56 protein-coding genes and 1 riboswitch (2 of these 57 only partly in view) are annotated in these 56,299 nt (G+C 56.7%); of the genes, 24 read left to right on the forward strand and 32 right to left on the reverse strand.

All coding sequences use genetic code 11. The annotated features are described in order from the left end of the window. On the reverse strand, positions 1–405 hold the 5' portion of the coding sequence (locus DV711_RS05325; RefSeq protein WP_114694931.1) for a DUF1538 domain-containing protein. The gene continues 297 nt to the left of window position 1, outside the view; the window shows 405 of its 702 coding nt (coding positions 1–405); its start codon is at positions 403–405; the stop codon falls past the left edge of the window. An 89-nt stretch (positions 406–494) separates the two neighbouring features. Further along, positions 495–749: a GIY-YIG nuclease family protein gene (locus tag DV711_RS05330; protein ID WP_114694585.1), complete on the reverse strand. Its 255-nt coding sequence runs from the start codon at positions 747–749 to the stop codon at positions 495–497. Positions 750–1,178: 429 nt separating this feature from the next. On the opposite strand from DV711_RS05330, the gene DV711_RS05335 reads away from it, so the two are divergent. Beyond that, positions 1,179–2,222 carry a DUF3549 family protein gene (locus DV711_RS05335; RefSeq protein ID WP_114694586.1) on the forward strand — a complete coding sequence of 348 codons (1,044 nt, stop codon included), beginning with the start codon at positions 1,179–1,181 and terminating at the stop codon, positions 2,220–2,222. 30 nt (positions 2,223–2,252) lie between these two features. Here the strand turns inward: DV711_RS05335 and DV711_RS05340 are convergent, their stop codons facing one another. The 4 genes from DV711_RS05340 to DV711_RS05355 form a co-directional block, all read right to left on the reverse strand. Further along, positions 2,253–2,972: a DUF6639 family protein gene (locus tag DV711_RS05340; protein ID WP_114694587.1), complete on the reverse strand. Its 720-nt coding sequence runs from the start codon at positions 2,970–2,972 to the stop codon at positions 2,253–2,255. Positions 2,973–3,115: 143 nt separating this feature from the next. Next, positions 3,116–4,897, reverse strand: a complete 1,782-nt coding sequence (locus tag DV711_RS05345) for an acyl-CoA dehydrogenase C-terminal domain-containing protein (RefSeq protein WP_114694588.1) — start codon at positions 4,895–4,897, stop codon at positions 3,116–3,118. 73 nt (positions 4,898–4,970) lie between these two features. Further along, positions 4,971–7,358 carry an efflux RND transporter permease subunit gene (locus tag DV711_RS05350; RefSeq protein ID WP_207802534.1) on the reverse strand — a complete coding sequence of 796 codons (2,388 nt, stop codon included), beginning with the start codon at positions 7,356–7,358 and terminating at the stop codon, positions 4,971–4,973. Between the two features lie 14 nt (positions 7,359–7,372). Beyond that, positions 7,373–8,548, reverse strand: a complete 1,176-nt coding sequence (locus DV711_RS05355; RefSeq protein WP_114694589.1) for a WD40/YVTN/BNR-like repeat-containing protein — start codon at positions 8,546–8,548, stop codon at positions 7,373–7,375. Between the two features lie 560 nt (positions 8,549–9,108). Here DV711_RS05355 and DV711_RS05360 point away from each other — a divergent pair. The 11 genes from DV711_RS05360 (at position 9,109) to DV711_RS05410 (ending at position 23,088) form a co-directional block, all read left to right on the forward strand. Then, positions 9,109–10,977 (forward strand): DUF1302 domain-containing protein, encoded by a 1,869-nt coding sequence (locus tag DV711_RS05360; RefSeq protein WP_114694590.1) that lies wholly within the window; start codon positions 9,109–9,111, stop codon positions 10,975–10,977. A 31-nt stretch (positions 10,978–11,008) separates the two neighbouring features. Next, on the forward strand, positions 11,009–12,364 hold the full coding sequence (locus DV711_RS05365) for a DUF1329 domain-containing protein (protein WP_114694591.1): 1,356 nt from the start codon (positions 11,009–11,011) through the stop codon (positions 12,362–12,364). A 202-nt stretch (positions 12,365–12,566) separates the two neighbouring features. Continuing rightward, the gene (locus DV711_RS05370; protein WP_114694592.1) at positions 12,567–13,577 is read left to right on the forward strand and encodes an AraC family transcriptional regulator; all 1,011 of its coding nucleotides are present in this window, start codon (positions 12,567–12,569) and stop codon (positions 13,575–13,577) included. Between the two features lie 112 nt (positions 13,578–13,689). Further along, positions 13,690–15,042, forward strand: a complete 1,353-nt coding sequence (locus DV711_RS05375) for an HD-GYP domain-containing protein (RefSeq protein WP_114694593.1) — start codon at positions 13,690–13,692, stop codon at positions 15,040–15,042. Between the two features lie 87 nt (positions 15,043–15,129). Continuing rightward, positions 15,130–15,540, forward strand: coding sequence for a MerR family transcriptional regulator (locus tag DV711_RS05380; RefSeq protein WP_114694594.1), 411 nt, complete (start codon positions 15,130–15,132; stop codon positions 15,538–15,540). Between the two features lie 254 nt (positions 15,541–15,794). Next, the gene (locus tag DV711_RS05385; protein WP_114694595.1) at positions 15,795–17,402 is read left to right on the forward strand and encodes a carboxyl transferase domain-containing protein; all 1,608 of its coding nucleotides are present in this window, start codon (positions 15,795–15,797) and stop codon (positions 17,400–17,402) included. A gap of 14 nt (positions 17,403–17,416) precedes the next feature. Next, positions 17,417–18,208 (forward strand): enoyl-CoA hydratase/isomerase family protein, encoded by a 792-nt coding sequence (locus DV711_RS05390; RefSeq protein WP_114694596.1) that lies wholly within the window; start codon positions 17,417–17,419, stop codon positions 18,206–18,208. 13 nt (positions 18,209–18,221) lie between these two features. After that, positions 18,222–20,210: an acetyl/propionyl/methylcrotonyl-CoA carboxylase subunit alpha gene (locus DV711_RS05395; RefSeq protein ID WP_114694597.1), complete on the forward strand. Its 1,989-nt coding sequence runs from the start codon at positions 18,222–18,224 to the stop codon at positions 20,208–20,210. Positions 20,211–20,213: 3 nt separating this feature from the next. Beyond that, a complete protein-coding gene (locus DV711_RS05400) occupies positions 20,214–21,116 on the forward strand; it encodes a hydroxymethylglutaryl-CoA lyase (RefSeq protein ID WP_114694598.1) in 903 nt (300 codons plus the stop codon). Positions 21,117–21,279: 163 nt separating this feature from the next. Then, positions 21,280–22,509, forward strand: a complete 1,230-nt coding sequence (locus DV711_RS05405) for a sensor domain-containing diguanylate cyclase (protein ID WP_114694599.1) — start codon at positions 21,280–21,282, stop codon at positions 22,507–22,509. A gap of 138 nt (positions 22,510–22,647) precedes the next feature. Continuing rightward, positions 22,648–23,088 carry an RDD family protein gene (locus tag DV711_RS05410; RefSeq protein ID WP_114694600.1) on the forward strand — a complete coding sequence of 147 codons (441 nt, stop codon included), beginning with the start codon at positions 22,648–22,650 and terminating at the stop codon, positions 23,086–23,088. Positions 23,089–23,183: 95 nt separating this feature from the next. On the opposite strand, the gene lptG is transcribed toward DV711_RS05410, so the two are convergent. Continuing rightward, complete coding sequence (gene lptG, locus DV711_RS05415) at positions 23,184–24,245, reverse strand: LPS export ABC transporter permease LptG (protein WP_114694601.1); 1,062 nt, start codon at positions 24,243–24,245, stop codon at positions 23,184–23,186. Then, a complete protein-coding gene (gene lptF, locus DV711_RS05420; RefSeq protein ID WP_114694602.1) occupies positions 24,242–25,369 on the reverse strand; it encodes an LPS export ABC transporter permease LptF in 1,128 nt (375 codons plus the stop codon). The genes lptG and lptF overlap by 4 nt, the downstream gene beginning before the upstream one ends. Positions 25,370–25,559: 190 nt before the next feature. On the opposite strand from lptF, the gene DV711_RS05425 reads away from it, so the two are divergent. Together DV711_RS05425 and DV711_RS05430 are read left to right on the forward strand one after the other, a co-directional pair. Beyond that, positions 25,560–27,074, forward strand: coding sequence for a leucyl aminopeptidase (locus DV711_RS05425; protein WP_114694603.1), 1,515 nt, complete (start codon positions 25,560–25,562; stop codon positions 27,072–27,074). Positions 27,075–27,078: 4 nt separating this feature from the next. Beyond that, the gene (locus DV711_RS05430) at positions 27,079–27,510 is read left to right on the forward strand and encodes a DNA polymerase III subunit chi (protein WP_114694604.1); all 432 of its coding nucleotides are present in this window, start codon (positions 27,079–27,081) and stop codon (positions 27,508–27,510) included. Between the two features lie 18 nt (positions 27,511–27,528). Here the strand turns inward: DV711_RS05430 and DV711_RS05435 are convergent, their stop codons facing one another. Both DV711_RS05435 and DV711_RS05440 read right to left on the reverse strand, forming a co-directional pair. Further along, on the reverse strand, positions 27,529–28,122 hold the full coding sequence (locus DV711_RS05435) for a DUF938 domain-containing protein (RefSeq protein WP_114694605.1): 594 nt from the start codon (positions 28,120–28,122) through the stop codon (positions 27,529–27,531). Between the two features lie 204 nt (positions 28,123–28,326). Beyond that, positions 28,327–28,686, reverse strand: coding sequence for a DUF2750 domain-containing protein (locus tag DV711_RS05440; RefSeq protein WP_114694933.1), 360 nt, complete (start codon positions 28,684–28,686; stop codon positions 28,327–28,329). Positions 28,687–28,959: 273 nt separating this feature from the next. On the opposite strand from DV711_RS05440, the gene DV711_RS05445 reads away from it, so the two are divergent. From DV711_RS05445 to DV711_RS05455, 4 genes are all read left to right on the forward strand, one after another. Beyond that, complete coding sequence (locus DV711_RS05445; RefSeq protein ID WP_243633738.1) at positions 28,960–29,229, forward strand: hypothetical protein; 270 nt, start codon at positions 28,960–28,962, stop codon at positions 29,227–29,229. Positions 29,230–29,453: 224 nt separating this feature from the next. Continuing rightward, complete coding sequence (locus DV711_RS05450; RefSeq protein ID WP_114694606.1) at positions 29,454–32,330, forward strand: valine--tRNA ligase; 2,877 nt, start codon at positions 29,454–29,456, stop codon at positions 32,328–32,330. A 269-nt stretch (positions 32,331–32,599) separates the two neighbouring features. Continuing rightward, entirely contained in the window at positions 32,600–33,304 is a 705-nt protein-coding gene (locus DV711_RS19285; RefSeq protein WP_133297401.1) for a hypothetical protein, read from the forward strand. A gap of 703 nt (positions 33,305–34,007) precedes the next feature. Continuing rightward, positions 34,008–34,634 carry a TetR/AcrR family transcriptional regulator gene (locus DV711_RS05455; protein ID WP_133297402.1) on the forward strand — a complete coding sequence of 209 codons (627 nt, stop codon included), beginning with the start codon at positions 34,008–34,010 and terminating at the stop codon, positions 34,632–34,634. A 5-nt stretch (positions 34,635–34,639) separates the two neighbouring features. Here the strand turns inward: DV711_RS05455 and DV711_RS05460 are convergent, their stop codons facing one another. The 3 genes from DV711_RS05460 to DV711_RS05470 all read right to left on the reverse strand — a co-directional run bounded on the left by DV711_RS05460 (position 34,640) and on the right by DV711_RS05470 (position 37,744). Continuing rightward, complete coding sequence (locus DV711_RS05460; RefSeq protein ID WP_207802535.1) at positions 34,640–35,980, reverse strand: ABC1 kinase family protein; 1,341 nt, start codon at positions 35,978–35,980, stop codon at positions 34,640–34,642. Between the two features lie 193 nt (positions 35,981–36,173). After that, positions 36,174–36,809 (reverse strand): glycine-rich domain-containing protein, encoded by a 636-nt coding sequence (locus tag DV711_RS05465; RefSeq protein WP_114694609.1) that lies wholly within the window; start codon positions 36,807–36,809, stop codon positions 36,174–36,176. A 47-nt stretch (positions 36,810–36,856) separates the two neighbouring features. Further along, positions 36,857–37,744, reverse strand: coding sequence for a LysR family transcriptional regulator (locus tag DV711_RS05470; RefSeq protein WP_114694610.1), 888 nt, complete (start codon positions 37,742–37,744; stop codon positions 36,857–36,859). A gap of 95 nt (positions 37,745–37,839) precedes the next feature. Between DV711_RS05470 and DV711_RS05475 the strand changes: the two genes are divergently transcribed. Then, the gene (locus tag DV711_RS05475; RefSeq protein WP_114694611.1) at positions 37,840–38,370 is read left to right on the forward strand and encodes a lactoylglutathione lyase family protein; all 531 of its coding nucleotides are present in this window, start codon (positions 37,840–37,842) and stop codon (positions 38,368–38,370) included. A gap of 77 nt (positions 38,371–38,447) precedes the next feature. Here the strand turns inward: DV711_RS05475 and sigZ are convergent, their stop codons facing one another. The 4 genes from sigZ to DV711_RS05495 all read right to left on the reverse strand — a co-directional run bounded on the left by sigZ (position 38,448) and on the right by DV711_RS05495 (position 41,575). Next, complete coding sequence (sigZ, locus tag DV711_RS05480; RefSeq protein WP_114694612.1) at positions 38,448–39,017, reverse strand: RNA polymerase sigma factor SigZ; 570 nt, start codon at positions 39,015–39,017, stop codon at positions 38,448–38,450. A gap of 73 nt (positions 39,018–39,090) precedes the next feature. Then, positions 39,091–39,795: a glutathione S-transferase family protein gene (locus DV711_RS05485; protein WP_114694613.1), complete on the reverse strand. Its 705-nt coding sequence runs from the start codon at positions 39,793–39,795 to the stop codon at positions 39,091–39,093. 130 nt (positions 39,796–39,925) lie between these two features. After that, positions 39,926–40,858: a DHH family phosphoesterase gene (locus tag DV711_RS05490; RefSeq protein WP_114694614.1), complete on the reverse strand. Its 933-nt coding sequence runs from the start codon at positions 40,856–40,858 to the stop codon at positions 39,926–39,928. Positions 40,859–41,005: 147 nt separating this feature from the next. Beyond that, the gene (locus DV711_RS05495) at positions 41,006–41,575 is read right to left on the reverse strand and encodes a DUF924 family protein (protein WP_207802536.1); all 570 of its coding nucleotides are present in this window, start codon (positions 41,573–41,575) and stop codon (positions 41,006–41,008) included. 253 nt (positions 41,576–41,828) lie between these two features. Here DV711_RS05495 and DV711_RS05500 point away from each other — a divergent pair, with 253 nt between their 5' ends. Further along, the gene (locus DV711_RS05500) at positions 41,829–42,404 is read left to right on the forward strand and encodes a YceI family protein (RefSeq protein ID WP_114694616.1); all 576 of its coding nucleotides are present in this window, start codon (positions 41,829–41,831) and stop codon (positions 42,402–42,404) included. Between the two features lie 77 nt (positions 42,405–42,481). Here the strand turns inward: DV711_RS05500 and DV711_RS05505 are convergent, their stop codons facing one another. The 4 genes from DV711_RS05505 to DV711_RS05520 all read right to left on the reverse strand — a co-directional run bounded on the left by DV711_RS05505 (position 42,482) and on the right by DV711_RS05520 (position 44,490). Continuing rightward, entirely contained in the window at positions 42,482–43,150 is a 669-nt protein-coding gene (locus DV711_RS05505; protein WP_165840006.1) for an MlaC/ttg2D family ABC transporter substrate-binding protein, read from the reverse strand. A gap of 69 nt (positions 43,151–43,219) precedes the next feature. After that, positions 43,220–43,597 (reverse strand): diacylglycerol kinase, encoded by a 378-nt coding sequence (locus DV711_RS05510; protein WP_114694618.1) that lies wholly within the window; start codon positions 43,595–43,597, stop codon positions 43,220–43,222. After that, a complete protein-coding gene (fldB, locus tag DV711_RS05515) occupies positions 43,597–44,112 on the reverse strand; it encodes a flavodoxin FldB (RefSeq protein WP_207802537.1) in 516 nt (171 codons plus the stop codon). Before fldB ends, DV711_RS05510 begins: the two co-directional genes overlap by 1 nt. Positions 44,113–44,172: 60 nt before the next feature. After that, positions 44,173–44,490 carry a phasin family protein gene (locus DV711_RS05520; RefSeq protein WP_243633739.1) on the reverse strand — a complete coding sequence of 106 codons (318 nt, stop codon included), beginning with the start codon at positions 44,488–44,490 and terminating at the stop codon, positions 44,173–44,175. A 190-nt stretch (positions 44,491–44,680) separates the two neighbouring features. Between DV711_RS05520 and gloA the strand changes: the two genes are divergently transcribed. From gloA to DV711_RS05540, 4 genes are all read left to right on the forward strand, one after another. Further along, the gene (gene gloA, locus DV711_RS05525) at positions 44,681–45,061 is read left to right on the forward strand and encodes a lactoylglutathione lyase (protein WP_114694620.1); all 381 of its coding nucleotides are present in this window, start codon (positions 44,681–44,683) and stop codon (positions 45,059–45,061) included. Positions 45,062–45,181: 120 nt separating this feature from the next. After that, complete coding sequence (gene bioA, locus DV711_RS05530) at positions 45,182–46,483, forward strand: adenosylmethionine--8-amino-7-oxononanoate transaminase (RefSeq protein WP_207802538.1); 1,302 nt, start codon at positions 45,182–45,184, stop codon at positions 46,481–46,483. 9 nt (positions 46,484–46,492) lie between these two features. Continuing rightward, a complete protein-coding gene (locus tag DV711_RS05535) occupies positions 46,493–46,927 on the forward strand; it encodes an acyl-CoA thioesterase (RefSeq protein WP_114694621.1) in 435 nt (144 codons plus the stop codon). Between the two features lie 41 nt (positions 46,928–46,968). Next, the gene (locus tag DV711_RS05540; RefSeq protein ID WP_114694622.1) at positions 46,969–47,883 is read left to right on the forward strand and encodes a DUF808 domain-containing protein; all 915 of its coding nucleotides are present in this window, start codon (positions 46,969–46,971) and stop codon (positions 47,881–47,883) included. Positions 47,884–48,030: 147 nt separating this feature from the next. Here DV711_RS05540 and tenA read toward each other — a convergent pair whose 3' ends face one another. The 11 genes from tenA to rpsF all read right to left on the reverse strand — a co-directional run. Continuing rightward, complete coding sequence (tenA, locus tag DV711_RS05545) at positions 48,031–48,696, reverse strand: thiaminase II (protein WP_114694623.1); 666 nt, start codon at positions 48,694–48,696, stop codon at positions 48,031–48,033. A 12-nt stretch (positions 48,697–48,708) separates the two neighbouring features. Further along, the gene (locus DV711_RS05550; protein WP_114694624.1) at positions 48,709–49,638 is read right to left on the reverse strand and encodes an ABC transporter substrate-binding protein; all 930 of its coding nucleotides are present in this window, start codon (positions 49,636–49,638) and stop codon (positions 48,709–48,711) included. Positions 49,639–49,754: 116 nt separating this feature from the next. Further along, entirely contained in the window at positions 49,755–50,552 is a 798-nt protein-coding gene (locus tag DV711_RS05555; protein WP_114694625.1) for an ABC transporter permease, read from the reverse strand. Continuing rightward, positions 50,539–51,330, reverse strand: coding sequence for an ABC transporter ATP-binding protein (locus DV711_RS05560; RefSeq protein WP_114694626.1), 792 nt, complete (start codon positions 51,328–51,330; stop codon positions 50,539–50,541). Before DV711_RS05560 ends, DV711_RS05555 begins: the two co-directional genes overlap by 14 nt. Then, on the reverse strand, positions 51,330–52,145 hold the full coding sequence (thiD, locus tag DV711_RS05565) for a bifunctional hydroxymethylpyrimidine kinase/phosphomethylpyrimidine kinase (RefSeq protein WP_114694627.1): 816 nt from the start codon (positions 52,143–52,145) through the stop codon (positions 51,330–51,332). Before thiD ends, DV711_RS05560 begins: the two co-directional genes overlap by 1 nt. Positions 52,146–52,194: 49 nt before the next feature. Continuing rightward, positions 52,195–52,307: riboswitch (TPP riboswitch) on the reverse strand. 78 nt (positions 52,308–52,385) lie between these two features. Further along, positions 52,386–52,862 carry a GNAT family N-acetyltransferase gene (locus tag DV711_RS05570; RefSeq protein ID WP_114694628.1) on the reverse strand — a complete coding sequence of 159 codons (477 nt, stop codon included), beginning with the start codon at positions 52,860–52,862 and terminating at the stop codon, positions 52,386–52,388. A 67-nt stretch (positions 52,863–52,929) separates the two neighbouring features. Further along, entirely contained in the window at positions 52,930–54,309 is a 1,380-nt protein-coding gene (gene dnaB, locus DV711_RS05575) for a replicative DNA helicase (RefSeq protein WP_114694629.1), read from the reverse strand. A 209-nt stretch (positions 54,310–54,518) separates the two neighbouring features. Continuing rightward, positions 54,519–54,965 carry a 50S ribosomal protein L9 gene (rplI, locus tag DV711_RS05580; RefSeq protein WP_114694630.1) on the reverse strand — a complete coding sequence of 149 codons (447 nt, stop codon included), beginning with the start codon at positions 54,963–54,965 and terminating at the stop codon, positions 54,519–54,521. 35 nt (positions 54,966–55,000) lie between these two features. Beyond that, on the reverse strand, positions 55,001–55,921 hold the full coding sequence (locus DV711_RS05585) for a hypothetical protein (RefSeq protein WP_114694631.1): 921 nt from the start codon (positions 55,919–55,921) through the stop codon (positions 55,001–55,003). A 31-nt stretch (positions 55,922–55,952) separates the two neighbouring features. Further along, the gene (gene rpsR, locus DV711_RS05590; RefSeq protein WP_114694632.1) at positions 55,953–56,177 is read right to left on the reverse strand and encodes a 30S ribosomal protein S18; all 225 of its coding nucleotides are present in this window, start codon (positions 56,175–56,177) and stop codon (positions 55,953–55,955) included. Between the two features lie 36 nt (positions 56,178–56,213). Further along, positions 56,214–56,299, reverse strand: partial view of a 30S ribosomal protein S6 gene (gene rpsF, locus DV711_RS05595; RefSeq protein ID WP_114694633.1) — the final stretch only. It continues 334 nt past the right edge of the window; only the last 86 of its 420 coding nucleotides appear in the window; the start codon falls outside the window, past its right edge — the gene reads right to left on this strand; the stop codon is at positions 56,214–56,216.

Raw genomic sequence — 56,299 nt, forward strand, 5'->3', positions numbered from 1 at the left:
CGCCAACCCGACCGACAGTGCGACGGTGAATCGCAATCCGCTGGCATAGACCGAACGGGCATCAGGATTGTTTTCGATCATGCCGCCATTGGCGGCCACCTGAGCCGCTTCAGCCGCTACTGCTATCAAAGCCGGTTCCGCCACCGTGGTTCCGAACCCCAACGCGAAGGCGAAGGTGATCAGCCAGCTGGCACTGCCTTTGCGGGCAAAGGCATGGGCCATCGATTCACCGATCGGAAACAGCCCCATCTCGAGGCCGAAAATAAAAAATGTCAGCCCCAGAACAACAAAAACCACCCCGGTCAAAACTCCGACCAGGTCCGGTAACGGTTGTTGAAGAACGACGAGCTGAAAGAAACCGATAACCAGAATAATCGGCGCCAGATCACGCAGACTACCTACCATCGATTGCAGCAATGCATAGAGCGATTTCTGCAAAACTAATATCCCCTTCGTTTGCAATCACTCGATTATAAAAAACCTGAAACAGCCTTTTATAGACCCACCTCAATATTTATCACGGATTGCTCAATAAGCGTTAACTTTTGTTTACGAGTCAACTGCTTGAGGCGGTATTCCTGCTTCGACGCGGTACTCCGGTCGGGGAATTCCCGCTGGTAGCAGATCCGCTTGGGAGGGTCTGTCCGAAAGAATTTCGCCCCGCCTTTACCGCTGCGATGTTGCTCGAAGCGGCGTACCGGATCGGTACTGATTCCTGTGTAAAGACGCCCTCCTTCGGTTTCGATCATGTACAGAAACCAGACTTGCGGTTGAGCTTCAGGTTGTACTTTGGTGGAAGCTGTCGTTATCGCTACCGTCGACGCTGACAATCGTCGTTACCTCTTGGGGGGAACCTGCGAACAAGTCCCTGCGATTTCTGCAAGCGCCTGAAGTGCGCAAGTTCTAGGCGCAAACTGAAGCTAATGGCCATCGCCCTTAGCAAAGATTGCAACGACAAAATTGTGTGCTTCAGGCCTTGCCCTGCGGGGCTTTCAGCTTGATCCGCGCTCTGCGTTGCAGCTTTTCGTAAGGTCTAGACATTGCTTCAAAACTGCGCCTGGATAGCGAACCAAGCTGGAAGCCAGAATCTCGCAAGGACTTATTCGCAGGATCCCTCGTCTCACGTGATAGAATTGCCGCTCAGCATAACCAACAGACAGCTTCGAAAACAGCCACCCATGCAGCCGATTCAAACCCTTACCGATTTTTTATCCAACGCCAATGTCAGTTTCCGCCTGTTCGATATGGGCCGACGAGTGTCCAAACTCAGCACCGAGGAGTTTCGCCGGTTCGAGCAAGCCCAAACGCCCTATCCGTTGCCGTTCCTGCAACAGGCCTGGATCGGTGTATTGCTGTGGAGCCCCAAGCAGAAACAGCAACAGATCATCTGGTTCTTAAAACTCCCTCTGGATGAACAGGGACTGTTGGTCCAAGCCGCTCGGGATGATTTTTTGCATCGGCTGGCCCGCTGTGTCGGTGATCAGCTGCTGGAGCAAAACGAAGGCGAAGACCCCCTGAAAGACAACCCCTTCGCCTTTACCCCGGATCAGGAGAAAATGGCGGCATTCCATGCCAAGGCGGCGCAAATTCTGCACCAGCCCCACTCGGTGTTCTATCAGCCCACCCGGGATTACCTGGCCGGCCTCAAGGACCTGAACGATTGGCAGCAGCTGGGACTGCAGGGTATTGCCGATGTCTGCGACCGCCTGGACCAGCAGAATAACGCTGAGCTGCTTGAACGTATCCTGGACCAGTTACCCTTACCGCCTCTGGAGGCGTTCTGTGCTCAGCTGGAACATCAGCAACCGCCCCACAGTCTGAGCCGAGCGCTGTCAAGGCGCCTCCATCGCGAGCTGGAGACCGGCAGCTGTGAGGCCACCAGTATCGGTGCCCTGCTACGTGCGCTGTCGCAGAGTTTTGACGCCCAGCAGCGCCAACAGGCGATCCAAGCGGTGCTGACCACCCCTTACGGAACTGATGTGGAGGTTCTGGCCGCCATCGCTAGCCGCTGCTGGGCCGATCTGCAACAAGCCGAACTCTGTCAGGCGTTTCTTGAAGCACTGGCTCGCAACCCGGCCGGCCAACCCTGCTTCAACCGGGTTCTCGCCGATCTGGTCTTTATACCGGGCATGCGTCCAGCGGTCATGGCGGGGCTGCGCAATCCTGAGCGCAGTGATCAGCTGGCACAGGCGATCGGTGGATTCTTCGGCCAGGTTCGATAAGCATAATCCCCCCTGCGCTGCCTGACCGGGTTACATCACTACGATGTAGCGCCACTTGGAGCTCAACAGCTGCTGCACTAGGATTGTGGGCTGGGGGTGTCGACTCAGATGTAGGTAGCACTTGACCGCAAACTTGGTCAGCGCCATCGCCATATAGATGTCGCTGATCACATCGTCGCGCTGCCAAGGCTGCACATCGGCCTGCTGGATAATCCGCTGTCGTAAGACCTGTGGCAATACCGCCAGTTGCGTCGCATGGGCCAGGTACTCCTGCGCCGTCCGGTTCAGTTCCGGTGCATGTCGCTTAACCACGGCATGAGCCACCTCGTGGGCGACCACACTACGATATAGCCCGGACTCAAACGGCTGGTGATAGATCAAAGCGTCGGGTTGCTGGGCGCTGATCGCAGCCGATGACATGACCCGAATCAGATCCTGGCGAGCATCATAACTGCCGTACAACGCATGCCCCAGATAGGCCATCGGTTGCTCGACCACCTCGATCCTGATGGTTCCATCAAAGGGAAGGTTGAGCCGCTGCAGAAACTGTAACGATTGCAAAGCCGCCACGCAGATCAGGCTTTTGTCCCGGTCACTGACCGCCGATAGAAGCTGTATCCGGCCGTCAGGACAGCTGTCGACGGCATCTTGCGCTGATGCGGCAGACGTCCCAACCAGGCTGCCAAACAAGCCCCCGACCATCAGCCCGACGATCAGGCAGTCTCGAATCCTTCGGGATTGAATATCCATAGAGCCACCTCCTGAATCCAACGATCAAACGCTCATTGGAAGGCTAGTAACTCAATTTTATTGCTCACAGCAGATAGTATAGCGACGATAAAAGGCGGCCGAGGCCGCCTTTTAGATTGCAGGTAGGGTGTAGCACGCAGCTTCTAGAACTGATCGTCGTCCAGTGCCATGGTGGAATCGCTACCGGAACGGATCGCGCTCAACAGACCGGCTGTACGCGGCAACAACTGCTCGCAGTAGAACCGCGCCGTTACCAGCTTGGCCTGCAGGAATTCAGCATCACCACTACCGGTCTCCAACATCGCCTGCGCCTGCAGAGCGCTGCGGGCCATCATCCAGCCTCCGCTGAGGTAACCGAACAGCATCATAAAGTTGACCGCCACACTGCCGGCAGCCGCTTCATCTTTGGACGCTGCTTCCAGCAACCAGTCCTGCGCTTCGTTAGCATCTCGCAACGCACTTCGAAGCGCCGCAGCAATAACTTCGGTAGTCTCGTTGGTGCTGTCCAGATCGGTCAAGGTCTGTTCCATCTCATTCAGCAACGAAGCAACCAACTGACCGCCATTGAACAGGTTTTTACGCCCCACCAGGTCCAGGGCCTGGATTCCGGTGGTGCCCTCATAGATCGGAAGAATCCGGGCATCGCGGAAATACTGGGCCGCCCCGGTCTCTTCGATAAAGCCCATGCCTCCGTGAACCTGCACCCCCAGACTGGTCACTTCTTGCGCCATCTCGGTCAGCCAACCCTTCACGATCGGGGTTAACAACTCCACCCGTCCCTGATGCTGCAGGCGCTGCTCGGCATCGCTGCAATGGTTGGCGCGATCGATCTCCATCGAGGCGAGGTAAGCCACTGCCCGCATCGCTTCGGTGGAGGCCCGCATCTGCATCAACATCCGCCGTACATCGGGATGACGGATGATCGGCACCTGAGCGCCGTCGGCCCCGGTTCCCTGCAAACGCTCCTTGGCATAGTCGACCGCATGCTGATAGGCACGCTCGGAGATCGCTACCCCCTGCAAGCCCACCGCCTGGCGGGCATGGTTCATCATCGTGAACATATAGGCCAAGCCTTTGTTCTCTTGGCCGACCAGATAGCCGATTGCACCGCCGTCATCGCCGAAACTCATGACACAGGTCGGGCTGCCGTGGATGCCGAGTTTATGCTCCAGTGAGACCGCTTTCAGATCGTTGGCTTCGGAGGGGTTGCCATCGCTGTCGAGCAGGAATTTGGGCACCACAAACAGCGAGATACCTTTCACTCCGGCAGGTGCATCCGGCAGGCGCGCCAGCACCAGGTGAACGATATTATCGGTCATCTGATGATCGCCCCAGGTGATGAAGATCTTCTGACCGGTGATCCGATAATGGTCACCCTCACGTACCGCCCGGGTCTTGATCGCCGCCAGGTCGGAGCCGGCTCCCGGCTCGGTCAGGTTCATGGTACCGGTCCATTCGCCACTGACCAGTTTGGGCAGGAACAGTAGCTGCAGTTCGTCACTACCGTGATGGGTCAAGGACTCAATTGCTCCCTGCCCCAGCATCGGGCAGAGCCCGAACGCCATATTGGCCGACTGCCAAACCTCATTGACGGCAGTTCCGAGCAGATTGGGCAACTGCTGACCACCAAATTCGGCCCTGGCGGTCAGCGAGCCCCAGCCGCTTTCGACGTACTGTTGATAGGCTTCGGCGAAGCCAGCCGTCTGCTGCACGCCCTGTTCGGTCAGTGTCGCTCCCTGTTCGTCACCGCTACGGTTCAGCGGGGCCAGCACGGTCTCACCAAGCTTGCCGGCTTCTTCCAGGATGGCGTTGGCCAACTCGGAGTTGACCTCTTCGATATCAAAACGCTGGCAAAATTGATCCAGTCCCAGCAGCTCATTGATTACAAACTGCATGTCTCGGTAAGGATGGCGATACTCACTCATATTGATCTCTCAAGTAAAATCCCACGTCGACCACGACTGCTGAACAACGGCTCGCGGGGGTTGTTGTTATGATTTAGGAGGTCGGTTCCAGCCCAGCCTTGGGTAGCTCTTTGGGCCGTAAAATCAAACGTGCCAACGCAGGTAGAAGAATCAATGCCCCCAGCATGTTCCACAGGAACATGAAGGTCAGCAGCACGCCCAGATCTGCCTGGAACTTGATCGGTGACCAAGCCCAGGTGCCCACACCGATCGCCAGGGTCAGACCGGTAAAGGCCACCGCTTTACCGGTACTGCGCAGGGTGTGCAGGTAGGCGTCGGTCAACGGTTCACCCTGATCCATATAGAACTTCAGCTTGGAATAGATATAGATGCCGTAATCTACCCCGATACCGACGCCCAGGGCGATCACCGGCAAGGTGGCGACTTTGACGCCGATCCCCATGTAGGTCATCAGGGCTTGGCACAATACCGAGGTCATCGCCAAGGGCATGATGATACAGATAACCGTTTTGACGGAGCGGAAGGTCAGGAATACCAGCACCCCGACCACCCCATAGACCCAGGCCAACATCTCGTACTGGGCGGTCTCGATCACGATATTGGTGGCTGCTTCAATGCCGGCATTACCGGCCGCCAGCTCGAACCGGACCGAGCCATCGTTGTGTTGCGCAGCAAAGTCAGCCGCCGCGTCGGCAACCCGGGTCAGGGTTTCGGCTTTGTGGTCATTCAGGTAGATCACGATCGGCAGGAAGTTGCAGTCGCTGTTGACCATGCCCGGCGGCACATGCTTTCCAGCGGTGGCCGAGTTCATCACGAAGTTATTGCGCGACAGCTCGGCCCACTTCAGATTGCCCTCGTTCATACCGACCAACCCTCGCTTGGCCACATTGACCATCGAGAACGACGATTGCACTCCCGGGACCCGGTTGATCATCGACTGGAAGTGCTCAACCATCGTCAGGGTGTCGTAGCTGACACAGGCATCATCAGAGGTTTTGACCATTACCACGAACAGATCGGCACTGGTGGCAAAGTTAGAGGTGACGAACGCGTTGTCCTGGTTGTAACGTGAATCCGGACGCAGCTCCGGCGCCCCCGCATCCAGGTCACCGATCTTCAAGTCACGACTGTACTCCACTCCCCAGATCACCATCAGCGCGGCAACCAGCGTAATCATGGTGGCCGGAACCGGACGGGACGCAGCCTGCAGCAGCTTCCAGAGTTTCTCCAACAGGTCGAAATGATCACCGGCGGCCCGTACTCCGGTGTAGGATAACACCACCGGCAGGATCACCAGGTTGGTCAGAATAATGGTGGCGATCCCCAAGCTGGCGGCAATCGCCAGATCCTGAATCACGGTAATGTCGATCACCATCAGGGTGATGAAGCCGATACCGTCGGACAGCAGGGCGATAAAGCCGGGAACATAGAGCATCCGAAAGGCATTGCGGGCAGCTTGCAGCTTGTCAAAGCCATGCCCGATCTCTGACGCGGTTGAATTGACGATCTGCACCCCATGGGAGATCGCGATCGCGAAGACCAGGAAGGGTACCAGCATCGAATAGGGATCAAGCTCGAAGCCCAATAAACGCAATGAACCCAACTGCCACACCACCGCGATCAATGAGCAAATCAGCGGCACCAGTGCGCCGATCAGACTGCGCGAGTAGATCAGCAACAGCACCAGGGTGATAGCAATCGCCATCGCAAAGAAGGTCGCCACCTGGCCGGCACCTTCAATCAGATCCCCCACCACCTTGGCAAACCCGGTGATATGGATCTTGACCGTGTCAGACTCGTACTTGTCCCGTACCAGCGCCTCGAGCCGTTGGGAGAACTGGTCATAATCCAACGCTTCACCGGTTTCGGGGCTGATATCATAGAGCGGCGCCAGGATGATCGCCGACTTGTGATTGTTGGCCACCAGCGAACCGATGCTGCCGGACTTGGCCACATTGGCTCGTAGCTTATCCAGCTCTGCATCTGAGCCATCGTACTCGGACGGAATTACCGGACCACCAACAAACCCCTCCTCGGTGACCTCGGTCCAGCGAACATTCGGCGTCCAGATCGACTTCAAGCCTGAACGATCAACTCCGGGAATAAAAAACACCTCGTCGTTGATCTGCTTAAGGGTCTCCTGAAACTCGGCGCTGTAGATATCATCGCCAGTGGTCTCTACTGCGATTCGGACCGTATTACCCAGCCCCGCCATCTCCTGTTTGTTCTCCAGGAAATTGGCGATATAGGGGTGCGAGGTAGGAATCATTTTCTCGAAGCTGGCCCCCATGGTGAGATTGGAGGCGTAATAGCCGAACACGCAGGTCATCAGCAGGCACAGGGCCAGGATCAGCGGTCGGTGGCCGAACAGGGTGCGTTCGACGATGGCTTCAGAATCTTTCAGCGGATGCATCAGGTGGTGATCAAGCTCTTTACTGTACTTTTTACCGTACTTCGTCATGCCCAGATTCCTTATTATTTAGCAGCTTTTGCAGCAACAGGTTTAATAACGACTCGCTGCACGCCAGCAAGACCAACCACCACGACCTGATCTTCGGTCACCGGCAGCACGGCCATGCTAGGCGCCGGCAGCGGTAGGGGTTGCGGAATAAACTGCTCGCTCCCTGCGGTCTTGACCAATAACGCGCCAAAGCTACCCACTAAGATCTGGGTCCCATTTTCCAGTTGCGCCATACCGGTCAGGGTCCGCTTGATCGGTAACGGGAGAGGTTGCCAACTGTCGCCCCCGTCTCGGCTTTCAAAGGCATTACCCCGTAACCCGTAGGCCACCAGGCTATCTTGATTCAGCGGCTGAAGTCCGAAGAAAGATCCGTCATAGGGTGACGGCAACGCTTCCCAGCTTTGGCCTCGGTCCAGGCTGCGAAATAGAGAACCCGCCTCGCCGGCGATATAGAGGGCCGAATCTGTGACCGTCAACGCATTCAAATGAAAACCGTCGATATTGCCCAGCGCTTCGTTAATTGGCGTCCAGGACTCTCCTCCATCGCGGGTTTCAAGCAGTAATCCGTAGGCGCCCAATAAATAGCCGTGCCGAGCATCGACAAAGGCGACATTGAGCAGCGTCGGCAATGCCTGATCCTCAACCGCCAGCTCAGCCTCTTCGGCGCGGAACATCAGCTCTTCAAGCTCAAACTCGGGATAATCTGGGTCCGCTTCGGCTTCTGCCACCAACGCCCTGTAGTATTCCGCCACCAGCTCAACGATCTTGCGACCCTCGAGCACCTTGGTCCAGTTTTCACCTCGATCTTCGCTGCGGATCACGATGCCATCATGACCCACGACCCAGAAAGAGGACTCATCCGCCTGGGCAATTCCCGTCAGCATCACCGACACAGGAACCGCTCCCTGACGCCAGCTCAGACCAAGGTCATCGGAGATCAGCACACGCCCTCGCTCTCCAATTGCCAGCAAGCGCTCATCGCTACCGATCAGATCGACCAGCAGGCTACGCTCGGGATTCGCGATGACTTCGGCTGGGCGCATCATCCGGTCATCAAAGCCTGCCTGGGCCGAACCTACGCTGAGAAGAAGAACAGTAACAAGAGTCGAGATCAGCACGCTGAGGTCTGAGCGACCGGAGGCGGCTTTCTGCAGAGACAGCCGAAAAGGCGGCAGAAGAGATAAAAACATAGGGTTTGCTCGAATTATTGTTATCAGTGGTGCCTGGGCACAGGTACAGCCTGTGAGCTGTGCTGCCAATCCGACACCGTACTGATTCTAAAGTAGAAAAGCCCAACGACCTGTATCCACGGGCGCCAATCACTTATCAGCACATCCAACCCCGCTATCAAGCCTCATGATTAGTCATTATATATCAATAGCTTGTATTAACCCGTTGTAATCATCCCGATCATTGGTGGCAGTCAGGAAGCGTCTACACGACGAGCCGAACATGAGTGCCTACAAGCCAATATTCAGCCAGCAAGATCCAACTTAATCTGTTATTTTTAAACAGTATTTCGGTTCTACTACGGAACCAGGCAGCCGTGGCGTTAAAGGGACAGGCTAATCCCAACGCGTCAGATGATACGAATTTGGCGCCTAATGATTGCCGCATTAACGAATGGCTGTCTTAGGATGTTGGCTGCGGACAAATGCAGCCCGACCGACCTCCCCTTCACCCTGGTCGGCACTCTGCACCTAGTCCGCAAACGACAAATACAACAAATACAACAAACCAAGGTGGCAACATGACGACGAAGGTCTTGAATCAGCCAGTGCTTAACACCAAGCGAGGCTTCAAGCTGACTCCCCTGTGCTCAGCCATGATCCTGGCTGGAACCCTCTCCGCGCCCTACGCGCACGCAGTGTATGAATTCAACATCGGTGAAATCGAAGGCCAACTGGACTCGGAGTTGTCCCTTGGCGTAACCGTACGTACCGAAGGCCAGTCCGCACGTTTGGTCGATCCGCAAAACGGCGCGCTCCGTGGCGTAACAGGTACCGCCAAATCGAAAACCATCGATGACGGTAACCTGAACTTCAACAAAGGTGATGTGGTTTCCAACGTTTTCAAAGGCACCCACGGCCTGTCGTTGCGCAAAGACAATATCGGCGCTTTTGTTCGGGTCAAGTACTGGTACGACTTCGAACTGGAGAACCAAGACGTTCGCCACGGCAGCACCACCACCGGTTATGCTCCTGCCGGTGGCCGAATCGGCCTGAATGACAGCAAATTCGATAACGAAGCTAAATTTTCCGGGATCGATCTTCAGGACGCTTTTATCTACGGTGAATTTGAAGCCGGCGAGATGCCGGTGGATCTGCGTCTGGGACGCCAGGTGGTCAGCTGGGGTGAGTCCACCTTTATCGGCGGTGGTATCAACCAGATCAACCCGATCGATGTGCCCGCCTTCCGCCGCCCCGGTGCACTGCTAAAAGATGTGCTGATGCCCGTCAATCTGGCCTACGGTTCCATCGGCCTGACCGATAACCTGACCGCCGAAGCCTTCTACCAATTGGAGTGGGAGCCTTTCACCCTCGATGGCTGCGGCACCTTCTTTGCTACGAGCGACATCGCTGCTCCAGGCTGCTCTGGTGTTAACACTAGGTTTGACGACCTTGCTGTCTTTGGCTCAGACGGTAGCTTTATTCCTTGGAATGGTGGTGTTTCTATTTTGGGAGCTCCTGTAGCTATTGCCCGTGGAGAAGATAAAGAGGCTAAAAACTCAGGGCAATTCGGTTTAGCTGGACGCTACTATGTCGAGGATATTGAAACCGAATTCGGCGCCTACTTTATGAATTATCATAGCCGCCGTCCTTACTTTGCCGTGACCTCAGAAGCGGACAACCCTACCTATCAGCTCGCCTATCCAGAAAACCTAAAGGTTTATGGCCTGAGTTTTAACACTACCGTGGGTGGTGTTTCCTGGTCTGGTGAAATCTCTTACCAACCCGACTTCCCCGTGGGTTGGAACACGGCCGAAGCCTTGCAAGCAGCAATTCTTTCAGAAAATGGTTTCGGATCCGCCGGTCAGGTAAATCCGGGATTTTATGACGAGCTGTCCAGCATCCGTGATACTGGGAACACACTTGTCCTGGCTGATGAGTATGATGTCTATCAGGTACAGACTACCTTTATTCAGTTCTGGGATCAGGTGATGGGTGCCAGCCGCCTAAGCCTGATCGGTGAGATCGGCGCCACCTACTCTCAGGGAATTGATGAAGATTTCGATGACATCGATACCCGTCGCTACGGTCGTGGCATTGTTTACGGAAACTGCACAACCGAAGGAGTTACGGATCCAAGTGTAGCCTGTGACGAAGGCGGCTTTGTAACCAAGTTTGCCTGGGGCTATCGCCTTAAGGCCGCGCTGAGCTACAACGATGTCTTCGCCGGTGTGAATATGACTCCGTCGATCACCTGGCGCGATGATGTCGACGGTGTCGCGCCGAACGGCAACTTTATCGAAGGTCGTCAGTCTGTCTCTCTGGCACTGGATGCGGATTATCTGGGTCAATACAACGCCAGCATCGCCTATACCAACTATATAACCAGCGACTGGGATCCCCTGGCCGACCGAGACCACCTGACACTGTCTATCGGCATGTCGTTCTAAGCGGTTGAGCGTTTGACGAGGAAATTTACGAATGAATAAACAACTATTTCAAGTGCGCAAACTGGCCACCGCCGTGGTAGCGACACTCGCCATGGCCAGCGGCAGCGCAATGGCGGCCGTCAGCGCCGAGGAAGCTGCCCGCCTGGGTGCGGACCTGACACCGATCGGCGCCGAGAAAGCCGGCAACGCCGATGGCTCGATCCCGGCCTGGAACGGCGGCATGACCGAATCGGTCACACAGGGCGAGAACCCTTTTGCCGATGAACAGCCGCTCTACGTTATCACCAATGCCAATAAGGACCAGTACAAAGATCTACTGACCCCGGGACAGATCGCGCTGTTTGAGCGCTATCCAGAAACCTACCGGATGCCGGTGTATCAGTCTCGCCGTACTGCGGCCTATCCCGAAGTGATCTACGAAAAGGCCAAAGAGAACGCCACCAAGGCGGTGATTCGCGAACAAGTCGCCTTCGACTATGACGAGTCGGTCCCCTTTGCCATTCCGCAGAATGCTGAAGAAGTCGTCTGGAACCACCTGCTGCGCTATCGCGGCGGCTCGGTCAAACGCGATCTGATGCAAGCGGCGGTTCAGCGAAACGGAGACTACACCCCGGTCAAACTGGCCGACGAGTTCGTCTTCCCCTGGCATATTGCCGACGGCTATGACCCGGAAAAAGATTCCAATGTGCTGTTCTACTTCAAACAGGTGATCAAAGCCCCGGCTCGTCTAACCGGCACCGTGCTGCTGGTTCATGAAACCCTGGATCAGATCAAACAGCCGCGCCTGGCCTGGATCTACAACGCTGGTCAACGCCGTGTACGGCGTGCCCCACAGATCGCCTACGACGGTCCGGGTACCGCGTCTGACGGCCTGCGTACCTCCGACAACTTCGATATGTTCAACGGCGCCATCGACAAGTACGACTGGAAGCTGGTTGGTAAAAAAGAACTGCTGATTCCGTACAACTCGTTCAAGCTGGCCGACAAGAGTCTGAAGTACGATGACATCCTGATGGCCGGCCATATCAATCCGGAGTTTACCCGTTACGAGAAGCACCGTGTCTGGGTTGTCGAGGCCACTCTGAGTGAGGGCGAGCGGCACATCTATGGCAAGCGGGTGTTCTATATCGACGAGGATACCTGGGGTATCGCCGTGGCTGATCACTACGACGGACGCGGAGAGCTCTGGCGAGTATCCGAAGGTCATGAGATTCAGTACACCGAGGCCAAGGTGCCCTGGAATACCGCCGAGATCATCCATGATCTGCAGTCCGGTCGCTACCTGGCCCTGGGTCTGACCAACGAAGAGAAAGGTCTGGACTTCGACCATAAGGCCAAGCACCGGGACTTCACACCCTCTGCGCTTCGCCGTGCGGCCAAGCGCTAGCTTCCGACCGATCTGAGCCGGCAGCAGCGCTGCAGCCGGACTCTATCAAAACCCGTCTGTTCAGCAGGCGGGTTTTTTTGTTAATAAAATTGAGCGTTTCTGTTCTAGAATCTGCACAGATAGTTGCTTTAAGTTGAGCCCTTTACGGATTTCTCGGGCAGAAATCTGAACGTTCAACCGATTCGCGAATAGGAGAGCATTGATGCAGGAGGCAACCACTATCTCCGGCTGGGCACTGGCCATCCAGCGCGCGCTTGAATCCTATCAGGTCGATCCAGCCCCCCTGTTTCGCGAAGCCGGTATCGATATCGAAGCCATTAAAGACCCCAACGCCCGCTTCCCCAGTGACAAGACCATCACCCTGCTGGATCTGGGCATTAAGACGACTCGGGATCAAGCCTTCGGCCTGACCGTCGGCCGCTTCGTGCGCCCCACCTCACTGCACGCGCTCGGGTTTGCCAACTGGGCTTCCCGGGATCTTCGTGAAGCCCAAAGTCGCATGTGCCGCTATTTCAAAGTCCTGACCACCTGCACCTATGGTGAAATCGTCGAAGACCGGGATACGGTAGGCGTACAGGTCATGGCTTACCCGAACTACCTTTCGCGCCTCAACCACCCTCATTTCGAAGCCATTCTATCCTGCTGCGTACAAACCGCCCGCCACCTGATGCCGGGGCATTTCAAACTACACCACGTACGCCTGACCCGCAGCAGCCCGGAGGAAGGCATCGAGGGGTTCAAGCGATTCTTCAAGTGTCCGATCGAGTGGGAGAGCGATCGCACCGCCCTCTACATCGAACGAGAGCTGGCGGATATGCCGCTACCGACCGCCAATCCGGAACTGGCGCACCAGAATGAACAGCTGTGCAAGGAATATATCGCCCGATTCGACAGGCAGGATATCGTCAACCAGGTATCCAACAAGCTGGTAGAGATGCTTCCCCACGGCGAACCCAGCATGGAGTTGATCGCTTCCGAAGTGATGGTCAGTTGCCGAACGCTACAGCGTAAGCTGAAGGAACACGGGACCTGTTATAAGCAACTACTGGACGATATCCGCAAAGAGATGGCCATCCAGTATGCTCGCCAACAGCACGTTCCGATCGGAGAGATCAGCTATCGGCTTGGGTTTGCCCACATCAGCAACTTCTCACGCGCGTTCAAACGCTGGACCGGCAAGACTCCGGTCGATTTCCGCGCCCAGGCGCTCTGAGCCCCGCTGTCCGATATCCTCTAGTCCATTAGCCATAAAGTTAATCCGGCTTATTGCCCTGATTGAGTTCCCACCCTAGGATGAGGAGTGAACAAGGAACGAAGGGACGACCATGGGCGAAGTAAAGGCCGGTGCAGCAAGCGCACAGTTTCTCCAGCATCTGACCGAGGTTAACGAGACACAACAGGTTATCGCCAGTGAAGATATCTATAACCAGTTCGGTGTCTTGCTGGTCTCCAAGGGCAGCCGTATCAATCCCCAGGCTCAACGCCAGTTACAGCAACATCGCTTAGACAAGGACATCGACCAGCAGATCGAACTGGAGCAGACCCTGACAGGCCTCGAGCTGTTTCAACTGACCCAGTCTCTACTCGAGCAGGATCCAGAGCTCAAACGACTGCATCACAATAACCGCTTTGAAGACCCCTTTCGTCACTTCTGCCTGATCGAAGACCTACCCCTGCCATTGCGGCAAAAGCTGACCATCATGAAGCAGCAATTACCCGCGCTGTTCGAACACAGCCTGTTTTGCGGCTGGGCCAGCACCCTGATCGCGCGCGAGATGAAGCTGTCCTCCGAAGCCTGCCGCAGAGCTTATATATGCGGATTGCTCCACGATATCGGTATGCTCTATCTGGCCCCGGAGTTGCAAACCCAAGCCCCGCTGAACAGTGATAGCTGGAGGGCATTGCAAAGCCACGTCGTGATCGGACAACGCTGTCTGGAAGGGCTTGGGCTCCATCCCTCCATTGGCCAGGGAATTCTTGAGCATCATGAACGTCTGGATCAAACCGGCTACCCCAGCCGCAAGTCCCCGGACAAGCTGAACAAACTGGGACAGGTCGTTGCCAGCGCCGACATGCTCTACAACCTTTGCAGCAACGAACTGAACAGCTCCGACAAGCAGGTACATGATGCGCTGCCCTACTTCAAAGTACACCACAGCAGCTTTAACGCCGAGATCCACGCCGCGCTGATGCGAGTACTTTCCCGGGCAGGAACCCCGGCTGAAGATGAATCAACCCCGCTACAACCGGTAAACCTGGATCGAGTCAGAAGCGTCAATCGCCAGCTTGCTTCAATGCTTGAGCCTCTGCCCCCGTTGATCGAGAAAATCGGCTTACTGGATCTCAATGAAAGCCGCAAACTGGCTACCATGATGGGCGCGATCAACCAGGTACTGAGTACCTCGGGCATCGCTGACTCCCAGCTCAAGGACTGGCTGATGGCAGACATGGATCCGAGCGATCCGGATAACCACAGCTGCCTCAAAGAGATCGATGCGATGCAATACGAGCTACTTTGGCTGTTGAAGCGACTGGGCTGGAATCTGGATAGCTTGCTAAATTGTAAGGAAGCCGCCTCCCTTTCCGAACGCGGTGAATTGGAACTGTATCGCCAACAACTGCAGCAGGGGCTCGAGCAGGGATTCGGCTATTTTCGCCAAGAGGTCAATAACAGCTAATTAGGGGCAGCTAATCGAATCAAAGTTTACGTGGACGTAAACAAAAGATAGAGTTGGGTAGTTTCTCGCCAAGTTCTGTTCAACGCTATGGAAAAAACCTACTCGATCAGCGATCTCTCCCGTGAATTTGAGATCACCACCCGCAGCATCCGTTTTTACGAGGACCAGGGACTGCTGGAGCCGACCCGCCGTGGCCAAACCCGCGTCTATTCCAAAGGTGATCGTGTGCGGTTGAAATTGATTATGCGCGGTAAGCGACTCGGGTTTTCCCTGGCCGAGATCCGCGAAATCATTACCATCTACGATACCAGCCCTGACAGTTCTGAGATTCAGTTGAATCGAATGCTCAGCATCATCGAGGCCAAAAAACAGGCCCTTGAGCAGCAGATTCGCGATATCGCCATGATCCGGATCGAGCTCGAAACCACCGAGGAGCGCTGCCGTAAAGCTCTGGAAGAGCTCCATCAAGCACCAACCAAAGATCCGGTTAACGACTGACTTCATCCCCAACCAACAGCTACTGTTTAGATCCGTTTCTTTTCACGTCTCAGGGGTAGCTGTTGCGACCCCGTCATAGCTCTTCCCCTTCCAGCCCGCCCAGCAAAGGCTAACTATACTGTTCACAGTTAAACATCTAAGCATGGGCTTAGCCTAATTTATAAGTTTACGTTTACGTTAACTTACTGTACGCTGCCGTATGTTGATAATAACCGGTCCAACCGAGAGCTATAAGACGCAACAGGAACCCCGCTATGGCCATCCTTGAATCGAAGATTAATCCCCGCAGTGCCGAGTACCAGCAGAAGCAGGAGCAGATGCACGAAGCGGTACAGGAACTCAGAGATAAAGTAGAGACCATCGCCCAAGGTGGCGGTGCCAAATATCAGGAACGTCATACGTCCCGGGGCAAACTGCTACCGCGCGAACGGATCAACCGGCTGCTGGATGAAGGCTCCCCCTTCATGGAGTTGTCCCAACTGGCCGCCACCGACGTCTACGAAGAAGAGGTACCAGCAGCCGGCATCATTACCGGTATCGGTCGGGTCAGCGGTCAGGAGTGTATGATCGTCGCCAACGACGCCACCGTGAAGGGCGGCACCTACTTCCCGCTAACCGTTAAGAAGCATCTTCGCGCACAAGCCATCGCGGAAAAAAACCACCTGCCCTGTATCTACCTGGTCGATTCCGGCGGTGCCAACCTGCCGCGTCAGGATGAAGTCTTCCCCGATCGCGAACACTTCGGTCGAATCTTCTACAACCAGGCCAACATGTCGGCCAAGGGGATTCCGCAGATCGCCGTGGTCATGGGACTCTGTACCGCCGGCGGTGCCTACGTGCCGGCGATGGCCGATGAATCGATCATCGTCAAAGAGCAAGGCACCATCTTCCTGGCCGGTCCGCCGCTGGTAAAAGCCGCCACCGGCGAAGAGGTGTCCGCCGAAGATCTGGGTGGCGCTGACGTCCACTGCCGCACCTCCGGTGTCGCCGATCACTATGCCCAGAATGACCAACACGCGCTGGAGCTGGCCCGACAGGCCGTTTCGCGCCTGAACCGACGTAAGAACATCAACCTCGATGTGAAGCCCTCGCTGCCGCCGCGCTTTGGCGCCGAAGAGCTTTACGGAATTGTCGGTACCGACCTGAAAAAACCGTTCGACGTGCGTGAAGTGATCGCACGGATCGTCGACGATTCCGATTTCGACGAGTTCAAGAAGCTCTACGGTTCGACCCTGGTCACCGGCTTTGCCCGTGTCCACGGCTACCCGGTCGGCATCATCGCCAACAACGGTGTGCTCTACTCCGAGTCTGCACAAAAAGGCGCCCACTTCATCGAACTCTGCTGTCAGCGCAAGATCCCGCTGCTGTTCCTGCAAAACATCACCGGCTTTATGGTCGGCCAGAAGTACGAGGCCGAAGGCATCGCCAAGCACGGTGCCAAGATGGTCACCGCAGTTTCCTGCGCCCGGGTTCCGAAACTGACCATGCTGATCGGCGGCAGCTTCGGCGCCGGTAACTACGGCATGTGTGGCCGCGCCTACGACCCCAACTTCCTGTGGATGTGGCCCAACGCCCGTATCTCGGTGATGGGCGGCGAACAGGCTGCCGGCGTACTGGCCCAGGTTAAGCGGGACGGCATCGAGCGTACCGGCGGCAGCTGGTCCAGCGAAGAAGAGGAAAGCTTCAAGCAGCCGGTCAAGGATATGTACGAGAAGCAGGGCCATCCGTTCTACGCCTCCGCCCGACTCTGGGACGACGGTGTGATCGATCCGGTCCAGACCCGCGATGTGATCGGCATGGGCCTGGCCGCAGCTCTGAATAAAGAGGTCGAGGAGACCAAGTTCGGCGTGTTCCGGATGTAAGGGAGGAATCAGAGATGAGCGAAACCGTACTCTATAACGTGGATAGCCGAGGGGTTGCGACCCTGACGCTGAACCGTCCCGACGTCCATAACGCCTTCGACGACGCGATCATCAATGCATTGATCGAAAAGCTCGAGCTTGCTGCCAACGATAACGCCGTGCGCGTGTTGGTATTGCGCTCTGAAGGCAAGAACTTCTCCGCCGGCGCCGACCTGAACTGGATGCGGCGGATGGCCCAGAACAGCCATCAGGAAAACCTCGAAGACGCCCGTGGGTTGGCGAAACTGATGGAGCTGCTGAACTTCCTGCCCAAGCCGACCATCGCCCTGGTCCAGGGTGCCGCCTTCGGTGGCGCCGTCGGCTTGGCCGCCTGCTGCGATATGGTCATTGCCACCGAAGCCAGCAAGTTCTGCCTGTCCGAAGTGCGTATCGGCTTAATCCCCGCTGTGATCAGCCCCTACGTCAATCAAGCGATCGGTGAGCGCCAATCACGCCGCTACATGCTGACCGCGGAAGCCTTCAGCAGCGCTCAGGCCCAACAATGGGGTCTGGTACATGAGCTGGTTGCCGACAACGATGACCTCGACGGTGCCAAAGAAGAGTTGGTTGCCAAACTGCTGGGCAACAGTCCACAGGGAATTGGCGCCGCCAAGGCGTTGATCTTTGCTGTCAGCCAGAAACCAATCACCAATGAGGTGATCGAAGATACCGCCCAGCGGATCGCCGATATTCGTGTCAGCGAAGAGGGTCAGGAAGGACTAAGTTCCTTCCTAAACAAGCGCAAACCGAACTGGATTCAGGACTAAGAAGGGCACCACTATGTTTACCAAAATTTTGATTGCCAACCGTGGTGAGATCGCCTGCCGGATTATCGAAACCGCCCATAAGATGGGCGTAAAGTGTGTCGCGGTCTACTCCGAGGCCGATCGCAATGCCCGTCACGTGGCACTGGCTGACGAAGCCTTCCTGCTCGGCCCGGCACCCAGCCGCGACAGCTACCTGCGGATCGACAAGATCATCGAAGCCGCCAAAATCTCAGGGGCTCAAGCCGTTCACCCCGGTTACGGCTTCCTGTCCGAGAACGCCGAGTTCGCCAAAGCCCTGGCGGAGAATGGTCTGGCATTTATCGGCCCGCCGGTTGGCGCCATCGAAGCGATGGGATCCAAGAGTGCCGCCAAGACGATCATGGAAAACGCAGGGGTTCCACTGGTACCCGGATATCACGGTGATGATCAGAGCCGCGAGCTGATCAAGGCCGAAGCGGCTCGCTGCGGCTACCCGGTACTGCTGAAAGCCGTCGCCGGCGGCGGCGGTAAAGGCATGCGGGTGGTCTGGCAGGAGTCCGAGTTCGACGAGGCCTTCGATGCCGCCAAGCGTGAAGGTGAAAGCAGCTTCAACAACGGCGATCTACTGGTTGAAAAGTACCTGACCAAGCCCCGCCACGTTGAGCTCCAGGTATTCTGTGACCGTCACGGCAATGGTGTTTATCTGGGCGATCGCGACTGCTCGGTCCAGCGTCGACACCAGAAGGTGATCGAAGAAGCGCCGGCACCGAACATCTCCGACGAGATCCGCAAGGCGATGGGTGAGTCCGCCGTCCAGGCTGCCAAGGCGATCGACTATGTCGGCGCCGGTACGGTCGAATTCCTCTACGACGAGGACGGCAGCTACTACTTCATGGAGATGAACACCCGACTGCAGGTCGAACACCCGGTCACCGAACTGGTTACCCGTCAGGACCTAGTCGAATGGCAACTGCGCGTCGCCGCCGGTCAACCGTTGCCGCTGGCGCAGTCCGATATCAGCCTACACGGCCACTCATTGGAAGTCCGTGTCTATGCCGAGGACCCGGATGCCGACTTCACTCCGGCCACCGGCACCCTGGATTACCTGCGCACCCCGGTGGAAAGCAAGTACGTCCGGGTCGATACCGGCGTCATCGAAGGCGATACCGTCAGCCATTATTACGATCCGATGATTGCCAAGCTGATCGTCTGGGACGAAAGCCGCGAACTGGCACTGACCCGGATGCAGCAGGCGCTGGAGGACTACCGTATCTGCGGTCTGAAGACCAACCTGGGCTTCCTGTCGAAACTGGCCGGTAGCGAAAGTTTCCGTCGTTTCGATGTCGATACCGGCTTTATCGAGCGTCACCACGATCAACTGTTCAGCAACGACGAGATCGACGAGCAACGCTATATCGCGCTGGCCGCCTGCTACCTGACCTTGGCCCGCAAGGCCAGCTCGGCCAATCAGGATGATCCGACCTCACCGTTCAACCGCCTCAACAGCCTGCGTTTGAACAGCCAGTACGCCCAGCCGTACGAGCTGACGCATGGGGAGAACAACCATGCCGTCAGCGTGCTGGAACAGGATCAGGACTTCCTGATCCGGGTGGATAATTCCGAGTTTCAGGTCAAAGGCCAACTGAGCGGCGACCAGCTCAGCGCCACCCTCAACGGTCACCGTTTCTCGGTTTCGGTATTCCAGAAAGAGGCCGATATCACCCTATTCCACGACGGCTGCCAGTTCGAATGTCAGCGCCATGTCGAAATCCATGGCGATGCCGAAGGCGAACAGGCCGGTTCACTGGCAGCACCGATGACCGGTACCGTGGTTGCGGTGTTGAAACAAGCCGGTGACCAGGTTGAAGCCGGAGAAGGCTTGATCGTGATCGAGGCGATGAAGATGGAGCAAACCATCAGCGCTCCCTTTGACGGCACCGTCAGCGAAGTCTTTTTCAACGCCGGCGATCTGGTCGACGAAGGCGCCGAACTGCTCGGTCTTGAGCCCTGCGGGGAGGAGTAAACTATGTCGGCTAAATTCCCTAGACGGGTAAAGATCGTCGAGGTTGGCGCCCGTGACGGGCTGCAGAACGAGCCGGGCGATGTGGTCGCTACCAGCATCAAGCTGGAGCTGATTCGACGGCTGGAACAAGCAGGCCTGAGCTACATCGAAGCCGCCAGCTTTGTGTCGCCCAAGTGGGTCCCTCAGATGGGTGATGCGGCCGAGGTGATCGGTGGCATCGAGCCCAAACCGGGGGTCACCTACGCCGCGTTGACGCCCAACCTGAAAGGGCTGGAAGGTGCGCTGGAAGCGGGTGTCAAAGAGGTGGCGATCTTTGGCGCCGCCTCCGAGAGCTTTTCGCAGAAGAACATCAACTGCTCGGTAGCAGAAAGTCTGAACCGGTTTGAAGCCGTGATGGAGCGGGCAAAGGCCGCCGATGTTCGCGTCCGAGGTTATGTCTCGACGGTAATGGGCTGCCCCTACGAGGGAGAAATCGCCCCGCAGAAGGTCGCCGAAGTGGCCGACATTATGTATCAGATGGGCTGCTACGAGATCTCGCTTGGAGACACCATCGGTGTCGGCACGCCGCTCAAAGCCAAGCGGATGCTCGAAGCCGTCTCCGGTAAGATTCCGATGCCGCAACTGGCGGCCCACTTCCATGACACTTACGGCCAGGCACTTCCCAACCTGTTGGCGGTGCTGGAGGAAGGTTTGGCCGTGGTCGACAGTTCGGTAGCGGGCCTGGGTGGCTGCCCTTACGCCAAAGGGGCCTCGGGTAATGTCGCCACCGAAGATGTGGTCTATATGTTGCACGGAATGGAGATTGAGACAGGTATCGATCTACCCAAGCTGATCAGCGCCGGTAACTACATCATGGATCAACTGGGGCGCGAAACCCGCTCCAAGGTCGCTCGTGCCTTAGGTTAAGTCGCTGTTTAGCGGTTAGCACCGATCATGGATATGGCCGCACAGACTGGCTAAATGACGCCTTGATAAACTATGCTGGATTACGATTTACCGGCGACGCCAAATCAAGTCGTGCGGTTGTAACCGAGTCTGGCATAGGGAAATCGCAATCAAAACCGAAGAGATGCTGGGCCTGATCCTGGATAATCAACGGGATGCTGTATTCGCCATCAAAGAGCGAAAGATCCTCTATGCCAACCGTTCGGCTTCCAAACTGGTCGGTTATAGCCCTGAAGAGCTACTGGATAGCGATTTCAATCTGTTGGTAGATAAGAATGAAGACCAGCACTTGATGGCACTAGCGCAACAGCGCGGCCGTAATCAGAACCGTGAGATCCAGTTCGACCTGATTCCTAAAACAGGCAGCTCGATTCCAGTCGCGACAGTACTCAACCACCGCTATCACGATCAGCTGGGACATCTGTTTATCGCCTCAGTCCGCGATCTACGGTTGCGTAAAAAGCTGACCAAGAAGATCAAGCGATCTGAACGCGAATTCCGCCAGATCATCGAAAACCTGCCCGATACTTTCTACCGGACCGACGCCAACGGCGTTATCACCATGCTGTCGCCGTCGAGCGTCCGGATGCTTGGCTACACGCCCGCTGAAGCGATCGGTACCAAGCTGGCCGACTACTACTATCACCCCGAGGACCGTGACAGGGTAATGCAGAAGCTGGCCGAGAGCAGTGGCAAACCGATCCAGGTCGATTCGGCGCTTCGGCATAAGGAAGGCCACCTGGTCTGGGTATTCAGCCACCTCTACGCGCGCACCGACGAGGACGGTAACTTTATTGGGGTCGAGGGCGTGACCCGCGAGTCCACCAAACGCAAGCTCGATGAAGAACGCTGGATCTACGCCGCCAACCATGATTTTTTGACCGGACTCTACAACCGCAACTATTTTAACGCGGAGCTGGAGCGGGCCATCCGGCGAGCGAAGCGTAAAGATGACCAACTGACTCTGATCTATTTCGACCTGGACGGTTTCAAATCAATCAACGATAACTTTGGTCACGATGCCGGCGACGAGCTGCTCTCCAGTATCGCGTCCCAGGTGAAACACTACTTCCGCGAGTCAGATCTTATCGCCCGTATTGGCGGTGACGAATTCGCGGTTCTGTTCGAAAATGAGCTACCGCCCCAAAGTGCCCGCGAAGTGGCGGAGCAACTGGTAGTGCTCTGTCGACGGCCTATCGACTACCACGGCCAGACCCTCAGGGTCAGCGCCAGCGCCGGCGTGGCCAGCTACCCCCATCATGGTGATTGTCCCAAGTCGCTGTTAAAGAGCGCCGATAAGGCGATGTACCAAGCCAAACTGACCGGTAAAAACCGTGTTGCACTGCTCGACTGAGCCTCGTCAGCCCAGCAATCCCCAGCCCTTGCAACGTTCAATACCATCGAACGACTCTTGTTCGACGCTTCCCTAAACCTCAGCAAGCAAATCGACTAGAATAGCGGCTTTATTTTCCAAAGAGCCGATTCCAATACCATGACCCGTGCAGATGCCGACCTACCCAACGCCTCCCTGATCAAGCGTCTGGGGGCAATGCTATACGACTCTCTGCTGCTGGCCGCACTCTGGATGGTGGTCGGTGCAGTCGGGGTTGCACTCAATAACGGTGAGGCGGTTAAGGGTCCGGTCTTCAACAGCGCCCTGTTCCTCGTCACCTTCCTGTTCTTTATGATTTTCTGGACCCGGAGCGGCCAGACCCTGGGGATGCTGGCCTGGCGAATTCGAATTCAGACCCCTGAGGGGCAGGCAATCAGCGGGCTGCAGGCATTGATCCGCTTCTTCAGCGCCGGGCTGTCGCTGCTGTGTCTGGGAGCCGGTTACTGGTGGATGCTGTTCGATAAACAGGGATTGACCTGGCATGACCGCTACTCTGAATCGCGGGTCGTGCAGTTGCCCAAACCGAAAAAGAAGAGCTAATAAATCTGCGAACAAGTCCCCAAGCCATAACAAAAAAGAGCCCTCACTAGGGCTCTTTTTCATACAGTCGGATGACTTATTTTGTTGCAACAGGCTTAACCGCCCCGCCGCAACATCCAGAATCCGGCCAGAATACAGGCGCCGATCGGAGTCAGCACCGCAATCACCGGCGGAAAGCCATATACGGTACTGGCCGGTCCCAGCAGATCCTGGCTGAATTTGAACACCAGACCCACTAAGATTCCCACCAGAACCCGCTGTCCCATAGTCACGGACCGCAGCGAGCCGAACACAAACGAGACCGCGATCAGCACCAGCGAAAAGATCGCCAGCGGCTGCATCAGCTTACTCCAGAACGCCAACTGGTGCGGGGCGGCATTGATCCCTTGGGAATTCATGTAATCGATAAAACCGCGCAGGTTATAAACCGACATATCTTCTGGCGCCAATGACAACAGCTCCAGGAACTCCGGTTTCAATTCTGACTCCCAGCGCTGTTCCGGCATCACCACGATACGGGTCTGATCGCCGTCGAAATGGGTGGTGCGCATCCGCTGCAGCTTCCAGCTCCCCTGCTCGTATTCGGCCTCTTTGATGAAGCTGGCGGTCAGCAGCTCCCGCTGATCATTAAACTCGTACAGGGTGAGTCCATGGACCAGGCCGTTTCGCTCGATCGCGTTGAAGTGCATCACCCAGTTACCTTCACGGTGCCAGACCCCATATTGGGTCCCGACGGCACGACCGCCACTGTGGGCCTTGGCTTTCTCGACCGTAGCTTGCTGCCCGGTTACAGGCACCACAAACTCACCGATCAGCCCCGCTACAATCACCAACAGCAATACCGGGCGACTGACCGAGAGAACAATCCGGAACTTGCTGACCCCGGCAGCCCGCATCACCGTCAATTCCGAGCTGCTGGCCAGCATTCCGAGGCCAATCAAGCAGCCAACCAGACTAGCCAACGGAATAAACTCATAGACACTACCGGGAATCGACAGCAGCACATAGCGTACCGCCACATCCAGGGTGTAGTGCTTGTTCAGGTCCTTAAGTTCATCAACAAAGGCGAACAATACATCCAGCCCGATGATGGCCAACAGCACCACCAGGCAGGAGAACAGTACCGTTTGACCGATATATCGGTTGAGGCGTTTCATCGTGCCTCCTTGGTCGGTAGCGGCAGGCTATGCCAGATACGGCTCCAGAGTCGTCCCCAGAAGCCGTTGGAAACATGCAGGTTCAACGCGATCAGTCCGAACAGACCGTGAACCGACCAGAATTTCAGCACCGCCAAGGGTTCCCCCTCATCCATACCGCTGCGAGCGGTGGTCAGCAAGGTCAGGTAGGTCAGATACAACAGGATCGACGGCAATAACCGGGCATACCGGCCCTGACGCGGATTGACCTTGCTCAGCGGCACCGCCAGCAACGTGACCATCAGGCAGAGCACCGGCAGCGAGGCGCGCCAATGCAGCTGGGCCCGGTACTGATAGCCGTCGTTACGGAGCAGCTCCGCCGTGGGCAGCACCTCAATTTCGGAAACCTGGCGTCGCAGGCGCGACTGCTTCAGCTGGATACCGTACTCATCAAACTTGAAAACCCGAAAATCCGCCTCGCCCGGCACCCCTTCGTAGCGGTAACCGTTGCTGAGCAGTAGGAAGCGACTGCGGGTCTCGGAGTCCAGATACTGGCGACCGCTCTCGGCCACCATAATTCCCAGCCGTGGTTCTTTGCGGGTGCCGATCTGTTCAGACAGGAAAACCGACCTAAGTTCGGTCCGATTGTCCGCCAGCTCCTCCACATAGGAGACCCGCTGCCGACTCGGCAGCTTCTGGAATCGACCCTCGGCCAGCGCATCAAATTCGGTCATCGACTCCTGCTTATGCAGAATCGTTTTAACCTGAGCCGCCCCCCAGGGGGTCACCAGAAAACTCAGTACGCCAACCAGCAGGGCGACCATCAGCGCCGGCCCCATCGTCAACCATTGCAGACGACGATCACTGACCCCGGCAGCCGTCAGCGTCCCTATCTCGTTTTCCAGATAGAGCCGACCGTAGGACAGCAAAATTCCCAGAAACAGCCCCAACGGCAGGATCAGTTCGAGGAAACCGGGAATCCGGTAGCTGATCAGCAACAACAGCACATCGGCGGAAATTCGGCCATCAGCGGCCGAGGCCAGGTATTTGATAAAACGGCCGCTCATGATGATCATCAGCAACACACCGGTTACGGCAGTCATGCTGACCAAGACTTCACGGCTCAGGTAACGGAAAATAATCACCGGGTAACAGGCTCTCCAACGCCCAGCCCGCGGTGGTGATGAAGCTTCACCGCCGGCACTTCTGTATTAATCCTGCTCTGCAAAAGCTGCAAATATAACGTACACTCACGCCCATCTATGGGAGAAGCAACATCCGCCAGAGCGGCGGGCATTATCTCTCAATCCCCTAACATTGTCTTGTGGAGCCTCTATGCAATTTCAGATCTCCAGTGCCAGCCTGACCGAGCTGGAAACCCCCTGCCTTATTGTTGCTGTCGGTGAAGAGGGCGAACTCTCCAGCGCGGCCCGTCAGTTGGACGAAGCCAGCAACGGCTACCTCAGCGATATCGTCTCCGCCGGCGACATACGCGGCAAAACGGGAGACAGCCTGCTGCTGCAGAAGTTCGACGGTATCAAGGCACGCCGTGTGCTGCTGCTGGGTATGGGTAAAGAGAGCGAACGCAACGACCGCAGCTTCACCAAGGTACTGGCCAGCGCCCTGTCCAGCCTGAAGTCGATCAATGTCAGCGAAGTCTCCATCGCGCTGGACGACAGCGTCATCCCAGGCCGTGACTGCTACTGGCGTACCCGCACCCTGGCCGAGCAGTTCAGTGCCGGGCTGTACCAATTTGACCAGCTCAAGAGTAAAAAAGGCGATGCCCCGGCGCTGGAAACCATCGAAATTCTGCTCGAGGAAGCCGACGTCGAAACCGGCGAGGTCGCTATTATCGAAGCTTCCGCGATCGCCAACGGGGTCAGTACCGCTCGCGATCTGGGCAACCTGCCCGGCAATATCTGCACCCCCACCTACCTGGCCGCCCAGGCCCAGGAACTGGCCGACGAGTACGACAGCCTGAGCCTGGAAGTGCTGGAAGAAGCCGAGATGCGGACTCTGGGCATGGGCTCACTGCTGTCGGTATCAGCCGGCTCGGAGCAACCAGCCAAGCTGATCGTATTGCAGTACCGCGGCGCTGGCGAGAACGACCGCCCCCACGTATTAGTCGGCAAGGGCATCACCTTCGATTCCGGCGGCATCAGCCTGAAGCCGGGCGAAGCGATGGACGAGATGAAGTACGACATGTGCGGCGCCGCCAGTGTGATGGGCACCATGACCGCCGTGGCCGAGCTGGGACTGGAGCTTAACGTCGTCGCCGTGATCGCCGCCGCCGAAAACATGCCCAGCGGCGTGGCCACCAAGCCCGGTGACATCGTTACCACCCTGTCTGGCCAGACCGTCGAAATTCTCAACACCGACGCCGAAGGTCGACTGGTGCTGTGCGATGCGCTGACCTATGCCGAGCGGTTCCAGCCGGTCAGCGTGATCGACATCGCGACCCTGACCGGCGCCTGTATCATCGCGCTGGGTCACAAGGCCAGCGGTCTGCTGTCCAACAACGACCAGTTGGCCGAGCAGCTGCTGGGAGCCGGAGAGTACACCAACGATAAAGCCTGGCGTCTGCCGCTGTGGGACGACTATCAGGAGCAGCTGGACTCCAACTTCGCCGACATGGCCAACATCGGCGGTCGGCCGGCTGGCACCATCACTGCCGCCTGCTTCCTGTCACGCTTCACCAAGGAGTTCGCCTGGGCGCATCTGGATATCGCCGGCACCGCTTGGGTCAGTGGTAAGCAGAAAGGCGCCACCGGTCGCTGCGTGCCGCTATTGACTCAATACCTGATCGATCGCGCCGACGGCGATGACAACGAATCGGGGAGCGATAGCTAAGCCGATGAAACGCAGCGACTTCTACGTCCTGCCGACCGAAGATCCGGACGCCCGCCGCCGCTTTCTCTGCAAGGTGTTGGAGAAGGTGGTGGCCCTGGGCCACCGGATCTACATTCGGACCAATGACGAAACCCAAGCACGTCAGCTTGACGAATGGCTATGGGATTACCGGCCGGAGGCCTTCCTGCCCCACAGTCTGCTGGCAGCCGGTTTAAACTCACCGATCGAGATCGGCTACGGCGACAGCAAACCGGACCACCGCGAAGTGTTCGTCAATCTGGCCCTGGAGATCGATGAGTTGGCGTTGGAGTTCAACCGCACCATCGAGATCGTGGTTCAGCAACCCGAGATCCTCGAGGCCACCCGGGCCAACTACCGCCGTTATCAAGGCCAGGGCTACGAGATCCATATGAACGACATGCGCCGCAAAGGCTGAATCCGCAGTAAACAGGGTTCAGCCCCGTCGCTGCCACAGCAGCAGCTGATTATTCGCCGGCATCGATTGATCCAATACCAGCTGCAGTCCCTGCGCCTCAGCCAGCCGGTCGACCGCTTCAAAATCTCGAATCCCGCTGGCCGGGTCCCGCTGTCTCAACCACTGATCGAATTCGGCATTGCTGGCGCTGGTGTAGCCGTCTTGGTAGCGAAACGGGCCATAGACCGCCAGCTTCCCCCCATCCTCCAGTACCCGACCAACACCGGTAAACAAGCGCTCAAGCTGCCCCCAGGAAATGATGTGGAAGGTATTGGCGGTGAAGACGGCATCGACTGGATCGATCGACCAATCCTGCCAGGCCACATCCAGCGGCCGGGGTGGGGCCAGATTTTCCGCCGGCTGGCGGCCCAGATTATCTTTGAGATCGACCAATTGACCGGGATGATCGGTCGGCAGCCACTCCAACCAGGATAACGACCGACTGAAATAGGACGCGTGCTGGCCGGTACCCGAGCCGATCTCCAGCACCCGGCGCCTATCGGCAAACTGCTCCAGCAGCAGTTCCAGAATCACTCCCTTGTTGCGCTCGCAGGCTTCCGAATAGCTTCCCATCGATCCTCCTCCCTCGCGATCAAACATTGTTGTCTAAAAACTTACCAAACTCGGTAGTTCGTCCTGATCACTGATCAGCTTAGTCGCTGCCATGGCGATGACGCCAAAACATGAACCCAGTTTCCAGACACAAAAAAGCCGAAGCGGTTGCTTCGGCTTATAGCTAGCGACGCGAGTAATGCGTTGTCGATTACAATTCCTCGATTACGCCTCGTCGAGCAGCTCGTCGGCCAGTTCGGCCGGTTCAATCTCCAGCCCGGTCATGTCGCTGTTCCAGTTCGGACCCAGTAGCACTCCATCCTCGGCCATGCCCGGCAGCCAGCGCTCGACAAAGCTGACCAGGTCGATCGACTGGGGTTCAAACTTGGCCCACTCGTCACAGCATTGCGCCTGGGCATCCGCCTTGTCGGACCAGAAAGGGATTACATCGGTGTCCTCGAACTCTTCCGAGTCACAAATGATCCAACCGTCGTCGTTGGTCACACCCCAGACCTTGCCGGTCTGCTGAATGGTTTCGAGGAAAAGACGGTAGTTCTGTTGCGGATCGTTGCCAAGCTGGCTCATGGGATCACCACTGTTGGAGCTGTTAATCGAATGGAGGCGCATCATAGCGCCCTCTGCGCCCAAGCCCAACCGATTTCTATTGATGGGATCAAAATTCGATCAATCAACAATCCGCGCGACCAATCACTCGGATGCAACCCTTCTGTTTCTCGGGATGGCTTTATCCTGTACGGCGGCGCGATATAATACCGTTCATCTTGGCTTAATCTGCCGCTGGTTACGGTTAGACCCGTCTCTGATAACGTATCCCTGGCAACAGCAAAAGGCTCAAACGTGAAAGTTAAACTACTGACCGCTCTATTCTTTACTGCCCTATTCTCCGTTACCGCCCAGGCCGACTGCAGCTTCAAGTACCAGATCTGCGAAAAGAGCTGCGACGTTAAACATCTCGGTGACGATGCCGCCGTGGCAGGCTGTACCTCAAAATGCGTCGCCAAACGGGGCGCCTGTCTGGCCGAGGTCGGCGCTGAAAAAACCGTCGAAGCCGGTAAAGATGCCTGGGAAGGCACCAAGTCCTTTATCAAAGGTTTGACCGACGACTGAGCCTCGTCAACATCCAAACTGATCTGTCCGGGGGCGAGTCGTGAAAGCGGCTACAACGCTGCTCTTAATCGCCCCACTGCGCCCTCCCCCTTAACTATGCGCCTGTGTATAATCGACCGATTCGCCCGCCGGCGAGGCTAGTAGATGCCCGCTTGCCAGGCTCAGATTTTGGCTAACCGCCAACCCGAGTATTAACCGTTATTACGAGTCCAATTAAGACCGCCATGGAAAAGACCTACAACCCCCACGCGATCGAACGCACCTGGTACCAGAAATGGGAACAGAACGGCTACTTCAAACCATCCGGCTCCGGTGATCCCTACTGCATCATGATCCCGCCGCCGAACGTGACCGGTAGCCTGCACATGGGCCATGGCTTCAACAACGCGATCATGGACAGCCTGATCCGTTACCACCGGATGAAGGGACATAACACCCTGTGGCAACCGGGCTGCGACCATGCCGGTATCGCCACCCAGATGGTGGTTGAGCGTCAACTGGGCGCCCAGGGCGTCAGCCGTCACGATCTCGGCCGTGACGCCTTTATCGACAAGATCTGGGAGTGGAAAGAAGAGTCCGGCGGTACCATCACCAACCAGATCCGTCGTCTGGGTTCCTCGGTCGACTGGACCCGCGAGCGCTTCACCATGGACGATGGTCTGAGCGAAGCGGTTAAGGAAGCTTTCGTTCGCCTGCATCAGGACGGCCTGATCTACCGCGGCAAGCGCCTGGTTAACTGGGATCCGAAATTCCACACCGCGATCTCCGACCTGGAAGTCGAAAACATCGACGAGAAGGGCAACCTGTGGCACTTCCGTTACCCGCTGGCCGACGGTGAAACCACCAGCGAAGGCGCCGATCACATCATCGTCGCCACCACCCGTCCGGAAACCATGCTCGGTGACTCCGCCGTCGCAGTGCACCCGGAAGATGAGCGCTACCAGGCCCTGATCGGCAAGTTTGTCACCCTGCCGCTGGTCAACCGCCGTATCCCGATCGTCGCCGACGACTACGTCGACCGTGAGTTCGGCACCGGCTGCGTTAAGATCACCCCGGCCCACGACTTCAACGACTACGAAGTCGGCAAGCGCCACAACCTGCCGCTGATCAACGTGCTCGACCGCGACGCCGCCGTGCTGGCCCAGGCTGAAGTATTCAATATCGACGGCACCCACAACAGCGAACTCGACGGCAGCCTGCCGCAGAACTACGCCGGTCTGGACCGTTTCGTCGCCCGTAAGCAAATTGTTGCCGAATTCGACCAGCTCGGCCTGCTCGAGAAAGTCGATGATCACGCCCTCAAGGTGCCCAAGGGTGACCGTTCCGGTGCCGTCATCGAACCCTGGCTGACCGACCAGTGGTACGTCAGCGCCAAGGAGCTGGCCAAGCCGGCGATCGAGGCGGTTGAGAACGGCGACATCCAGTTCGTACCGAAGCAGTACGAAAACATGTACTTCGCCTGGATGCGCGATATCCAGGACTGGTGTATCTCCCGTCAGCTGTGGTGGGGCCACCGGATTCCGGCCTGGTACGACGATGCCGGTAACGTTTACGTTGGCCGTGACGAAGCCGAAGTCCGCCGCGACAATAATCTCGGCGACGACGTCGCGCTACGCCAGGACGACGACGTACTCGACACCTGGTTCAGCTCAGCTCTATGGACCTTCTCCACCCTGGGCTGGCCGGAAAACACCGACGCGCTGAAGCACTTCCACTCTACCGACGTGCTGGTCACCGGTTTCGACATCATCTTCTTCTGGGTCGCCCGGATGATCATGATGACGCTGCACTTCATCAAAAATGACGATGGCACCCCCCAGGTGCCGTTCAAGTATGTCTACGTCCACGGCCTGGTACGTGACTCCCACGGTCACAAGATGTCCAAGTCCAAGGGTAACGTGCTGGATCCGCTCGACCTGATCGACGGTATCGACCTGGAGTCGCTGGTCAGCAAGCGTACCGCCAACATGATGCAGCCGCAGCTGGCCGCCAAGATCGAGAAGCAGACCCGCAAGGAGTTCCCGGAAGGGATCGCCTCCTACGGCACCGATGCGCTGCGCTTCACCTTCTGCTCGCTGGCCTCCACCGGCCGCGACATCAAGTTCGACATGGGTCGGATGGAAGGCTACCGCAACTTCTGCAACAAGATCTGGAACGCCGCCCGTTACGTGCTGATGAACACCGAGCAGCAGGACGACAATGGCAACGCTATCGGCGCGCTGGACTGCGGCCAGAACGGCGGTGAGCTGGAGCTGAGCCTGGCCGATCGCTGGATCATCTCCCGCCTGCAGCGTACCGAGCAGCAGGTCGAGAAAGCGATGGCTGAATTCCGCTTCGACCTCGCCTCACAGGCGATCTTCGAATTCGTCTGGAACGAATACTGCGACTGGTACCTGGAACTGTCCAAGCCGGTTCTGTGGGACGAGAACGCCACCGAGGCCCAGCTGCGCGGCACCCGTCGCACCCTAGTCCGGGTGCTGGAAGCGGCCTTGCGTCTGGCGCACCCGTTCATGCCCTACATCACCGAAGAGATCTGGCAGCGCCTGGCGCCGCTGGCGGGCAAGTCCGGTGACACCATCATGCAGCAGGCCTTCCCGCTCGCCGATCTGAGCAAGATCGACGAACAGGCCGAAGCTGACATCGAGTGGCTCAAGGGCACCATCGTCGGTATCCGTAACATCCGCGGCGAGATGAATATCTCCCCGGCCAAGCATATCGACGTCCTGTTCAACGGCCCCAATGCCGACGACCAGGCCCGTCTGGACGCCAACCGTCAGTTCCTGACCAAGCTGGCCAACCTCTCCTCCGCCCAATGGCTGGAAGGCGAAGCCCCGCTGGCCGCCACCCAACTGGTTGGCGAGATGGAAGTGCTGGTGCCGATGGCCGGTCTGATCGACAAAGACGCCGAGCTGGCCCGTCTGCAGAAGGAGCTGGATAAGCTCGGTAAGCTAATCAAGCAGGTCGAAGGCAAACTGGGTAACAGTAAGTTTGTTGATAATGCGCCGGAGGCTGTGGTTGCCAAGGAGCGGACTAAGCTGGAAGACGCTAAGGGAGCCAGTGCGAAGTTGCAGGAGCAGTACGATAAAATTGCGGCCTTGTGATTTGGGCTGATTAGTTAGCTAGACTAAAGCGCCACCTTCGGGTGGCGTTTTTATTCTTAATTTAACGACCTTGATTGTGTAAAAACTGCACCTTTGCCTTCTCCATTAATGCAGAACCCATATAAGAAACAGAAATATATTTTAAATCAAGCACTTATCAATAAAGATATTCCATAAAAAAACATTCTTGATTTCTCAATATTTTATTCTATATTAAATAAAGATAATAATATCTTATTCAAATAATAGAAGAATTAGCAGGATTAATTATGAAAAAGGATTTACTAGATCCGCAAGTATTTATGGAATCATCTGATTTAAACATTAATACAGGAGTACCTGAATTTTCAGGTGGCGGAGGGGGGCCTGCCCCTAATTATATATCTGATGATTTACCATCTACTACCCAAGAAACCCCCAGCAAAAGTGCTTCCCCTTCCCATTCAAAACAACTAGATGCAAAAAAACCGTTAACTGCGGCCCAACGGCAGGCAAAGTCAAATACTATTTTAGATAGGCTTTGCAACCATGAAGTTATGATTAATGTTTATTTAGAAAAAGACAGTGGAGAAGTATCCTACCTAGCTAGCAAAATAGCAGGGGCAAACAAGAAAGTTATTTTTCTTCAAGATCATATTAGCTATTTAAATATCACAACAAACAATAAAGGAAAACCCCAAAAAATAGGTATATTACTTAGGATAAAGGCTGAAATAACAACTAATGATAAAGATGTTAATCTAGGAAGCCTATTCGCTATTGGTGCAGCAGCTTCATCAAATAGCATTGATGGAAAACTAAGCATAATAGTCTATGGCCTATCAGGAAAAGCTATTTTAGAGTCTATACCCGCTCCTGGAGATTTTTCTGAAAATTCATTAATGAATGCTCTAACTTGTATAGCAACTATAAAATCAAAAATATATGAGAAAGGCGTTTATATAAATCCAACTTTAATTCCTGATTTTAATTAGATATTAAAAACCAGAATGATTTATCTGTTCATGTAAAACCAAGCAATAAATAAAGAAGCTTTCTGTTACGGAGCTCCCTCCCGGCAACCTATATTTCGCTCCCCCGAGCGCCTTCATTCTTTGTGCATAGCGACAAAGAACGAAGCAAGAAAACGCCTAGCCCAATGACTTGTCGGCTTCGCCGATGCCCTGCGCGTTGCCTTCGAAAATAGGCACCGATTGAACTCGGCCTTCGGCCTCAGACAGTAATCGGTGCTGATCCATTTTCAAAGCCAATGCTCGGCTGCGTCAAGGGCGGTTGAAACCGTGCCAGCCGAAAGAACACTCCAAACTTGCAGGATAAACTCCCCACCCCCTTTTGCGCCGGTGAGCATTGGGCTGACAGATGGATCAGCGGAGACGGCTGTTTGAGGGAGCGTAGCGAGTGAGTTTCCGTCGCAGCCCATCTGACAGTTCAACGCGCAACGAAGTCAGCGAAGCTGACCAAGCAAGTGGGGCGGCTTTTCTTTGGTTCGGTTTCTTTTGCCCGCGCAAAAGAAATGAACGCGCTTGGGAAAGCGCAACAAATAACCTCATCAAAACTCAGCAACCCAGAACAACTTCAACTCGAACAGAGCAACTTAAAGACCCCTATACTTCAATTAGACTCAATGCTAGACCAAACCTAGCCAAATCCCATCAGCCCCAGCCGATGGACACCACCATGAACGAATCAAACACCCCCAAAACCACGCCCCCTACCTCTTCCGAACTCACCGCCGACCAAATCCTCGACGCCGCCCTCGATCTCGCCCAACAACAGGACAACTGGTACGACTTCAACCTGACCGATCTGGCCAACCATTGCGACACCAGCATCAACGCCATCCGCCAGCATTACCCCGATACCAACGCCATCGCCAATGCCTGGTTTGCCCGGGCGCTGGAGGCAATGTTGGTCGAACTGGACGATGAGATGCAGTCGCTGCCGGTTAAATCCCGCCTGGAGCTGATTGTCTGGCGCTGGTTCGAGGCGCTGGCACCCTACCATCGGCTCAGCGCCCAGATGCTAGGCGCCAAACTGCATCCGCCCCACGTGCACCACTGGGTACCGATGATTTTTGACCTGTCGCAGCTGGTACAGCTGTGGCGTGATGCCGCCGGGCTGCATACCGGTGGTCGGCGGCGGCAGATCGAAGAGATAGTCCTGACCAGTATCTTTGTTCGAACCCTGTGCAGTTGGTGTCGGGATAACAGTGCCGAGCAGTCCAACAGCCACGCCAAGCTGCTGGAGCTGTTAGACAAGGCCGATCGGGCATCCAGTTTCTGGTTTCACGACCAAGCCGCTTAAGTGGCTTAAGTGGTCGAGCCTTCCGGCAGTCTGGTTGGCGACTCGAGATAGCGCTCCACCAATCCACTCACATCCACCTGCGCCCGTAGTCGGGCACAGAGCAGATAGGTGCCGGCAATCTTGCGGTGCAGGAACAGCACATCGGTCGGCGGCAGGTGCAGATAGCGTTGTTGGACCCGTAGGTCGATGGCGATATCGGCCACCCGCTGAGACAGATCCGACGCGGCAAAGTCATAGGGTCCTTGATGTCGAAACGGCTCGGCGACGGTGTTGATCATCTGGCTCAGGCCACGTCGGTAGACTTGGGCCTCATCGGCGCGCAGGTAGCCCAGTTCAGCGGCATGGGTTTCTATCTGCTGCAAATCACCGGCGCGAGCCGCTCTCATCAGGCGGCGCAGGCGCTCGATAAAGTCTCGGCTGTAGGCCCGGGTGGCGCCGAAGTCGAGCAGCCCGATCCGCTCCTGCTCCGCCTGATAACGGAAGTTGCCGAAATTGGAATCGGTCTGCACCAAACCCCAGTCAAACAGCTCCCTCAGCACCAGTTCGGCCAGCTGGCTGGCCACCCGGTTGCGCACCTCTGCCGATGCGCCGGCCAGCTGCTCAATCGGCATCCCTTCGAGGTAGGTCATGCAAAGCACTTCTTGGGTGGTTCGCTCGGCTACCACTTCGGGCATCACAAACTCTGGACTGTCTGCCAGCAGACGCCGGTAAGCATTCAGTTGCTGCGCCTCCACGCAGTAGTCCGCTTCCAGATGCAGCTGGCGTTTGGCTTCCTCCAACAAGGGAGACAAATCGAAATCTTTGGGGACCAGGCGCAGCAGATTGAACAGGGTCGACACATTATCGACATCGCTGTCGATACTCTGGCGCACACCGGGGTACTGGATCTTGATCGCCAGATGCTGCCCCTCTTTGGTCAACGCTTCGTGGACTTGGCCGATCGACGCCGCCGCCAATGGGGTAAACGAGAAACGATCGAACGCCTCTTCCCACCCCCGGCCCCAGGCGTTTTGCATCACCAGGGCGACCTGCCCCAAGGGCATGCTGTGGGCATTCTCACGCAGACTGGAGAGGATCTGGGTCAACTCCGGCGGCAGGTAATCTCCCGCTTCCATCGACAGCAGCTGACCCACTTTCATCGCGGCTCCGCGCATTTCCGACAGCCGATCCGCTACCTGCTTGGCATTCCCCGGGGTCAGCAGCAATTCGCGGGGATGCAACGGCTTACCGGACAGCAGGTTATTGGCCCCTTCTCGGATCATACCGCCTGCCAGCCCGCCAACAAGCCGGCCCAGCTTCATCAGCCGCCGCGCACGGTGGGTGGGTAGAGGTGTTTCTCTGGCCAAGGGGGAGCTACTCCTGATCTGAAAGGCGCAAGCGAAGGTTCGAACCGGTCCTAGCTAAGTCTAGACCGGAGGCCTGACTTTCAGACCGGTTTTACCAGTTTACGCACCACTCATCAGACCGGATCAGTCCGCATCAGTCTCACTCTGAAGGGATGGTCTCGTTCAACGGGGCAAGCTCATTTGAAACATCGCCTTAATCGCCACCGCAACCGCCGCCACAGCCCGAAGAATCGCTGTCACCGCCTCCGCCGCAACCTCCGCCGCAACCGATATGCCCGGCGCAATAGTAATCCCCGCTTGTCTTCTTGCAGTCGAGCGCGTACTTGAACCCATCGTCAATGTTGAGCTGTTGATCGATAGCAAACAGCAACGGCAATCGGTTGGCCGCTTTCGGCGCCATACCTTCACGCTGGCAGGAGAGCTTCCAGGCCAGCTTCAGCCCCTGCTGGGCATCGGTTGGGGTACGCATTGCTTCGGCTGGGGTGTGATGAAGGAACCGTCCCAACGCCTTACCGCAGAAATACTCGTATTTGCGGGTAAACAGAATAAATTCGTGCCAAGCGACATCGACAACCTGCGACGGCATCGACACCATCCGTTTACCGGCCAGATTACACAGATGGAAATACTCCCGCAGACCGCAGAACACGTACTCCACATCCTGCTCCGACAACTGAGGGTATTTCTCGGTCAGCTTAACGGCGATACTGGGTGGAAAGCGAAACTCATCGATCAGCTGCTGACGGCGCTTTTTGCGTTCTCTGCGATAGAGCCAAAACACAACCACAGCGGCCAGGGCAACCGGTAAACCAGTGAATATCGGGTCCATGATCCTGCTCAGATAATGAAAAAAGGCAGAGTAACCTGCCCGCCACCCTACTGCCACTCCGAGGCTAACAACTCGGTAATCAACTGATAACGCTGGGGTAATGGTCGGTGTTTCTTGTGAAGCAGATAGATTGATTCCGACACCGGCTGATCTAGCGAAGCGATAGTTAGTTGTTCCGGGTAAGGAAAGACAGCCACCGCCGACTGGGGAAGCACGGTGAATCCCAGTCCCATCGAAACCGGCAGTAGGATCTGACTCAGTTGGTTGATATAGCCGCTCTGGGGTAGCGAATCCATGCCCACATAGTGCGACGCAAAATTGGCTTCCAGCAGCTGGGAAGCATAGTGGTGACCATCCGGATGGTTGATAAACCCTAACCTCAACAACAGCTCCCAATCAGGCTTGGACTGATCGGGTACCGTACTGGCCGGAAGCACCAGACAAAGCAGGTCCTGCCCCAGCCTCTGTTGAGTCATCACAGGGTCGGAACAGGGTTGGCTGACGATGCCAAGATCGGTTTGATTGGCTTTAATCCGTTCGATGATCGCCTGGTTCGGTGCCGCCTCTAGATTGACCTGTAGGGCTGGGTAGCGTTGCTGCAACGCCAGTAACGCCGGATACAGCCGCAGTGCCATGGCACCCGAGCAGGCCAGTTGCAACGCTCCGGCTTCAGGATTATCGCCGACGATCGATTCTCGTAATTGCGTTTCCGCCTCGACCTGGTTTTGCGCGTAGTCGTACAGGCGCTGCCCCGCCTCGGTCAGCTCGAAAGACTTGCCGTACCTGGCCAGCAATGCGGCACCTAACTGCTGCTCCAACTTCTTAATATGCTGACTGACGCCGGGTTGGGTCATATGCAGCTGCTCGGCGGTGCGGGTGAAGTGCTGAGTATCGACCAACTCAACAAAAGTACGCAGCAGGATCGGACTTATCATAATTTAAAATTATCAAATAGATCATTAATGATAATTTCATATTAGCATGCCCACTCCATACACTGCTCGTATCCCAACCCGATGGAGACTCGCAGATGACTCAGCCAATCAAGCCACAACCGAATCAAGCCCCCTACCCGCGTACTTTTTCCCATATCGGTATTTCTGTTCCGGATCTGGAAGCGGCGGTGAAGTTCTACACCGAGGTGCTGGGCTGGTACCTGATCATGGAGCCTACCGAGATCATCGAGGATGACAGCGCCATCGGTCAGATGTGTACCGATGTGTTCGGCCCGAACTGGGAGTCATTCAAGATCGCCCACCTGTCCACCGGTGACCGGATCGGCGTCGAGCTGTTTCAATTCAACAATCAGCAGAAGCCTGAAAACAACTTCGAGTACTGGAAGACCGGTATCTTCCACTTCTGTGTCCAGGATCCGGATGTGGAAGGTTTGGCTGAAAAGATCGTCGCCGCCGGCGGTAAGAAACGGATGGCGGCACCCCGATACTATTATCCCGGCGAAAAACCTTTCCGGATGATCTATATGGAAGACCCGTTCGGCAATATTCTGGAGATCTACAGCCACAGCTACGAGCTGCATTACGCCTCAGGCGCCTATAGCTGAAGCCGGCAGCCATCAGGCTGGGCCTGGCCCAGCCTTTTCACTCTAGGCAATACCGCACATCCTGCATCGGGCGATGATCAACAGCATCGACACTCCCGCTGGTGCGGCTGGTAACCGATCAGATTGCCGCGGTGGTCCAGCTCCATCGCACAGCAACCCTCAAACAACTGTCTCAGCTGCAGCCGGGCCCGTTGGACACGAGACTTCAGGGTCGAGTAACTGACCCCCAGCTCCTCGGCCAACGCTTTTTGCGAGCGCCCATCGATATCAACCGCTCGCAGCAACGCTGCCGCCTCCGCATCCAGACCATCGATAAAGGGTTTTACGCAGTCACCCAGCTGTTGTAACGCAACCGGTTCGTTATCAAACCACAGCCCTTCGCTCCGCTGTTCTCCGGCCTGCGGCTCATCAGCCAGCCAAGCGTTCTGGCGGCCTCGACGGCGATAGAAGTCGATCACCACATTCCGTGTCAGGGTGTAGAGCCAGGGTTTCAACCGATCGGCACCGCGCAGGCCAGCGATCTGTTGATGGGTCTTGATCAAGACCTCCTGCAGCAGATCATCGACATCGGCCGGGTTGGCCACTTTCGATTGCAACAGCCGCTTCAGGCTGGCGCTGTACTCTTGCCAGATCTGTTCGATCGTCACAACGCTCCCCTATCCAAATAATGCCAAGCCCGACAGCCAAGCCTCACCCTTGGCCTTGTTACGACCACGATGGCTAGCAACAGCTGCTGTTGGCACAGGCTTGGTCGCTTTCATTCGAGTTGCAGTTCTCGCCACGGCCTAACAGGGTCTGATCGGAAAGATAGAACTCGCTGAAGCGGTCGTCAAAGTCCGCCGAAACCGACTTCTCGGCCAGCCCGGTGGCCAGTAGCGCCTGTTGCCAGTGTTTGACCTTTGGGAACCCTGACAAAAAATCATAACCGCTACGCTGTTCGATCACCGCGGCCCGGTGCAGCAGGGGCAGCCAGGCGATATCCACCATGCTCAAGGCCGTGCCGTTAAAGTAAGGGCAATCAGCGAGCGCTAGATCCACTTTACTGAACGCGCTGTCCAACTTGGCCCGGCGCTCAACCAGCGTATCCGAATCCGGGCTGCGTTGAGCGCTGCACTGGACCAGGTAGTGTTTGCTGGCCAGATAACTCCAGGCCCGATCCAAGGCTCGCTGTTCGGACCCAAGCTCTGGCTGCAAGGCCGGGTAAGCCTCCTCCAGATACTCGACGATCGCATCGGATTCGAACAAAACGCTACCGGACTCCGTCACCAGCAGCGGCACCTGGCCATTGGGTGAGATCTCCAAGAACCATTGGGGTTTGTCGCTCAGGCTGATGTATTCCACCTGGTAAGGAATCTGCTTGGCTTCCAGCAGCGCGGTCACCCGCTGGACGAACGGACATATTTTGAAACTGATCACTTTGAGCATCGTTTTCCTCAGGATTTGGTTACTGTTGATCAGTAAGACGCAGCCCGCCTGAAAAAGACGACCATAATTTTTCAATCGGCAAAAAAAAGCGGCCTATCCAGCCGCTTTTCTTCGCTTGATGTCCTTGATGTCAGCCGTCTAGGGTTATCGACTTGATCAAGGCTTTCAGGGTCTGATCAGCCTCGTCGTTGGCCACCTGACAGGTTCCCGCCGCGTGATGACCGCCGCCGCCATAGTGCAGCATCAGTTCACCGATGTTGGTGCGCGAGCCCCGATCGAAGATCGACTTGCCGGTGGCAAAGACGGTGTTCTGCTGCTTCAGCCCCCAGAGCACATGGATCGAGATATTGCACTGCGGGAACAGCGCATAAATCATGAATCGGTTGCCGGCCCAGATGGTCTCCTGGTCGCGAAGGTCCAGTACCACCAGGTTGTCATAGACCTTGGCACAACGTTGTAACTGTTGCTCAAAGTTCTGCTCGTGTTCGCGGAACAGCTCCACCCGCTCCTGCACATCAGGGAGTTGCAGAATCTGATCGATACTCATCTCCTTGCAGGCATCGATCAGCTCCATCATCAGTTGATAGTTGGAGATGCGGAAGTTGCGGAAACGTCCCAGCCCGGTGCGCGAGTCCATCAAGAAATTGAGCAGCACCCAGCCCTGCGGATTCAGTATCTCTTCACGGCTGAACTGGGCCGAGTCGGCCTTATCGACCGCTTCCATCATTTCATCCCAGACCGCAGGAAAGGCATCATGCCCACCGTAGTGCTGCCAGACCACCCGCGCCGCGGAAGGTGCCTTGGCTTCGATAATATGGTTGTCGATTGCCGCCGCGTTGCGCACTGTCTCAGACTCATGGTGATCAAAGACCAGATGAGCGCCGGGCACATAGGGCAGATTGGTGGTGATATCGTTCGGCCCGATCTCGATCAACCCGTCCTGCATATCCTTGGGATGAACAAAGGTAATCTCATCAATCAAATTCAAATGCTTAAGTAATACCGCACAAACCAGACCGTCAAAGTCACTACGTGTTACCAAACGGTATTTTTTCTCACTCATGGCAAGCCCTTGTTCCTTAGCCGCTTCAATTTACGGCGATTTCACAGATCCTATCGACAATACAGCACCAGTGGACCGCCGCATTGATCCAAATCTAAAGACAGCACCCTACGGCAGCTAAGTTATCCCAATCAACACCGGCCCGGATCAAAACGAGGAGCCGGGCTGAGTGAGAAACTCAAGCTCCTCGGCACTGGACTCACGCCCGAGAATCGCATTGCGGTGCGGATAACGGCCGAAGCGATCGATAATCTCTTTGTGTTTAAGCTCAAACGAGTAGTTATCTTCCAGCCCCGGCTGCTGAAACAGCTCAACCGCCTGTTGATGAATCAATGCCGACTCGCTGTGCATGAAGGGCATATACAGAAAGGTTCGCTGTGTTGGTTCCAGCTGCTGATCATCCCCCACAGCCACCGCCTCCTGGGCCAGAACCAGCGCCTGGGCATCACAACCGAACGCGGCAGCCTGATCCCGGTAAATATTGCGCGAGAACTGATCCAACACAATGATCTCCGCTAGGCGACCCCGGGGTTCCTGCCGCCATCGATAGAGCTCACCCTGCGCGGCGGCGGCGTGCACGTCACCAAACCGGTTGTCGATCAGCTGATCAAACTCAGCATCCTTGATCCAGTGCTTTGAGGGTTCGATCTCTTCAAACCAGAACTCGATTATCTGCTGCCAATCCATCACGACTCCTCTTTCGACCAGCTTGCTCATGCGGATACTTTAAACCGACAAACCATCGACTTTAACATCAATAGCACAGTCCCGCGGGGCCGACAGCCAGGATCGAACGGAACCTGTTAAGCGACAACGTTAAGCGGCAACGGCAATGCCCCAGCAGATCGGTCGGCTTTGACTATGATTCTAGGAGGCTTCGGGTCAAAGCCCCCGGCAGTTGCTACGGAAAGTTCGTTGACCGATCCGAGCAGCGTCAACGATCCCAAATAACAACCTGAAGGAATAACCGATGAAATCACTCCTGGCCGTCGTTTGCCTGAGCAGTTTTACTACCCTAAGTTACGCCGACTGGACCCTGAATCTGGATGACTCCAGTTTCAGTTTCGCCTCGATCAAGAAGAACCATGCCTACGAAGTTCACACCTTCAATCGCTACGAAGGACGCATCAGCGATGCCGGGGAAGCGGAGCTGACATTGGATCTGGCATCGGTTCAGACCGGTATCGAGATCCGCGATCAACGGATGCAGTCGATGCTGTTTGATACACCCAAGTTTCCCGCCGCCAGCTACCGGGTCAAGGTCGATCCGACTCAACTCAAAGCCCTGAAGCCAGGACAGCGCCTGGCAATCAACGCAGAGGGGAGCCTGTCCATCTTCGGAATCGAAAAGCCGCTTCCGGCGGCGCTCAATGTCTTCAAGCTGGGTGATAACCGCCTGCAGGTTAATACCGCCCGACCGATCGCACTCAAAGCTCAGGACTATGGCCTTGATGGTGGTATCGAGGCTCTACGCAAGATCGCCAATCTACCGGTGATCTCACTTACGGTTCCGGTCAACTTCAGCCTGGTGTTTGACCAGCAATAATCCTGGAAATCGACCGACTGACACCCAAAAAAAAATGCCGCAACAAGTGCGGCATTTTTTTAGCTAGGCGTTTAGGCTTAACTGTCGGCCTTGGCTTTGTCAGCTTCTTCTTTCTCAGCCGTCGCGATCGCCCAGTTGTCGATCACCTTGCCAACATCTTTGTGCTGCTCCATAAAGTGGGCGAACTGGTTGCGGAACACCAAGCCGATATTGATCCCTTCGGCGATGATGTTCTCCACCTTCCACTCCTTGGCCTTATTCAGGTACAGCGCGTATTGAACCTGGAAGGTCTGCCCGTCCTTGAGGGTGATGACCGAAGGCACCTTAGCGCGCTTCTTTTTCTTATCGTAAACGGCTTTGCCAATCTCGACCTCTTTGAGCTGGTCCAGATTTTCCAGCCCTTTACTGTAGGTCTTGACCAGAGAGTGCTTGAAGATACCGACGAAGTTTTGCTTCTGTTCTTCGCTGGCCTTGCGGCCGTGCTTACCCATCACCTTGCGGGCGATACGGGGAAAATCCACCACCGGGCCCAGCTCTTTCTCCATCAGCGCCAGCAGCTCATCATCGGGCATACCAGCCACCAGCACCTTGTCATCGATCAGGCGCTGCAACGACTGGTAGCTGCTGTCGATCACCTGTTCCGGCGTCGCCGAATCGGCCTGTGCCAGACCTCCGATCATCAGGGTCAGCATCATCAACAAAGAGGAGCGCCAGAATCGAGTCCAGCGTTGAGTCATAGAGATCATTATTTCGCCTTCAGTTAAAGTCATTGCCCCTCAGACAGGCCATGACACAAATGATTCAATCGTTAGGGATTACCACAACGGCCAGTTCTTAAATGCCACCAGGCCCCAGATCACCGCCAACAGTACCAGAGCAAGGAAAACCGCCGCTGAACCGATATCTTTGGCCCGTCCCGACAGGGGATGACGTTCTTCACCAACTCGATCCACCACCGCTTCGATAGCCGAGTTCATCAGTTCCATCAGCAGCACCAAGCCGACCGGTAGATAGAGCAGAGCCAACTCCGCCGCATCGGCCGCAATCCAGTAGCCTATGGGCAACAGGATAATCGTCAGGATCAGCTCCTGACGAAAGGCCGCCTCATGCTTCCAAGCCGCCCGGAAACCCTGCCACGAATAGATCGCCGCGTGATAGATACGGCTCAGGCCGCTGCGTCCGGGCTTAGACATCAGAATTCAGCCAGCACCTGTTTGCACCATTTGCTGACCCGCTCGTCGGTCAGCTCACTCTGACAGTCTTCATCCAACGCCAACCCGACAAACTGCTTGCCGTCGGGGGTCAGCGCCACCGATGCGCTGAAGTCATAGCCTTCGTTGGGCCAGTAGCCGACCATTTCGGCACCGGCCTCGACCAGCTTGTCGTGCAATTTGCCCATCGCATCGAGGAACCAGTCGCCGTAGCCGATCTGATCGCCGAGGCCGAACAACGCGATCCGCTTGCCATTCAGCTCCAGCTCGTCCAGATCTTCCCAGACATCCTCCCACTCAGACTGGATTTCACCGTAGTCCCAGGTTGGAATTCCCATGATAATCCGGTCGAAAACACAGGCCTCGGCGGGAGATGCATCGGCAACATCGAACAGCTGCACCTCATGACCGGCCAAGTTCTCCTGAATTTTCTCAGCAACATCCTCGGTGTTTCCGGTCGTTGAACCGTAAATCAATGCGATTTTCACGTCTTTCATTCTCAACAAACAAAGCTCGCCCGCGCGGGTATCAGCGGCGCCGGGCAAGTTAGTGCGGGGTTATTTTTTGGGGGCAAAGGCGTCAAAGGTATTTTGCGTCAGTCGCTCGATCGCCTCGCGGGCCTCATTGAAGGTTTCCAGGTTCTCGCTGCTGGCATTTTTCAGCGTCGCTTCGACGGTCTGGGTGTACTTCTTCTGCAGTTCGATCAGCTCCTGCGCCGAGCCGCAGCTCTGCAGCTCCCGGGTCTGGGACATGGTTTGGTTCATGCAAGCTTTGGCGCACTCGATCTGCTGCTCCGTCAGCTTTTCAAGCATCCGGGTCTGGATCTCCATCAGCTCTTTGATCGGTTCCATCGATACATTCAATTTTTTGCTCATATCTTGAAACATACTCTCTATCCCTGCTTATCAATGCCAAAATTATAAGCTGTGGCTCCGCAGACTGTACAGATCTGACTACGATACCGGCAGACCGGTTAACGGCGTTTACTGACCGACCGGCGAAAGAGCGTTAGCATAGCGTTTATCACCAGTCCCGAGAATGACGGGGATCAAAGAGGATCACGCAATGCGCTTACTACACACGATGCTACGGGTCACCGACCTGGATCGTTCGATCGAGTTTTATACCGAACTGCTGGGGATGCAGCTGTTGCGGCGCAAGGACTTTGACAGCGGTCGCTTTACCCTCGCCTTCCTCGGCTACGGCGATGAAGCGGAGCACACCGTGCTGGAACTGACCCACAACTGGGATACCGACAGCTACGAGCTGGGCTCGGCCTATGGCCATATCGCCATCGAAGTGGAAGACGTCTACGCCGCCTGCGACAAGATCAAAGCCAAAGGCGGCAACGTGGTCCGCGAAGCCGGTCCAATGAAGCATGGCAGCACGGTGCTGGCGTTTGTGGAAGACCCGGACGGCTACCAGATCGAGCTGCTCGGGGGCTGACCGCTGCTGCCCCCCCTGGTGGCGGGGGTACACCCTCGCTTTCAGCTTGAACCCCATCCCGGCTAACGCTCTAATAGCCATGGATCTTTTCACATAACACGCCCAAGAGTCCTGCAATCTATGCCACACCCGATCAGCGACGACGATCTGCGATTCGATCAGCAACATATCTGGCACCCCTACACCTCCATGATCGACCCGCTGCCGACCTACCCGGTGGACAGTGCCGACGGCGTCTATCTTCAGCTTAGCGACGGTCGCCGACTGATCGACGGCATGTCCTCCTGGTGGTCCACCATCCACGGTTACAACCACCCGACGCTCAATGCCGCGGCGAGCGAACAGTTGGAAGCGATGTCCCACGTGATGTTCGGCGGCTTGACCCATCAGCCGGCAATTTCGCTGAGCCGCAAGCTGGTGGAGATGAGCCCCGAGGGGTTGGACAAGGTGTTTCTGGCCGATTCCGGTTCGGTCTCGGTCGAAGTGGCGATCAAGATGGCGATTCAGTATTGGCAGGCGCGTGGCCAGTCCGACAAGTGCCGGTTGCTGACCATCCGCAACGGTTATCACGGCGACACCTTCGGCGCGATGGCGGTCTGCGACCCGGTCAACGGCATGCACGAGCTGTTCAGCGGTGTCTTGCCGCAGCACCTGTTCGCACCGGCTCCCCATTTGGGTTTCGACGGCAGCGACAACGATGAGGATATTGCGGCGCTGGAAACGTTGATGGAACAGAACCATCAGCAACTGGCGGCGTTGATTCTGGAGCCAATCGTCCAGGGCGCCGGGGGCATGCGCTTTTACCGCCCCGACTATCTACAGCGAGCCCGCGAACTCTGCGATCGCTATAACCTGCTGCTGATCGCCGATGAGATCGCCACCGGCTTTGGCCGTAGCGGCAAGCTGTTCGCCTGCGAACACGCCGATATCAGCCCCGACATTCTCTGCCTCGGCAAAGCCCTGACCGGTGGCTATATGACCCTGGCCGCAACCCTGACCAGCACCGAGATCGCCGAAACTATCTCCAGCGGCGGCGCCGGCTGCTTTATGCACGGCCCGACCTTTATGGGCAATCCTCTGGCCTGTTCGGTCGCCAATGCCAGCCTGGAACTGCTGCAGAGCGACCCCTGGCAGCCGCGGGTCGAGCGGATCGAAGCAGGACTGCAACAAGGTTTGGCCCCCTGCGCCGAACTCGACAGCGTCGCCGATGTGCGGGTGCTGGGTGCGATCGGAGTGGTCGAAATGAAACAGCCGGTTCAGATGGCGTCGATCCAGCGCGCCTTTGTCGACCAGGGAGTCTGGGTTCGCCCCTTCGGCAAACTGGTCTACGTCATGCCTCCGTTCATCATCAGTCCGGAGCAGCTTGAACAGCTGACCCAGGCGATCCATCGCGTAATCTCAACCCAACAGGACACAAAGTAAGGAAACAACATGGCCCGTATCAAGATCGAGATGCCCGATCACTTTATCTTCAGCACCGAACTGCCGATCCGTATCAGCGACATCAACTACGGTGGTCACCTGAGCAACGACCGCATCCTGTCGCTGGTCCACGAGGCCCGGGTCCAGTTTCTGAAGGGCTACCAGTACAGCGAGCTGGATGTCGAAGGACGGGGCCTGATCATGACCGACTCGGCCACCATCTATAAGGCCGAAGGCTTCCACGGTGACCGCTTGCAGGTCGATATCGCCGTCAGTGATTTCAACAAGTACGGCTGCGACTTCTTCTACCTGCTCAGCAACAAGGACACCGCGGTTGAGATTGCCCACGTCAAAACCGGTTTCGTGTTCTTCGACTACGACGAGCGCAAGGTGGTCCGGGTCCCGGAAGGGTTCAAAAATCGTTTCGTGAAACAGGCTGAATAAACTCTGAGCTAACCCTCAATCCCAGTTCAAGGAGGAAGACCATGGCCAGCGGCCTGTTCGCGATACTCGACGACGTTGCTCTACTGCTCGACGACGCCGCCACCATGAGCAAGGTGGCGGCCAAGAAAACCGCCGGTATCCTCGGCGATGATCTGGCGGTCAATGCCGAAAAAGCGGTCGGCTCACCGGCTTCCCGCGAGCTGCCAGTCATCTGGGCGATCACCAAGGGCTCGACGATCAACAAACTGATCATCCTGCCGCTGGCCTTTCTGCTCAGCGCCTTTGCCCCGGGACTGATCGTGCCGATCCTGCTGCTCGGCGGCGCTTACCTTTGCTTCGAGGGAGCCGAGAAGATTCATGAGTGGATCAGCCCCCATGGTCACGCTGATGGGGATCAGGACCCTCAACAGCCGGGGGCCAACGACGACGGAACCCTGGACGAGCGCGAACAGAAAAAGATCAAGGCGGCGATCCGTACCGACTTTATCCTGTCGATTGAGATTATCGTGCTGGCACTGGGCACCGTGATCGAGCAGAGCCTGACGATCCAGATTCTGGTGGTCAGCTTTATCTCGCTGCTGGCCACCGTCGGCGTCTACGGCCTGGTGGCACTGCTGGTGCGGATGGACGATGCCGGCTTCTACCTGATCGACAAGGCCGAGTCGATGGGAGCTGAGGGGAACGGCGCCATGGCTGGCGGCCTACGCCGGTTGGGCAATTTTATGGTGGCGGCGCTACCGCAGATCATCCGAATTCTCGGCATCATTGGCACCATCGCCATGCTGCTGGTCGGTGGCGGCATGTACAGCCATAACATCGACGCGATTCACCACCTGCTCGACCCCCTGCCCGGGCTGCTGGGCGACCTGCTGGCCGGTATTGTCGTCGGGGTGATCATGCTGGCAATTGTCAGCCTGGTGAAACGCCTTCGTGGTGCCGGTCAGGCCCACAATTAGCCCGGCATCAAAATACCGTTCCTTTCGGTATTTTGTTAACGATACGATCAACCCGACAATTTTAATGCCGGGTTGATCGCGTACAAAAAAGCGAACCCATTTAACGGATTCGCTCTTTTCAACCGATCAGCGCTATCGACGCTGGGATTACAGCGATCGATCCAGCCCCTGCTGCCAGAAAGCGATCTCCATCCGGGTGGCCGTGGTGAAGTGGCCCTGCAGCTGTCGGGCTCGTTCGGAGTCCGCCGGGATCTCGGCCAGCAACTGATCAAAAAACTCGACGCTGGCGTAGGCCGCCTGCTGGTACTCCTCTCCGGCGTACATATCGATCCAGTTCGCATACGGATTGCCTGCTTGGACAGCGTTGCCCGGTTGGGTCAGGTACTGACCCACTTCGGCATAGCCCAGCGCACAGGGAATCAGCGCCGCATACAGATCGGTCAGATCCCCCTGCAAGCCAGCATCGATCAGATAACGGGTGTAAGCCACGGTGGCGACCCCTTCGGGCAGCGCCACCAGATCCTCTTCGCTGAGTCCCCAGTCTTTGCAGTAGTCGATATGCAGCGTCAGCTCATGCTCGACCAGCGCACTGAGTGACGGCATGCTGGCACGCATCTGGGCCGGATTGGCACTCTTGAACACCGCCAGCCCGAAGGCACGGGCGTAGTGGATCAGATACAGATAATCCTGCTGCAGGTAGTGCTGGAAGCTGGCTTTATCCAACGTTCCCTGGCCGAGCTGTTTGACAAAATTGTGCTGGATATAGTGATCCCAATCCTGCTGACAACCGGCGATCAGATCGCGATGATTCATGCTTAACTCCCGTTACTGAACGATATAGTCTGCCGCCTTGGGCAGCTTGCTGATCACCTTCTGATCGTGCAGGAACTTGGCGTAGTTGTCGTAGCGGGCCAGGTCCGCCGCTTGGGGACGCAACGCAAAGCGCACCAGCGTATCCTTCCAGGCGTTGCGGTTCAGTTCGGTATCGAGCTTGTTGCCGTCATCGTAGGATTTGAACAGTTCCCAGGCTTCCTGCGGATGGTTAACGGTGTACTGGGTGGCCAGCTCCACCGCGCGGTTAAAGCGCGCAATCATGTCTCTGTCGAGCTTGTTGCTGTTGGCCACCACCACCAGCTCATCGTAGGGCGGCACGCCCTCCTCTTCGATATAGAAGGCCTTACCTTTGAACCCTTCCATGCTCAGCTGATGCATCTCGAAGTTGCGGTAAGCACCGTAGATGGCATCGACCTTACCCGACGCCAGCGACGCTGACAGTGACCAGCCGACATTAACCATCTCGACATCGTCGATGGTCAGGCCATTGTTACGCAGCATGGTACCGACGGTGGCATCCACCAGGCCGCCATCAAACGGGAAGCCGATCTTCTTGCCCTTCAGATCCGCCACGCTGTTGTAGCCCTTGCCATCCAGCACCATCAGGGTATTGAGCGGAGTCGCAATCAGGGTCGAAATACGGGTCAATGGCAGGCCTTCAACCACGTCGCGAATCAACTGCGGCTGGTAGGTCACGGCCAGGTCGAACCGGCCCGCCGCCACCAGTTTCGGCGGCATGCTCGGGTCGGCCGGTTCGGTGATCTCGACCTCCAGCCCCTGCGCTTCGAACAGGCCTTTCTGTTGCGCCACAATCAGCGGCCCATGGTCCGGATTGACGAACCAGTCCAGCATCAGGGTGACCTTTTCGGCCATCACCGGCTGACTCAGCAGCAGCGCGCAAACAGCAATCAGTTTTTTCATCACAACGTCCTCGTTAGTACCACAACCAGCTGCAGGCAGCGCAGCTGGGTTCTGTTAGGTTGCGGCAGCCAATCCGCTCAGGGCTGCCGCAGCTAGTGCTAGTTCTTGTGTTAGTGCTATTCGACCCGGGCCAGGTATTGGCGCTCGGTAGGTTTTTCCTGGTGCCAGGGAATCAGCTTTTTCAGCAACCAGTCGGCGATGTAATAGAGCGATATCGAGAACAGCGCCAGGATAAACAGGGCGGCAAACATATCGGCAATCTGCATTCGCGCATTGGCCTGCAGCATCAGGTAGCCCAAGCCACCGGAGGAGCCAACCCACTCGCCCACCACCGCTCCGATCGGCGCCACCACCATCGCCACCCGTACCCCCGAAGCCAGGGTAGGCAACGCTGCCGGCAGGCGCACATGCCAGAGCATCTGGCGCGGGCTGGCGCCCAGGGTTTTGGCCAGATCCAGATAACCGGCCGGGGTATGCCGCAGGCCGTCAAAGCAAGTGGTGCAGACCGGGAAAAAGATGATCAACGCCGCCATCACCACCTTGGAGCTCATCCCGTAACCGAACCAGAGCATCAGAATCGGCGCCAGCGCGAACACCGGGATCGCCTGGCTGGCCACCAGCACCGGCAGCAACCAGTTCCGAACCGGGTTGAACAGCAGCATCAGCAACGCCAGCGAAATGCCCATACTCAACCCCAGCAGCAGCCCCAGCAGGATCTCGCTCAGAGTAATCAGACTGTGGTCCCACAACAGCTGCGGATTGGCCAAGAGTTTACTGAACACCAAACCCGGCGGCGGCAGGATAAACGGCGGCATGTCGAACAGTTCCACCACCAGTTGCCAACCGGCCAACAGCACCAGGGTGGTGACCATCAGTCGAGCGACCATACGCCAACGGTTATCAGACCCGAGCATAATCACCTCCGTCGGAAGGCTCTGAGCCCGGATGAGGGTGCAGGTCAGCCTGCTGCATCGCATCGAGCAACTGCTGTTGATAGTCCCCCAAGGTACTGTCCACCGGCCGGGGTATCGGGCTGGACGGCGTTTCTACCGGGATCAGTCGCCGGTTCTCGAACAACCAGACCTGATCGCCCAGTCGCAAGGCTTCCTGCGGATCATGGGTGATCAGCAGCACCGTCCGACCGGCCAGTGCATCCACCGCCAACGCCTGCAGCCGGTGCCGGGTGACCGCATCCAGCGCACTGAAAGGCTCATCCATCAACACCAACGGGGTGTCCTGCATCAGGGTTCTCGCCAACGCGACTCGCTGGCGCATGCCGCCCGACAGCTGCTCCGGGCGTTGCTTGGCGCAGTGGCCGATGCCCAGTTGATCGAGCAGTTCGCTGGCCTTACGACGCTCCTGCGGGCTGACACGACCGCCGTTAACGCGAGCCTTAAGACAGACGTTATCCAGCACGCTCAGCCACGGAAACAGCAGATCCTGCTGTGCCATGTACGCCACCCGTCCCATGACCGGCTGGCCGTTTCCATCCACCATCTCCCCCTGGCAACGATGCTCGGGTTCGATCAGCCCGGCCAGCATCCGCAGCAGGCTGGTTTTGCCACAACCGCTTCGACCCAGCAGACAGCTCCAGCTGCCCGCTGGCAGGGTCAGGTTAATGTTCTCAAACAGGGGCTGGTCTGCCCCTTGATAGTGCAGCCCGACCTCGCGCAGGGCGACCTCAAAGGTCATCAGCGCGCAAGCCGATAGAAATGATGCACCGGTCCGGAGCCGGCCCCGATGTTGAGTTCATCGGCATGACAGATGGCGCCGTGGATATAGGCCTTGGCCTGCTCGATCGCCTGGGGCATCGGCAGTCCCTGAGCCAGATAACTGGCGATGCTGGCTGAAAGGGTGCAGCCTGTACCGTGGGTGTTGTCGGTATCCACCCGCTCGCTGGAATAGCTCTGGATCCCATCAGTAGAGATCCAGAAATCCTCCGCCCGCTCGCCCTCCTGATGCCCGCCTTTGAGCAACACCGAGCGACAACCCAGCGCCATCAGCGACCGGCAATACTGCTGCATCTGTTCCGAAGTCTGCGGCAGCGGCTCGCCGCGCAGCCCCAACAACGCCTGGGCTTCATGCAGATTTGGGGTGACCACATCCGCCAACGGCAATAACTGGTTGATCAGGGTGTCGACGGCATCTTCGGCCAGCAGCAGATCGCCGCTGGTGGCCACCATTACCGGATCCAGTACCACGAATTTCGGCTGATAACGAACCAACGCTGCAGCCACCGCCTTAATAGTCGCAGCATCGCCGAGCATGCCGATCTTAACGGCCAAAATATCCAGGTCGGAGAATACCGCGTCAAACTGTTGATTGATAAAGGCTTCGGGCACCGGCATCACCCCGGTAACACCCAGCGTGTTCTGCGCCGTCAATGCGGTGATCACAGAACAGGCGTATCCGCCGGTGGCCGAGATCGCTTTGATATCGGCTTGAATACCGGCACCGCCACCGGAATCCGAACCGGCGACCGTCAAAGTAATGGGAGTCTGGGGCATGGGAAGGTCTCTTAGAAAGGCGGATCGGAGACCTTAGAATCGCATCGATGGTGCAACTCCGGTGGTTCCCTACGCCAATTATTCTGGATCAGGTTCAACGGGTTCAGCTGTGGCTATCTCAGCCCGATGCAAGCACATGCTCAGGCTCCCCGACCAATGCACAGATCATAATCAGAGCCCTGAATAATTACAATTTGCGCCGAATAAAATTGATCCGAATCCCGGTCAAGCGCCAGCGAGCTATACCTTGGTATCCATCCGGCAACTCAGGTCTGAAAATCCCTGGTTGGCATAAAAGTCTCGCGCCCCGCCGTTGAAAGCCATCACATCCAGTTCTACCCGATCGACCCCTTCCAAGCGGGCTATCTGCTTGGCATCGTTCAGTAACGCCGAACCCACCCCTTGGCGACGATAACCTGGGTCCACGTAAATCAGTTCAACGCAGGCAAACTTACGCGGCAATCGAATGATCGAACCATGGTGTTGGTAGATTTCGACAAACAAAAAACCGGCAATCTCGGTCTGCCGTTTGGCGATTCGAAGATAGGATGTGGATGAATCCAGGCTTTGGAGCAGAAAATCCTTGAACGCTGCCGAGTCGACAGCGGTAAACAGTTCCGGATGAGCTGCGCGGTGCACGCCCTGCTCGATAACAAAATAATCGGTGAGCTGATCGAGGTCAGCGGCGGTTACATCTTCAATCAGTAGTTTCGTCAAGCTAGCGGCCCAGCAGAATTATCAGCTGTCGAATAGCTTAGGATAAGCCCGGCTTAAGCGCGATCACTTAGCCGTAATCCTGATAGTGATCCGGCGCCAGGTCCTGGAACTTGGAGTGCTTACCGATAAACGCCAGACGGCAGGTTCCGATCGGACCGTTACGCTGCTTACCGATAATGATCTCGGCCTGGCCTTTGGCTTCGGAGTCCTCGTTGTAGACCTCGTCCCGGTAGATGAACATGATCACGTCGGCATCCTGCTCGATCGCACCGGATTCCCGCAGGTCAGAGTTGACCGGACGCTTGTTGGGGCGGTTTTCCAGAGTACGGTTGAGCTGCGACAGCGCGATCACCGGACATTCCATCTCCTTGGCCAGCGCCTTCAGAGAGCGGGATATCTCGGAGATCTCCTGGGTCCGGCTCTCGACCTGGCCCTTCAGCGACATCAACTGCAGGTAGTCAACCATGATCATCCCCATCGAGCCGTGATCGCGGTAGATCCGTCGTGCCCGAGAGCGCATCTCGCTGGGTGAAACCCCGGAGGTGTCATCGATATAGAGTGGCTTGTCCTTGAGCATATTGACCGCGGTGGTGAGCTTGGGCCAATCGTCCTCTTCCAGTTTACCGTCACGAACCCGGGTTTGGTCGATCCGCCCCAAGGAGGCCAACATCCGCGTAACCAGACCTTCAGCGGGCATCTCCAGGCTGAACACCAACACCGGTTTTTCCTGCCCCATCAGGGCGTTTTCCACCAGGTTCATAGCGAAGGTGGTTTTACCCATTGAGGGACGCGCCGCGACGATCACCAGATCCGACCTTTGTAGCCCGGAGGTCATACCATCGAGATCGGTAAAGCCGGTGCTCACACCGGTCATGGTGGTACCGGCGTTGAACAGCTCGTCGATCCGATCCAGTGCACTTTCCAGCAACGGGTTGACGCTACGCGGTCCGCCATCGGCCTCACGACCCTCGGCGATCTTCAACACCTTTCGCTCGGCTTCGTCCAGAATATCGCCGCTGACCCGTCCTTCGGTATTGAAGGCGCTATCGGCAATCTCGTTGGCAATCCCGATCAAACGACGCAGCGTTGCCCGCTCCTTGACGATTTCGGCATAGGCGCGAACGTTGGAGGTACTGGGCGTGTTCTTGGCCAGATCGATCAGGTAATCCAGACCACCGGCCTGGTCCTGTGCCTTGTGACGGTCCAGCTCCTCGGACAGGGTCACCACATCGATCGGCTGCTCGGCCTTGAACAGCTTCTCCATGGTGCGGAAGATCACCCGATGTTCGGGACGATAGAAGTCATCGGCGACGATAATCTCGTTGACCGCGTCCCAGACCCGGTCATCCAGCATCAACCCACCCAGTACCGATTGCTCGGCTTCGGTAGAATGGGGCGGAATTTTCGCTTGCTGCAGGGCGCTATCGAGTTCGGCGGTATCGGACATCTTCGCAATCGGACCGGTGGTAAGAAGTGAACATTGGGTACAGATTCAGACGGACCAGCTTACTGGCTGTGCCCATTTTCGACAACCACATAAAAGCTCGATTTAGCCAATCTATCCCAGAAACAAAAAAGCACCATCGGGACAACCCGACAGTGCTTTTTGAGCTAGTCGACGAGCCCTAAAGCCCGTCTCGTCAAACGACGTCTACCTTACTCGGCAGTAACGTTCAGTTTAACGACTGCAGTAACGTCGCTGTGCAGCTGAACGTCGATTTCGTACTCGCCAGTGCTACGCAGAACACCTTCCGGCAGACGAACTTCGCTCTTGTCAGCGTCACCACCAGCAGCGGCGATCGCATCGGCGATGTCGCGGGTGCCGATAGAACCGAACAGCTTACCTTCGTCGCCAGCTTTGGCTACGATGGTCAGTTCCAGTTCGTTCAGCTTCTCAGCACGGGCTTCAGCAGCAGCCAGCTTCTCAGCAGCGGCTTTTTCCAGCTCGGCGCGACGCGCTTCAAAGCTTTCGATGTTGCTCTTGGTGGCCGGTACGGCTTTACCGTAAGGCACCAGGTAGTTACGGCCGTAGCCGGCTTTGACGTTGACTTTGTCGCCCAGGCCGCCCAGTTTGCCGACTTTCTCGAGCAGAATGACTTCCATCTCGCAAACCTCTTTTGTTTACCCTGAGCCTTGGCTCAGGTTCTTCTCGCTTTCAGATGCTTCCTGAAGTCGATAAAGCTATCGGCTACAGCCAGCATAATCAGCAAGGCTATCAGATAAGGTCCGACTATTATCATCACCGAATAAAAGGCGACCAGCCAGGACCTACTTAACTTTTTAATCGCAACAATCGCGTGGATCAGACCGATGCTTGCCACCACAAACGGGGTGATCAATACCGGTATCCAGCGGGCCGCTTCGAAGGGCAAAGTCTTACCCAGTAACAGCACCGCCAGGCCAGCCGCTGCAAACAGCGGTGACAACCGCAAGCCATGAAACTCTGCTTTAAACCCACCGGGGTTGTAGAGTTTCGACTGCCACCAACGCGCTATCGCCAGGCTGATTAATGACGAGCCGAGGAAGCTTGCAACGATTGCTCCTAACAGCAATTCGCGCAGCCACTCAGGCTCCAGCGGCATCGACATCTGTGGATTGCTCTTCTTCAGAGCCTCAAGCAGCACAACAGCCGCTTCATCCACCTGAGTGATCAGCTCGGGCAACAGTGAATCGACCAGAAAACTGAAGATCACTGCTATCACAGTGGCCACCGACAAGGTCTGTGACCAGGAAACCGAGCGCCTCAACACAACCGCTAGCGCGGTGGTCCCCAACAGGGTGACCATTGGTGAGGCTTGATCCCGCCAAACCAGCCAGATCAGCGCGGGCGCCAGCGCCCACAGCATCAATCCGACGCCGTCGGAGGTGCCCCTTCGCAGGGTAACCAGTCCGACGATGGCAGCACTGAGTATCATCAATACCGTGGCTGCCAGACCCAGCATAAGCCGGGCTTGTTCCACTTCGAGTGCCACAAACAGCAGCGGCAATGAAGCGATAGATACAGTTGCGATTATCGCCTGCGTCCGACCGCGCATTGCGTATTCGGCCAGCGCACGCATAAACATCTATTCCCTAACGGAAGGCCTGGACTTAGTGGCCGTCGGTGTAGGGCAACAGCGCGATGTAGCGAGCACGCTTGATAGCGGTCGCCAGCTGACGCTGGTACTTAGCTTTAGTGCCGGTGATGCGGCTGGGTACGATCTTACCGGTTTCGGTGATGTAACCCTTCAGCGTGTCCAGATCCTTGTAATCGATCTCGGTAACACCTTCGGCAGTAAAACGGCAGAACTTTCTGCGACGGAAAAAACGAGCCATTTAATTTCTCCTGATATCTATCTGTGCGGTGAACGCTTACTCGGCAGCAGATTCTGCTGCAGCTTCAGCGGGAGCTTCTTCAGCTTTCTCTTCACGCTTAGGCGCTTCACGACGAGGAGCCT

Source organism: Motiliproteus coralliicola (genome assembly GCF_003345655.1).
Taxonomy (GTDB): domain Bacteria; phylum Pseudomonadota; class Gammaproteobacteria; order Pseudomonadales; family Balneatricaceae; genus Motiliproteus; species Motiliproteus coralliicola.

What these genes read in the sequence shown, in the direction of transcription:
- DV711_RS05330 (WP_114694585.1), bottom strand. Translation starts at nt 749, where the DNA reads ATGATCGAAACCGAAGGAGGGCGTCTTTACACAGGAATCAGTACCGAT.
- DV711_RS05335 (WP_114694586.1), top strand. Translation starts at nt 1,179, where the DNA reads ATGCAGCCGATTCAAACCCTTACCGATTTTTTATCCAACGCCAATGTC.
- DV711_RS05340 (WP_114694587.1), bottom strand. Translation starts at nt 2,972, where the DNA reads ATGGATATTCAATCCCGAAGGATTCGAGACTGCCTGATCGTCGGGCTG.
- DV711_RS05345 (WP_114694588.1), bottom strand. Translation starts at nt 4,897, where the DNA reads ATGAGTGAGTATCGCCATCCTTACCGAGACATGCAGTTTGTAATCAAT.
- DV711_RS05350 (WP_207802534.1), bottom strand. Translation starts at nt 7,358, where the DNA reads ATGACGAAGTACGGTAAAAAGTACAGTAAAGAGCTTGATCACCACCTG.
- DV711_RS05355 (WP_114694589.1), bottom strand. Translation starts at nt 8,548, where the DNA reads ATGTTTTTATCTCTTCTGCCGCCTTTTCGGCTGTCTCTGCAGAAAGCC.
- DV711_RS05360 (WP_114694590.1), top strand. Translation starts at nt 9,109, where the DNA reads ATGACGACGAAGGTCTTGAATCAGCCAGTGCTTAACACCAAGCGAGGC.
- DV711_RS05365 (WP_114694591.1), top strand. Translation starts at nt 11,009, where the DNA reads ATGAATAAACAACTATTTCAAGTGCGCAAACTGGCCACCGCCGTGGTA.
- DV711_RS05370 (WP_114694592.1), top strand. Translation starts at nt 12,567, where the DNA reads ATGCAGGAGGCAACCACTATCTCCGGCTGGGCACTGGCCATCCAGCGC.
- DV711_RS05375 (WP_114694593.1), top strand. Translation starts at nt 13,690, where the DNA reads ATGGGCGAAGTAAAGGCCGGTGCAGCAAGCGCACAGTTTCTCCAGCAT.
- DV711_RS05380 (WP_114694594.1), top strand. Translation starts at nt 15,130, where the DNA reads ATGGAAAAAACCTACTCGATCAGCGATCTCTCCCGTGAATTTGAGATC.
- DV711_RS05385 (WP_114694595.1), top strand. Translation starts at nt 15,795, where the DNA reads ATGGCCATCCTTGAATCGAAGATTAATCCCCGCAGTGCCGAGTACCAG.
- DV711_RS05390 (WP_114694596.1), top strand. Translation starts at nt 17,417, where the DNA reads ATGAGCGAAACCGTACTCTATAACGTGGATAGCCGAGGGGTTGCGACC.
- DV711_RS05395 (WP_114694597.1), top strand. Translation starts at nt 18,222, where the DNA reads ATGTTTACCAAAATTTTGATTGCCAACCGTGGTGAGATCGCCTGCCGG.
- DV711_RS05400 (WP_114694598.1), top strand. Translation starts at nt 20,214, where the DNA reads ATGTCGGCTAAATTCCCTAGACGGGTAAAGATCGTCGAGGTTGGCGCC.
- DV711_RS05405 (WP_114694599.1), top strand. Translation starts at nt 21,280, where the DNA reads ATGCTGGGCCTGATCCTGGATAATCAACGGGATGCTGTATTCGCCATC.
- DV711_RS05410 (WP_114694600.1), top strand. Translation starts at nt 22,648, where the DNA reads ATGACCCGTGCAGATGCCGACCTACCCAACGCCTCCCTGATCAAGCGT.
- lptG (WP_114694601.1), bottom strand. Translation starts at nt 24,245, where the DNA reads ATGAAACGCCTCAACCGATATATCGGTCAAACGGTACTGTTCTCCTGC.
- DV711_RS05425 (WP_114694603.1), top strand. Translation starts at nt 25,560, where the DNA reads ATGCAATTTCAGATCTCCAGTGCCAGCCTGACCGAGCTGGAAACCCCC.
- DV711_RS05430 (WP_114694604.1), top strand. Translation starts at nt 27,079, where the DNA reads ATGAAACGCAGCGACTTCTACGTCCTGCCGACCGAAGATCCGGACGCC.
- DV711_RS05435 (WP_114694605.1), bottom strand. Translation starts at nt 28,122, where the DNA reads ATGGGAAGCTATTCGGAAGCCTGCGAGCGCAACAAGGGAGTGATTCTG.
- DV711_RS05440 (WP_114694933.1), bottom strand. Translation starts at nt 28,686, where the DNA reads ATGAGCCAGCTTGGCAACGATCCGCAACAGAACTACCGTCTTTTCCTC.
- DV711_RS05450 (WP_114694606.1), top strand. Translation starts at nt 29,454, where the DNA reads ATGGAAAAGACCTACAACCCCCACGCGATCGAACGCACCTGGTACCAG.
- DV711_RS19285 (WP_133297401.1), top strand. Translation starts at nt 32,600, where the DNA reads ATGAAAAAGGATTTACTAGATCCGCAAGTATTTATGGAATCATCTGAT.
- DV711_RS05455 (WP_133297402.1), top strand. Translation starts at nt 34,008, where the DNA reads ATGAACGAATCAAACACCCCCAAAACCACGCCCCCTACCTCTTCCGAA.
- DV711_RS05465 (WP_114694609.1), bottom strand. Translation starts at nt 36,809, where the DNA reads ATGGACCCGATATTCACTGGTTTACCGGTTGCCCTGGCCGCTGTGGTT.
- DV711_RS05470 (WP_114694610.1), bottom strand. Translation starts at nt 37,744, where the DNA reads ATGATAAGTCCGATCCTGCTGCGTACTTTTGTTGAGTTGGTCGATACT.
- DV711_RS05475 (WP_114694611.1), top strand. Translation starts at nt 37,840, where the DNA reads ATGACTCAGCCAATCAAGCCACAACCGAATCAAGCCCCCTACCCGCGT.
- DV711_RS05485 (WP_114694613.1), bottom strand. Translation starts at nt 39,795, where the DNA reads ATGCTCAAAGTGATCAGTTTCAAAATATGTCCGTTCGTCCAGCGGGTG.
- DV711_RS05490 (WP_114694614.1), bottom strand. Translation starts at nt 40,858, where the DNA reads ATGAGTGAGAAAAAATACCGTTTGGTAACACGTAGTGACTTTGACGGT.
- DV711_RS05495 (WP_207802536.1), bottom strand. Translation starts at nt 41,575, where the DNA reads ATGAGCAAGCTGGTCGAAAGAGGAGTCGTGATGGATTGGCAGCAGATA.
- DV711_RS05500 (WP_114694616.1), top strand. Translation starts at nt 41,829, where the DNA reads ATGAAATCACTCCTGGCCGTCGTTTGCCTGAGCAGTTTTACTACCCTA.
- DV711_RS05505 (WP_165840006.1), bottom strand. Translation starts at nt 43,150, where the DNA reads ATGATCTCTATGACTCAACGCTGGACTCGATTCTGGCGCTCCTCTTTG.
- DV711_RS05510 (WP_114694618.1), bottom strand. Translation starts at nt 43,597, where the DNA reads ATGTCTAAGCCCGGACGCAGCGGCCTGAGCCGTATCTATCACGCGGCG.
- fldB (WP_207802537.1), bottom strand. Translation starts at nt 44,112, where the DNA reads ATGAAAGACGTGAAAATCGCATTGATTTACGGTTCAACGACCGGAAAC.
- DV711_RS05520 (WP_243633739.1), bottom strand. Translation starts at nt 44,490, where the DNA reads ATGAGCAAAAAATTGAATGTATCGATGGAACCGATCAAAGAGCTGATG.
- gloA (WP_114694620.1), top strand. Translation starts at nt 44,681, where the DNA reads ATGCGCTTACTACACACGATGCTACGGGTCACCGACCTGGATCGTTCG.
- bioA (WP_207802538.1), top strand. Translation starts at nt 45,182, where the DNA reads ATGCCACACCCGATCAGCGACGACGATCTGCGATTCGATCAGCAACAT.
- DV711_RS05535 (WP_114694621.1), top strand. Translation starts at nt 46,493, where the DNA reads ATGGCCCGTATCAAGATCGAGATGCCCGATCACTTTATCTTCAGCACC.
- DV711_RS05540 (WP_114694622.1), top strand. Translation starts at nt 46,969, where the DNA reads ATGGCCAGCGGCCTGTTCGCGATACTCGACGACGTTGCTCTACTGCTC.
- tenA (WP_114694623.1), bottom strand. Translation starts at nt 48,696, where the DNA reads ATGAATCATCGCGATCTGATCGCCGGTTGTCAGCAGGATTGGGATCAC.
- DV711_RS05550 (WP_114694624.1), bottom strand. Translation starts at nt 49,638, where the DNA reads ATGAAAAAACTGATTGCTGTTTGCGCGCTGCTGCTGAGTCAGCCGGTG.
- DV711_RS05555 (WP_114694625.1), bottom strand. Translation starts at nt 50,552, where the DNA reads ATGCTCGGGTCTGATAACCGTTGGCGTATGGTCGCTCGACTGATGGTC.
- DV711_RS05560 (WP_114694626.1), bottom strand. Translation starts at nt 51,330, where the DNA reads ATGACCTTTGAGGTCGCCCTGCGCGAGGTCGGGCTGCACTATCAAGGG.
- thiD (WP_114694627.1), bottom strand. Translation starts at nt 52,145, where the DNA reads ATGCCCCAGACTCCCATTACTTTGACGGTCGCCGGTTCGGATTCCGGT.
- dnaB (WP_114694629.1), bottom strand. Translation starts at nt 54,309, where the DNA reads ATGTCCGATACCGCCGAACTCGATAGCGCCCTGCAGCAAGCGAAAATT.
- rplI (WP_114694630.1), bottom strand. Translation starts at nt 54,965, where the DNA reads ATGGAAGTCATTCTGCTCGAGAAAGTCGGCAAACTGGGCGGCCTGGGC.
- DV711_RS05585 (WP_114694631.1), bottom strand. Translation starts at nt 55,921, where the DNA reads ATGCGTGCGCTGGCCGAATACGCAATGCGCGGTCGGACGCAGGCGATA.
- rpsR (WP_114694632.1), bottom strand. Translation starts at nt 56,177, where the DNA reads ATGGCTCGTTTTTTCCGTCGCAGAAAGTTCTGCCGTTTTACTGCCGAA.